At 74.7% G+C, this 55484-nt stretch carries 53 protein-coding genes and 1 riboswitch (1 of these 54 only partly in view); of the genes, 27 read left to right on the plus strand and 26 right to left on the minus strand.

The window, feature by feature from the left end; all coding sequences use genetic code 11:
• Together IE98_RS44570 and IE98_RS44575 are read right to left on the minus strand one after the other, a co-directional pair.
• Positions 1 to 521 carry the beginning of an alpha/beta hydrolase gene (locus tag IE98_RS44570; RefSeq protein WP_052390502.1) on the minus strand. It extends 1036 nt beyond the left edge of the window, so the window shows 521 of its 1557 coding nt (coding positions 1-521); the start codon lies at positions 519 to 521; the stop codon falls past the left edge of the window.
• Between the two features lies 1 nt (position 522).
• Positions 523 to 792: a hypothetical protein gene (locus IE98_RS44575; protein WP_052390503.1), complete on the minus strand. Its 270-nt coding sequence runs from the start codon at positions 790 to 792 to the stop codon at positions 523 to 525.
• A 179-nt stretch (positions 793 to 971) separates the two neighbouring features.
• Here IE98_RS44575 and IE98_RS0114200 point away from each other — a divergent pair, with 179 nt between their 5' ends.
• Complete coding sequence (locus tag IE98_RS0114200) at positions 972 to 2051, plus strand: hypothetical protein (RefSeq protein ID WP_159400911.1); 1080 nt, start codon at positions 972 to 974, stop codon at positions 2049 to 2051.
• 105 nt (positions 2052 to 2156) lie between these two features.
• Here IE98_RS0114200 and IE98_RS0114205 read toward each other — a convergent pair whose 3' ends face one another.
• On the minus strand, positions 2157 to 2732 hold the full coding sequence (locus tag IE98_RS0114205; RefSeq protein ID WP_030268801.1) for a TerD family protein: 576 nt from the start codon (positions 2730 to 2732) through the stop codon (positions 2157 to 2159).
• Positions 2733 to 2870: 138 nt separating this feature from the next.
• A complete protein-coding gene (locus IE98_RS0114210) occupies positions 2871 to 3359 on the minus strand; it encodes a hypothetical protein (protein ID WP_030268803.1) in 489 nt (162 codons plus the stop codon).
• Between the two features lie 277 nt (positions 3360 to 3636).
• On the opposite strand from IE98_RS0114210, the gene arfB reads away from it, so the two are divergent.
• Positions 3637 to 4071 carry an alternative ribosome rescue aminoacyl-tRNA hydrolase ArfB gene (arfB, locus tag IE98_RS0114215; RefSeq protein WP_030268805.1) on the plus strand — a complete coding sequence of 145 codons (435 nt, stop codon included), beginning with the start codon at positions 3637 to 3639 and terminating at the stop codon, positions 4069 to 4071.
• 40 nt (positions 4072 to 4111) lie between these two features.
• Here arfB and IE98_RS0114220 read toward each other — a convergent pair whose 3' ends face one another.
• Positions 4112 to 4639, minus strand: coding sequence for a flavin reductase family protein (locus IE98_RS0114220; RefSeq protein ID WP_078661025.1), 528 nt, complete (start codon positions 4637 to 4639; stop codon positions 4112 to 4114).
• Positions 4640 to 4919: 280 nt separating this feature from the next.
• Here IE98_RS0114220 and IE98_RS0114225 point away from each other — a divergent pair, with 280 nt between their 5' ends.
• Together IE98_RS0114225 and IE98_RS0114230 are read left to right on the plus strand one after the other, a co-directional pair.
• Positions 4920 to 6713, plus strand: coding sequence for a sensor domain-containing diguanylate cyclase (locus IE98_RS0114225; RefSeq protein WP_030268808.1), 1794 nt, complete (start codon positions 4920 to 4922; stop codon positions 6711 to 6713).
• A 92-nt stretch (positions 6714 to 6805) separates the two neighbouring features.
• The gene (locus IE98_RS0114230) at positions 6806 to 7720 is read left to right on the plus strand and encodes a hypothetical protein (RefSeq protein ID WP_159400912.1); all 915 of its coding nucleotides are present in this window, start codon (positions 6806 to 6808) and stop codon (positions 7718 to 7720) included.
• Here the strand turns inward: IE98_RS0114230 and IE98_RS0114235 are convergent.
• From IE98_RS0114235 to IE98_RS0114250, 4 genes are all read right to left on the minus strand, one after another.
• Entirely contained in the window at positions 7698 to 8561 is an 864-nt protein-coding gene (locus IE98_RS0114235; protein WP_030268812.1) for a class II fructose-bisphosphate aldolase, read from the minus strand. The genes IE98_RS0114230 and IE98_RS0114235 overlap by 23 nt on opposite strands.
• A gap of 65 nt (positions 8562 to 8626) precedes the next feature.
• Positions 8627 to 9802, minus strand: a complete 1176-nt coding sequence (gene nagA / locus IE98_RS0114240; RefSeq protein ID WP_030268814.1) for an N-acetylglucosamine-6-phosphate deacetylase — start codon at positions 9800 to 9802, stop codon at positions 8627 to 8629.
• Positions 9799 to 10731: an ROK family protein gene (locus tag IE98_RS0114245; RefSeq protein WP_030268816.1), complete on the minus strand. Its 933-nt coding sequence runs from the start codon at positions 10729 to 10731 to the stop codon at positions 9799 to 9801. Before IE98_RS0114245 ends, nagA begins: the two co-directional genes overlap by 4 nt.
• A 132-nt stretch (positions 10732 to 10863) precedes the next feature.
• The gene (locus IE98_RS0114250; RefSeq protein WP_030268818.1) at positions 10864 to 11796 is read right to left on the minus strand and encodes an SIS domain-containing protein; all 933 of its coding nucleotides are present in this window, start codon (positions 11794 to 11796) and stop codon (positions 10864 to 10866) included.
• Between the two features lie 233 nt (positions 11797 to 12029).
• On the opposite strand from IE98_RS0114250, the gene IE98_RS0114255 reads away from it, so the two are divergent.
• Positions 12030 to 12824, plus strand: a complete 795-nt coding sequence (locus IE98_RS0114255; protein ID WP_030268819.1) for a DeoR/GlpR family DNA-binding transcription regulator — start codon at positions 12030 to 12032, stop codon at positions 12822 to 12824.
• Between the two features lie 154 nt (positions 12825 to 12978).
• Positions 12979 to 14271, plus strand: coding sequence for an extracellular solute-binding protein (locus IE98_RS0114260; protein WP_234443537.1), 1293 nt, complete (start codon positions 12979 to 12981; stop codon positions 14269 to 14271).
• A gap of 31 nt (positions 14272 to 14302) precedes the next feature.
• On the opposite strand, the gene IE98_RS0114265 is transcribed toward IE98_RS0114260, so the two are convergent.
• On the minus strand, positions 14303 to 14644 hold the full coding sequence (locus IE98_RS0114265) for a cupin domain-containing protein (protein ID WP_030268823.1): 342 nt from the start codon (positions 14642 to 14644) through the stop codon (positions 14303 to 14305).
• A gap of 93 nt (positions 14645 to 14737) precedes the next feature.
• Between IE98_RS0114265 and IE98_RS0114270 the strand changes: the two genes are divergently transcribed.
• Together IE98_RS0114270 and otsB are read left to right on the plus strand one after the other, a co-directional pair.
• On the plus strand, positions 14738 to 14965 hold the full coding sequence (locus IE98_RS0114270) for a DUF3263 domain-containing protein (protein WP_030268825.1): 228 nt from the start codon (positions 14738 to 14740) through the stop codon (positions 14963 to 14965).
• 37 nt (positions 14966 to 15002) lie between these two features.
• Positions 15003 to 15854 (plus strand): trehalose-phosphatase, encoded by an 852-nt coding sequence (gene otsB, locus IE98_RS0114275; protein ID WP_030268827.1) that lies wholly within the window; start codon positions 15003 to 15005, stop codon positions 15852 to 15854.
• Between the two features lie 18 nt (positions 15855 to 15872).
• Here the strand turns inward: otsB and IE98_RS0114280 are convergent, their stop codons facing one another.
• Positions 15873 to 17342 carry an alpha,alpha-trehalose-phosphate synthase (UDP-forming) gene (locus IE98_RS0114280; protein ID WP_030268829.1) on the minus strand — a complete coding sequence of 490 codons (1470 nt, stop codon included), beginning with the start codon at positions 17340 to 17342 and terminating at the stop codon, positions 15873 to 15875.
• 60 nt (positions 17343 to 17402) lie between these two features.
• Complete coding sequence (locus IE98_RS0114285; protein WP_043174146.1) at positions 17403 to 18407, minus strand: glucosyl-3-phosphoglycerate synthase; 1005 nt, start codon at positions 18405 to 18407, stop codon at positions 17403 to 17405.
• Positions 18408 to 18544: 137 nt separating this feature from the next.
• Positions 18545 to 18678, plus strand: a riboswitch (SAM riboswitch).
• 17 nt (positions 18679 to 18695) lie between these two features.
• Here IE98_RS0114285 and thrC point away from each other — a divergent pair.
• From thrC to IE98_RS0114320, 7 genes are all read left to right on the plus strand, one after another.
• Complete coding sequence (thrC, locus tag IE98_RS0114290) at positions 18696 to 19973, plus strand: threonine synthase (protein ID WP_030268832.1); 1278 nt, start codon at positions 18696 to 18698, stop codon at positions 19971 to 19973.
• 32 nt (positions 19974 to 20005) lie between these two features.
• Complete coding sequence (locus IE98_RS0114295) at positions 20006 to 20284, plus strand: MoaD/ThiS family protein (RefSeq protein WP_030268835.1); 279 nt, start codon at positions 20006 to 20008, stop codon at positions 20282 to 20284.
• A 620-nt stretch (positions 20285 to 20904) separates the two neighbouring features.
• Positions 20905 to 21111 carry a cold-shock protein gene (locus IE98_RS0114300; RefSeq protein ID WP_030235075.1) on the plus strand — a complete coding sequence of 69 codons (207 nt, stop codon included), beginning with the start codon at positions 20905 to 20907 and terminating at the stop codon, positions 21109 to 21111.
• 321 nt (positions 21112 to 21432) lie between these two features.
• A complete protein-coding gene (gene groL, locus IE98_RS0114305) occupies positions 21433 to 23055 on the plus strand; it encodes a chaperonin GroEL (protein WP_030268836.1) in 1623 nt (540 codons plus the stop codon).
• Between the two features lie 189 nt (positions 23056 to 23244).
• Entirely contained in the window at positions 23245 to 23826 is a 582-nt protein-coding gene (locus IE98_RS0114310) for a Uma2 family endonuclease (protein ID WP_420706184.1), read from the plus strand.
• A 19-nt stretch (positions 23827 to 23845) separates the two neighbouring features.
• Positions 23846 to 24202: a hypothetical protein gene (locus tag IE98_RS0114315; RefSeq protein WP_030268839.1), complete on the plus strand. Its 357-nt coding sequence runs from the start codon at positions 23846 to 23848 to the stop codon at positions 24200 to 24202.
• Positions 24199 to 24468, plus strand: a complete 270-nt coding sequence (locus IE98_RS0114320; RefSeq protein ID WP_030268841.1) for a DUF4031 domain-containing protein — start codon at positions 24199 to 24201, stop codon at positions 24466 to 24468. The genes IE98_RS0114315 and IE98_RS0114320 overlap by 4 nt, the downstream gene beginning before the upstream one ends.
• On the opposite strand, the gene IE98_RS0114325 is transcribed toward IE98_RS0114320, so the two are convergent.
• On the minus strand, positions 24449 to 25078 hold the full coding sequence (locus IE98_RS0114325) for a hypothetical protein (protein ID WP_030268843.1): 630 nt from the start codon (positions 25076 to 25078) through the stop codon (positions 24449 to 24451). The genes IE98_RS0114320 and IE98_RS0114325 overlap by 20 nt on opposite strands.
• Positions 25079 to 25169: 91 nt before the next feature.
• Here IE98_RS0114325 and IE98_RS0114330 point away from each other — a divergent pair, with 91 nt between their 5' ends.
• The 3 genes from IE98_RS0114330 to IE98_RS0114340 are packed head-to-tail and all read left to right on the plus strand — an operon-like array spanning position 25170 to position 27190.
• Positions 25170 to 25514 carry a PadR family transcriptional regulator gene (locus IE98_RS0114330; RefSeq protein ID WP_420706185.1) on the plus strand — a complete coding sequence of 115 codons (345 nt, stop codon included), beginning with the start codon at positions 25170 to 25172 and terminating at the stop codon, positions 25512 to 25514.
• Positions 25511 to 26449: a hypothetical protein gene (locus tag IE98_RS0114335; RefSeq protein WP_030268847.1), complete on the plus strand. Its 939-nt coding sequence runs from the start codon at positions 25511 to 25513 to the stop codon at positions 26447 to 26449. The genes IE98_RS0114330 and IE98_RS0114335 overlap by 4 nt, the downstream gene beginning before the upstream one ends.
• A gap of 54 nt (positions 26450 to 26503) precedes the next feature.
• Positions 26504 to 27190 carry a copper homeostasis protein CutC gene (locus tag IE98_RS0114340; RefSeq protein WP_030268848.1) on the plus strand — a complete coding sequence of 229 codons (687 nt, stop codon included), beginning with the start codon at positions 26504 to 26506 and terminating at the stop codon, positions 27188 to 27190.
• An 81-nt stretch (positions 27191 to 27271) separates the two neighbouring features.
• Here the strand turns inward: IE98_RS0114340 and IE98_RS0114345 are convergent, their stop codons facing one another.
• Positions 27272 to 29338, minus strand: coding sequence for a HelD family protein (locus IE98_RS0114345; protein WP_030268850.1), 2067 nt, complete (start codon positions 29336 to 29338; stop codon positions 27272 to 27274).
• Between the two features lie 341 nt (positions 29339 to 29679).
• On the opposite strand from IE98_RS0114345, the gene IE98_RS49060 reads away from it, so the two are divergent.
• Positions 29680 to 29847: a hypothetical protein gene (locus IE98_RS49060; protein WP_159400913.1), complete on the plus strand. Its 168-nt coding sequence runs from the start codon at positions 29680 to 29682 to the stop codon at positions 29845 to 29847.
• 70 nt (positions 29848 to 29917) lie between these two features.
• Here IE98_RS49060 and IE98_RS0114355 read toward each other — a convergent pair whose 3' ends face one another.
• Complete coding sequence (locus IE98_RS0114355; RefSeq protein WP_030268852.1) at positions 29918 to 31552, minus strand: DNA repair helicase XPB; 1635 nt, start codon at positions 31550 to 31552, stop codon at positions 29918 to 29920.
• Positions 31553 to 31649: 97 nt separating this feature from the next.
• Between IE98_RS0114355 and IE98_RS0114360 the strand changes: the two genes are divergently transcribed.
• Positions 31650 to 31922, plus strand: coding sequence for a hypothetical protein (locus IE98_RS0114360; protein WP_030268854.1), 273 nt, complete (start codon positions 31650 to 31652; stop codon positions 31920 to 31922).
• An 18-nt stretch (positions 31923 to 31940) separates the two neighbouring features.
• On the opposite strand, the gene IE98_RS0114365 is transcribed toward IE98_RS0114360, so the two are convergent.
• Positions 31941 to 34475 (minus strand): helicase-associated domain-containing protein, encoded by a 2535-nt coding sequence (locus IE98_RS0114365; RefSeq protein WP_030268855.1) that lies wholly within the window; start codon positions 34473 to 34475, stop codon positions 31941 to 31943.
• 189 nt (positions 34476 to 34664) lie between these two features.
• Between IE98_RS0114365 and IE98_RS44580 the strand changes: the two genes are divergently transcribed.
• Positions 34665 to 35534 (plus strand): hypothetical protein, encoded by an 870-nt coding sequence (locus tag IE98_RS44580; RefSeq protein WP_052390507.1) that lies wholly within the window; start codon positions 34665 to 34667, stop codon positions 35532 to 35534.
• A gap of 46 nt (positions 35535 to 35580) precedes the next feature.
• On the opposite strand, the gene IE98_RS0114375 is transcribed toward IE98_RS44580, so the two are convergent.
• Together IE98_RS0114375 and IE98_RS0114380 are read right to left on the minus strand one after the other, a co-directional pair.
• On the minus strand, positions 35581 to 36612 hold the full coding sequence (locus IE98_RS0114375) for an iron-siderophore ABC transporter substrate-binding protein (RefSeq protein ID WP_052390508.1): 1032 nt from the start codon (positions 36610 to 36612) through the stop codon (positions 35581 to 35583).
• 64 nt (positions 36613 to 36676) lie between these two features.
• On the minus strand, positions 36677 to 37810 hold the full coding sequence (locus IE98_RS0114380) for an alpha/beta hydrolase (RefSeq protein WP_030268859.1): 1134 nt from the start codon (positions 37808 to 37810) through the stop codon (positions 36677 to 36679).
• Between the two features lie 157 nt (positions 37811 to 37967).
• Between IE98_RS0114380 and IE98_RS0114385 the strand changes: the two genes are divergently transcribed.
• On the plus strand, positions 37968 to 38198 hold the full coding sequence (locus IE98_RS0114385) for a hypothetical protein (protein WP_030268860.1): 231 nt from the start codon (positions 37968 to 37970) through the stop codon (positions 38196 to 38198).
• 42 nt (positions 38199 to 38240) lie between these two features.
• Here the strand turns inward: IE98_RS0114385 and IE98_RS0114390 are convergent, their stop codons facing one another.
• Entirely contained in the window at positions 38241 to 38846 is a 606-nt protein-coding gene (locus IE98_RS0114390) for an HAD family hydrolase (protein ID WP_030268861.1), read from the minus strand.
• Positions 38847 to 39218: 372 nt separating this feature from the next.
• On the opposite strand from IE98_RS0114390, the gene IE98_RS52250 reads away from it, so the two are divergent.
• Entirely contained in the window at positions 39219 to 39602 is a 384-nt protein-coding gene (locus tag IE98_RS52250) for a cold-shock protein (protein WP_030268863.1), read from the plus strand.
• 30 nt (positions 39603 to 39632) lie between these two features.
• Here IE98_RS52250 and IE98_RS0114400 read toward each other — a convergent pair whose 3' ends face one another.
• From IE98_RS0114400 to IE98_RS0114415, 4 genes are read right to left on the minus strand one after another with little or no spacing between them, the layout of a single operon-like run.
• Positions 39633 to 40475, minus strand: coding sequence for a 1,4-dihydroxy-6-naphthoate synthase (locus tag IE98_RS0114400; protein WP_030268865.1), 843 nt, complete (start codon positions 40473 to 40475; stop codon positions 39633 to 39635).
• A complete protein-coding gene (locus IE98_RS0114405; protein ID WP_030268868.1) occupies positions 40468 to 41166 on the minus strand; it encodes a futalosine hydrolase in 699 nt (232 codons plus the stop codon). Before IE98_RS0114405 ends, IE98_RS0114400 begins: the two co-directional genes overlap by 8 nt.
• Positions 41167 to 41176: 10 nt before the next feature.
• A complete protein-coding gene (locus IE98_RS44585) occupies positions 41177 to 41695 on the minus strand; it encodes a DUF2771 family protein (RefSeq protein ID WP_030268869.1) in 519 nt (172 codons plus the stop codon).
• Between the two features lie 60 nt (positions 41696 to 41755).
• A complete protein-coding gene (locus tag IE98_RS0114415) occupies positions 41756 to 43039 on the minus strand; it encodes an MFS transporter (protein ID WP_234443542.1) in 1284 nt (427 codons plus the stop codon).
• A 509-nt stretch (positions 43040 to 43548) separates the two neighbouring features.
• Between IE98_RS0114415 and IE98_RS0114420 the strand changes: the two genes are divergently transcribed.
• Positions 43549 to 44430 (plus strand): DUF3027 domain-containing protein, encoded by an 882-nt coding sequence (locus IE98_RS0114420; RefSeq protein ID WP_030268873.1) that lies wholly within the window; start codon positions 43549 to 43551, stop codon positions 44428 to 44430.
• A gap of 111 nt (positions 44431 to 44541) precedes the next feature.
• The gene (locus IE98_RS0114425) at positions 44542 to 47832 is read left to right on the plus strand and encodes a sacsin N-terminal ATP-binding-like domain-containing protein (protein ID WP_030268874.1); all 3291 of its coding nucleotides are present in this window, start codon (positions 44542 to 44544) and stop codon (positions 47830 to 47832) included.
• A 42-nt stretch (positions 47833 to 47874) separates the two neighbouring features.
• Here the strand turns inward: IE98_RS0114425 and IE98_RS0114430 are convergent, their stop codons facing one another.
• Complete coding sequence (locus IE98_RS0114430) at positions 47875 to 50304, minus strand: HAD-IC family P-type ATPase (RefSeq protein WP_030268875.1); 2430 nt, start codon at positions 50302 to 50304, stop codon at positions 47875 to 47877.
• A 53-nt stretch (positions 50305 to 50357) separates the two neighbouring features.
• The gene (locus IE98_RS0114435) at positions 50358 to 50660 is read right to left on the minus strand and encodes a DUF2530 domain-containing protein (protein ID WP_030268876.1); all 303 of its coding nucleotides are present in this window, start codon (positions 50658 to 50660) and stop codon (positions 50358 to 50360) included.
• A gap of 262 nt (positions 50661 to 50922) precedes the next feature.
• Here IE98_RS0114435 and IE98_RS0114440 point away from each other — a divergent pair, with 262 nt between their 5' ends.
• Both IE98_RS0114440 and IE98_RS0114445 read left to right on the plus strand, forming a co-directional pair.
• Positions 50923 to 52389 carry an NCS2 family permease gene (locus IE98_RS0114440; protein WP_030268877.1) on the plus strand — a complete coding sequence of 489 codons (1467 nt, stop codon included), beginning with the start codon at positions 50923 to 50925 and terminating at the stop codon, positions 52387 to 52389.
• Between the two features lie 361 nt (positions 52390 to 52750).
• Positions 52751 to 54442: a hydrogenase maturation protein gene (locus IE98_RS0114445; protein WP_043174150.1), complete on the plus strand. Its 1692-nt coding sequence runs from the start codon at positions 52751 to 52753 to the stop codon at positions 54440 to 54442.
• 67 nt (positions 54443 to 54509) lie between these two features.
• On the opposite strand, the gene IE98_RS0114450 is transcribed toward IE98_RS0114445, so the two are convergent.
• Positions 54510 to 55475, minus strand: coding sequence for an MHYT domain-containing protein (locus tag IE98_RS0114450; RefSeq protein ID WP_063748921.1), 966 nt, complete (start codon positions 55473 to 55475; stop codon positions 54510 to 54512).
• Positions 55476 to 55484 lie beyond the last annotated feature (9 nt).

Here is a 55484-nt window from a genome sequence, read left to right on the forward strand (position 1 = left end):
AGGCCCCGCCACCAGGCGGCGACCTGCTCCGGTCCGGCACCGGGCGGCGGTAGCAGCGCCCGCAGCGCGGCGTTCAGCGGCTCCCACGGGTCGGACAGCCGGCCGAGGCCCGCCACCGCCGCCGCCGGGGTCAGCGCCCGGCCGTCCCGGGCCGTCGCGGCCAGCGCCGCCAGCCGCTCGGCGGCCGCGGCATCGGCCCGCTCGGCCAGCGCGACCGCGCCGGCCGGATCGCCGGGCAGCGCGGCCTGCGCCACCGCGAACGCCTCCGCGGCCTGACGCAGCGTCTCCTGGACGAGCGTCAGCTCCACCCAGGCCGCCTGCAGTCGGCCGGTCGCCCGGTCGACCGCGGCACCCGCCAGATCGGCGGCCCGGCCCTGCCAGCCGGAGCCGTGCACCGGGCCCGCGGTCTGCCGGGCCCATGCGTCGTGGTGCCGCTCCAGCGCGGCGGCCAGGGCGCCGTACGCCGCTGCGGCGGCGGGGAGTTCGCCCGGGCGGGCGGCGGCCAGGGCGGCGGTGTCCATCTCAGCCCGCCGGGGTCAGGCTGCGACGGACGGACTCCTCGGCGGCCGTGTAGCCGTCGGCCGTCCGCACCAGGTCGGCGCCGATCGTGCCGAGGTCGTCCGCGAGCCGCTCGAACAGCCGGTGCCACGCGTCGGCGCAGTCCCGCAGGGCCGCGGCCGTCCGCCAGCCGGGCAGCGCCGCGGCCGCCGCGTCGGCCGGACCGAGCACGGCACGGGCGTCGGCGCGCAGCCGCTCGGCGGTCTGCCGGGCGGCGTGCCCGGCCTCGGTCAACTCGCCTGGATGCACACGGAAACCGGGGGACACGGGCGCCTCGCTCAACGGTCGGAATGACGCCCGTCATGGTAACGGCCCGTGACCATCCTGAAGCGCCGAGTATTTCCGACGGGCTGTCAAGAGCCGAATGAGTGGCGAGGCTGACAGCGCCCCGATTCGCACGCTAGTTTCTTGGCATGTCTCGTGGACGCCACCGTCATTCCTCCGTCCTCGGCCGCTACGCGCCACCCGTCGCCGTCGGTGTGCTCGTGCTCGCCGCCGTGGCCGCACTGGTGGCCACTCCGGATCCGGTGGTGGCGCGTTCGGTCGGTGTCGCCGCCGTCGTCGCGGCCGTCGGGCTGGGCCTCCTGCTGCGCCAGCGCGACCGTGCGGCCCGGGCCGCCCTGCAGCTCGCCGCGACCAGGCGGCTGCGGCTGGAGGAGCGCTTCGAGGAGCAGCTCGCCGAGGCCGAGTACGCGGCCGAGGTCGCCGAGGAGCGGGCCACCCGCTTCGGCCGGCGGCTGACCGCCGAGAAGTCCCGGCTCGCCAAGGCCGAGACCGAGATCGCCCGGCTGCTGCGCGAGCGCGCCGTGGCCGTCGCCGAGCAGGCCATGCGCGAGGCCGAGGCGGCCAAGCGCGCCCAGGAGGCCGCCCGCCCCAAGCACCCCGCCAGCCCGGCCGCCTACGTGCGGGCCGCCGCCGCGCTGCGCCACCTGGAGCGCGTCGGCAACGAGGCGGAGGCCCGCCGCCGCGAGGGCGAGGCCCGGGCCCAGCTGGAGCTCCGGCCGCGGATGCCGGAGCCGGTGCCCGTCGCCCGCCCGCTGCCGGTGCAGCAGCCCGCCCCGGCGGCCGTCCCGGCGGTCCCCGAGCCGGCCGTCGACCGGCCGCTCACCGCACCGCCCGCCCTGCGCCCCCGCACCGGCACCGTCGTTCCCGCCGCCCGCGTCCGGGCGGCCGGGCGGGGCGCCGGATTCAGCTTCTTCGGCCGGCCGGCCACCGCCGCCGCGCTGCGGGCCGCCGCCCCGGCGCCGGCCGTCGGCGACCTGGCCGACCTCGCCGACGTGGTCGGCGAGGAGGCGCTCGCCGAGAGCGTCCGCTACGCGGCGCCCGCCGAGCAGGCCCTGCCGGTCCTGCCGGCCCTCTCGGCCGAGCCGGCACCGGCGCAGCCCGCCCCGGAGGCGGGTGCCGAGCACGGCCGCCCCGAGGTGGTCGACCTGACGCCGCACGAGGACACCGAGATGCTGCAGCTCCCCGAGCTGCGCGCGGGTCGCTCCTGACGGCCCCGGACGCAGGAACGGGCGATGCCCGGGAATCCACTGGATTCCCGGGCATCGCCCGTTCGTGGCGCGCCGGAGATTGACGGACCGGCGGTTGCCGGGACGTCAGACGTTGACGCCGAAGTCCTGCGCGATGCCGACCAGGCCCGAGGCGTAGCCCTGGCCGATGGCGCGGAACTTCCACTCGGCGCCGTTGCGGTAGAGCTCGCCGAAGATCATGGCGGTCTCGGTGGCGGCGTCCTCGGACAGGTCGTAGCGGGCGATCTCGGCGCCGCCGGCCTGGTTGAGGACCCGGATGTAGGCGTTGCGGACCTGGCCGAAGCTCTGGCCGCGGCTGACCGCGTCGTAGATCGAGACCGGGAAGGTGATCCGGGTGACGTCGGCCGGCAGGGCGGCCAGGTTGACGTTGATCTGCTCGTCGTCGCCGGCGCCCTCGCCCGTCCGGTTGTCACCGGTGTGGACGACCGTGTTGTCCGGGGTGGCGGTGTTGTTGAAGAAGACGAAGTGACGGTCGGAGTACACCTTGCCGTCGTTGTTCAGCACGATCGCGCTGGCGTCGAGGTCGAACTCCGCACCGGTGGTGGTGCGGACGTCCCAACCGAGGCCGACGGTGATGGCGGCCAGGCCGGGGGCCTCCTTGGTCAGCGAGACGTTGCCACCCTTGGAGAGGCTCACGGGCATGGTGTGTGTGTCCCTTCGGTCGCTTTTGTTCGGAAGAACGCTGTTCGCGGGGGCCATGGTTCCAGGCCCGGCCGAATTTCTCGTACGAACCGTCGTGCAGCGGCGTGCCGCGGGCGCGCGGGGCCGGCGGGGCGCCGGTCAGATCCGGGGGAAGCGGCCCTGCACGGACCAGATGTTCGGATTGTCGGCCAGGCCCTCGTGCAGGTCCGTCAGATCGGCCAGGACGTCCTGCAGGAAGTCACGGGCCTCGCGGCGGAGCTCCGCGTGCCGGACCACCAGCGGCTCGGCGTCCCGCAGCCAGGTCGCGGTGACCTCCACCCAGCCGAAGCGGCGGGCGAACCGGAGCAGCTCGGTGTTCTGGGTGAAGTCGAGGTCGGCGGTCTGCACGACCGCCGCGCGGCTGCCCTGCGGGTCCTGGTCCAGCTGCTCGGTGACGTCGCACAGCGCCCAGGCGAAGTCCAGCACCGGCACCCAGCCCCACCGGGTCTCCACGGCCTCGCCGTCCGCCTCCAGGTAGACGTCGCCGCAGAACAGGTCGTACCGCAGGCTCCGCACGGGGGCCTGCCGGTAGTCGGTCTGCGGCGGGTCGGGGAAGCGGTTGGACAGGGAGTACCCGAGCTCGATCACCGCCTCATTCTCGCAGGAGCGGGGCGCACCCCGGAGGGCGGTGACCTCGGGGGCCGACGCCGGGGCGTGGGGACCGCGCAGTCCGGGGGTGGCTGTACGGCCTGGTCGGGCCGGGCCCCGGTACGTCCCGTGAACCGCATCCGCAGTGCGCAGTTCCCCGTGCCCCCGGCGTGCGGCCCCCGGCGGTGCTGCCTCCAGGGGTGCTGTTCTCGGCGGGTCCGGCCCTGTGTGCGGTTAACCGCGTGACCCCGGGCCGGTGGGGCGGGATGATGGACGCATGTCCGAGCCCATCCGCGTACGGGGGTCGGTGGTCGTCCCCGACGCCGAGCTCGTCTGGCGCTTCTCGCGTTCCTCCGGCCCTGGCGGCCAGCACGTCAACACCTCCGACACCCAGGTCGAGCTGCGCTACGACCTGGCCGCGTCGGCCGCCCTGCCCCCGGTGTGGAAGGAGCGCGCCCTGGAGCGCCTCGCCCACCGCCTGGTGGACGGCCGGGTGCTGGTCGTCCGGGCCTCCGAGCACCGTTCGCAGTGGCGCAACCGGGAGACCGCCGCCGCGCGGCTGGCCGCGCTGCTCGGCGAGGCGACCGCCCCGCCGCCGAAGACACGCCGGGCCACCCGGCCGAGCCGCGGCATGGTCGAGCGCCGGCTGGAGAACAAGCGGCACCGCGCCCAGCTGAAGCAGGGCAGGTCCCGGGTCCGGCCGGCGGACTGACGGTCCGTCGCGCCGCGGGCCGCGGTGCGGCGGGTGGGGTTCAGGCGAGCCGGCGGTAGTCGCCGCGGAAGTACAGCAGCGGCTTGGCACCGGGCTGCTGCACCCGGGCCTCCAGCACCCGGCCGATGACCAGGACGTGGTCGCCCGCGGTCACCCGCTGCTCGGTGCGGCACTCGACGGTCGCCAGGGCGCCCTCGATCAGCAGGGCGCCACTGTGCTCCCCGCGGCGGTGCGGGGTGTCGGCGAAGAGCAGCCGGTCGCTGAGCCGGCCCTTCATGGCGAACCGGGAGGCGGCGGTGCGCTGCTCCTCGGCGAGCAGGGAGACTGCCCAGGTCTCGGCGCGGGTGAGCACGTCGTCCATCCTGGAGTCCTCGCGGACCGAGACCAGCACCAGCGGCGGCTCCAGCGACACCGACAGGAACGAGGTCGCCGTCATACCCGCGTCCTCGCCGTCCTCGGGGTCGTTGGCGGTCACCAGGGCGACGCCCGCGGCGAGCTGCGAGAGGGCGGACCGGAACTCGTCGGGGCCGGCCGTACGGATGGGCGAGGGTTGCGAGGAGGTGTGCACGTACCGCACGGTAGTCCGCGCCTGCGCGGAGCGGAATCGGGCCCTGGTCGTAGGACCGAGGGCCGGTGCGGGCCGCCCCGGTGCGGTCCGTTGTCACGTTTCGTGGTGGTTCGGGGAGGCCCGGAGCCGCCGGGGCACGGGCAAGTAGTGTGATTTGAGTCACAAGTGACGGCCTATTGCTGACCGAGCGTGCCTATCGCTGTGCTCGCTGTGATTCAGTTCTTCTGGCAATCGGACGATAACCACCACCGCCAATCCGAAGCAGCCGGGGAGCCCCCGCATGGAAGCCGAGTCGGAGCCCTACGTCCGCCTCGCGACCCTCCGCACCTTGCACCGGGTCGTGGCGGACCTCAACGCTGCCCGCAGCCTGGCCGGCACCCTGCAGGCCGTGGTGGAGGGCGCCGTGCACGGGCTCGGGTTCGACGCGGCCGCGGTGAGCCTCGTCCGGCCCGACGGCGACCTGGTGGTGGCGGCGGTCTGGGAGGCCGAGGAGAGCGGGGTGGGCGGCCCGGCGGTGCTGCTCGGCCAGGTCGGCTCCCGGGAGTCCTGGGACCGCATGCTCAGCGTCAGCGACCACTGGGGCACGCTGCGCTTCCTGCCGTACGACCGGGGCTGGGCCATCGGCACCGACGTGCCGACCTGGACGGGCGACGGCGCCCTGCCGATCTACGCCAACGACTGGCACCCCCGCGACTTCCTGTTCGCGCCGATGTACAGCGCCGGCGGCGACCTGCTCGGGGTGCTCTCGGTCGACCGGCCGCGCAGCGGCAAGCGGCCCGGCGCCTGGACCCGCGAGGCCCTGGAGATGTTCTCCCTGCAGGCCTCCATCGCGATCGGCAACGCCCGGCTGCGCGCCGAGATGCAGCGGGCGCTCGCCCGCCTGGAGAAGGAGCAGCAGGCGCTGCGGGCCAGCGAGGAGAGCTTCCGCCAGGCCTTCGAGTACGCGCCCAGCGGGATGGCCATCACCGAACTGCACGGCGCCGCCCGCGGCCAGCTCACCCGGGTCAACGACGCGCTGTGCCGGCTGCTCGGCCGGCCCCGGGCGACGCTGCGCCGGCAGAGCTTCGCCGACCTCGTCCACCCGGAGGACCTCGCCCTGCTGCAGCGCACCAGCGCCGAGGGCGGCCGGGCCGAGCTCCGGCTCTCCCGCCGGGACGGCGGCTACCAGTGGGTCTGCCTGCGCAATTCGGTGGTGGCGGACGCCGGCGAGGGCCCGAGCTTCCTGCTCACCCACGTCGAGGACATCGAGGACCGCAAGCGCCACGAGCTGCAGCTGGCGCACCGGGCCAGCCACGACGCGCTGACCGGCCTGCCGAACGGCGCCGAGCTGCGCACCCGCCTCGGCCGCCGGCTGTGCAGCCTGCCGCCCTCCGCGGCCGCCGAGCACGGCCCGGCCTTCGCCCACCCGGAGTTCTCCTACAGCGCGCACACCGCCTTCGACGGCCCGGGCGGGCCGACCGCGCTGGCGCACGGCTACGGCTCCGACCCGGCCTTCGACCGGGACCTGGAGGCCTTCGCCGCGGGCGAGGTGCTGAGCCGCTTCGACCACGACCCGGCCCACGTGCACACCGTGGTGCCCACCGAACAGCCGGACGGCCCGGAGCCCTGGAGCGGGGGGCACGGGGCGCACCGCGCGCCGGGCGCACCGGACAAGGGCCTGGCGGTGCTCTTCTGCGACCTGGACGGCTTCAAGTCGGTCAACGACCGGTTCGGCCACAACGCGGGCGACGCGGTGCTGATCGAGGTGGCCCGCCGGCTGCAGCAGGCCGTCCGCGAGGGGGACACCGTCGCCCGGCTCGGCGGCGACGAGTTCGTGGTGCTCGCCGACGGCATCGGCCGCGAGGAGGCCAAGGACCTCGCCGGCCGGCTGCGGAACGCCATCGTCCCGCCGATGCGGATCGACAACCGGGCGATGCGGGTCGGAGTCAGCCTCGGCATCGGCTGGGCCGGCTGCGGCATGTCGATCGAAGAGGTGCTGCACGCCGCCGACGAGCGGATGTACGACGAGAAGCGGGCGCGTGGAGGTTCGGTGAGGGGAGCGCGGGGGGAGCGTTCCCACCGTCGCGCCGGTTAGCCGGTCCGTTGATCGGCTTTCCCCGCGGTCGGCCCCTGCAGGTAGGGTGCCGCTGGTACGAGCGTCCATCATCTGCCCGGGGAGTGAGCACCGTGACCACGGACGGCAGCAACGGCGCGCCCGAGGGCGCGGGCGAAGACGACCCCTTCGCCTACCTCTACCGCCCGGCCGACGGCTCCGCCGCGCCCGCGCAGCCGCGCAGCTCGTACAGCCGCCCGATGGAGGTCGGCCGCGCGCAGTACGGCCAGCAGGCGGCCGCGCGGCCCCAGCAGCCCTACCCGCCGCAGCCCTCCTACGGCCAGGCCTCGCAGACCACGCCGCTGCCGCCGCAGCAGAGCCGGTACGCCGAGCGCTCCCGCCCGCAGCCGGGCGAGGAGCGTCAGGGCTCGGGCCGTGGCAAGGGTGCGGTGGTCGGTGCGGTGGCCGTGATCGCGGCCGTGGCGATCGGGGTGGGCATCGCGCTCTCCACCGGCGACCCCGGCAAGAAGGACAAGGCCGCGCCGAACCCGACGGGGGCCTCCGCGCAGGCCTCGACCGGCGCCCCGGCCTCGCCCAGCGCGTCGGCGAGCCCGACGCCGGACGGCAAGCCGGTCGCCGACGCCTCCAAGCTGCAGGCGCAGAACGCTCCGGCGGCGAGCAGCGTGAAGGGTGCGATCTCCGCCGACGGCAGCTACCTGACGCTGCAGGGCGGGTCGACGGTGACCTGGACGGTGACCGCCCAGCAGGCCGGCCAGGCCAAGTTCTGGCTGCACTTCAACAACACCGGCTCGGACACGCCCGCGCAGGTCACCGTCAACGGCAAGGACCACCCCGGCGGAGTGACCTTCAAGAACTACTCCAAGGGCAATTCGGACGCGAACCGCGCCTGGTACAGCACGAACATATGGCCGCAGCTGGTGGCCGGGACGAACACCCTGACGGTGACCCTCCCGGCCGGCAGCGGCAGCATCCTGCTCGACCAGGTCGCGCTGACCGACATGTCGGTCAGCAACTACCCGAACGGCTGACGACGGCGGCGAGGCGGGCGACGGCGGCGGAGGCCGCCGCGCGCCCGTCCGCGAGGTAGCGGCGCGGGTCGGTGACCCGCCCGTCCGCGGCGAGGTGCTCGCGGACGGCCCGGGTGAAGGCGACGTTGAGCGCCGTCCCGATGTTGATCTTCACCAGGCCGGCGGCGATGCCCGCGGACAGCTCCCCGTCCGGCACCCCGGAGCTGCCGTGCAGCACCAGCGGCACCGGGACGGCCGTGGCCAGGCGGCCGATCAGCGCGTGGTCCAGGGCGGCGGTCCGGGTGGTCATCGCGTGCGAGCTGCCGACCGCGACGGCCAGCGCGTCCACCCCGGTGTCCTCGACGTAGCGGGCGGCCTCCGCCGGGTCCGTCCGGGCGCCCGGCTCGTGCGGGGAGAGCGGCGGCTCGCCCTCCTTGCCGCCGACCCGGCCGAGCTCGGCCTCCAGGTGCAGACCGTGCCGGTGCGCCCAGGAGACGGCCTGCGCGGTCGACTTCACGTTGTCGTCGTGCGGCAGCCGGGAGGCGTCGTACATCGCGGAGGAGAAGCCGGCCGCCGGCGCGGCGTGCAGCAGGTCGAGGTCCTCGACGTGGTCGAGGTGGAGCGAGAGCGGCACCTTCGCGGCGGCGGCGATCTCGGCGCAGGCGCGGGCGAGCGGCAGCACCCGGCCGCCGTGGTGGCGGACGGCGTTCTGACTGATCTGCAGCACCGCGGCGGTGCCGGCCAGTTCGGCGCCGGTGGCGACCGCCTCGGCGTGCTCCAGGGTGATCACGTTGAAGGCGGGCAGACCGCGGCGGTCGGCCGCTGCCCGGGCGAGCAGGTCGGCGGTGGCGGCGATGGGCATGGGTGTCCCCCAGGGGGTGAGTGACGGGACGCAGTGCCGCCACTCACCCCCGGTGGGACGGGGGATCAGACCGAGGAGACGGTCCTGGCGAGGCGGTCCGCGCCGGTGATCCACTCGCCGCGGCGCATCACCGCGACGAGGTCGTACGTGAGGGAGTCGAGGACGACGAGGTCGGCGTACTTGCCCGTCTCCAGCGACCCGACCGAGTCCGACAGGCCGAGCAGCCGGGCCGGAACGGCGGACAGGGACTCGACGGCCTGGTTCAGGCTCAGGCCGTTGACGGTGACGGAGCGCCGGAACGCCACGTCGAGGGTGAGGGTGGAGCCGGCGATGGAGCCGCCCTCGACCAGCCGTGCGACGCCGTTCTCCACCCGGACCTCCAGCGGACCGAGCGGGTAGAGGCCGTCGCCCATGCCGGCCGCACCCATCGCGTCGGTGATCAGCGCGACCCGGCCGGAGCCGGCGGTGCCGTAGGCGAGGTCCAGCACCGAGGGGTGCAGGTGGACGCCGTCGTTGATCAGCTCGACGGTGACCCGCTCGTCCTCCAGCAGGGCGACGATCGGGCCGGGGGCGCGGTGTCCGATGGCGGGCATCGCGTTGAAGAGGTGGGTGGCGACGGTCGCGCCCGCCTCGATGGCCTCCAGGGTCTTCGCGTAGTCGGAGTCGGTGTGGCCGACCGCGGCGATCACGCCGAGGTCCGCCAGCATCCGCACGGAGTCCAGGCCGCCGGGCAGTTCCGGAGCCAGGGTGACCATGCGGGCGGTGCCGCGGGCGGCGTCCACCACCTTGCGGACGACCGCCGGGTCCGGGTCGCGCAGCAGCGCCGGGTCGTGCGCGCCGCAGCGGCCCGGCGAGATGAACGGGCCCTCGAAGTGCACGCCGGCCAGCACACCGTCCTCGACCAGTTCGGAGAGGACGGCCGCCTGCCGGCAGACCTCGTCGATCTCGCCGGTCACGGTGGAGGCGACCGTCGTGGTGGTGCCGTGCGTCCGGTGGGTGTGCGCCGCGACGAGCGCCTGCTCGGCGTCCCCGGCGGCGTACGAGGCGCCGCCGCCGCCGTGCACGTGCAGGTCGACGAAGCCGGGGACGACCGTGAACCCGGTGAGGTCGACGTCGGCGAGGTCCGGCTCGCCGCCGAGGGCCGCGATGCGCGGGCCCTCGACGGTGATCCGGCCGTTCTCGACGACGCCGCCGGGGAGGACGAGTCGGGCGCCGGCCAGGGCAATGCGGTCCGCGGTCACGCGGTCACCTCCGTGGAGAGCAGGTCCCAGGCGAGCAGACCCGCTCCCAGGGAAGCGGCGGTGTCTCTGAGTTCGGCCGGGACGACCACGGGGGGCATCTGGAAGGTCAGCCGCTCGGAGACCGCCGTACGCAGCGGTGTGAAGAGCGTGTCGCCGGCCTCGGCGAGCCCGCCGCCGACGATCACCGTGGACGGGTCGAGCAGGCTCTGCGCCAGCACGATGCCGTCCGCGAGGGCGTCCACGGCCGTCCGCCAGACCTCCGCCGCCCGCGGGTCGCCGGCCTCGACGGCGGCCGCGCAGGCCGCCGCGTCCGCGTCCGGGTCGCCGCAGGCCGCGGCCCAGGCCCGGGAGACCGCCGAGGCCGAGGCCAGGGTCTCCAGGCAGCCGCGGGCGCCGCAGCCGCAGGCCGGCCCGCCGGGGCGGACCACCACGTGGCCGATCTCGCCGCCGTAGCCGTGCGCGCCCGCCTCGATCCGGCCGTCGATGCCGATGGCGCCGGCGATGCCGGTGCCCAGCGCGACGAACAGGAAGCGGCCCACGCCGCGGCCGGCGCCGATCCGCCCCTCGGCCAGCCCGCCGGTGCGGACGTCGTGGCCGAGGGCGACCGGCAGGCCGCCGAGGCGCTCGCCGAGGAGCTTGCGCAGCGGCAGGTCGCGCCAGCCGAGGTTGGCGGAGAAGACCGCGATCCCGTTCTTCTCGTCGATCGTCCCCGGCACCGCGACTCCGGCGGCGACGGGAGCGCTCCCGAGTCGGGTGCGGCCCTCGTCCGCCAGTTCGGCGGCGAAGTCGAGGATGGCGGCGACGACGGCGTCCGTGCCGTGCTCCCGCCCGGTCGGCCTCCGTGCTTCCAACAGCACGGAGCCGTCCTGGGCGAGCAGCGCGGCTTTCATGCCGGTGCCGCCCACATCGAGTGCGATGACGTGCTTCACGGGGGACAGTCTCCCTTGAGCCGGTCCGAGAGGTCTAGTCCAGTTGCGTGATTGGTCTGGTCCATGACGGTGACGTTTGTCGCCATTGCGCCGCAGCTGTGAGGTTTGCTCCTTCCCGGCTCCTCTCCCTTCTCATGCCCCGTCCGGGGCCAGTACCACCGACCGGGTCAGGTTCCTGGGCCGGTCCGGGTCCAGACCGCGGGCCGCGGCGACCGCCAGGGCGAGGCGCTGCGCCCGGACGAGGTCGGCCATCGGGTCGATGCCGTCCGGCCCCGAGCCGGCCACCAGCAGCGCGCCGGTGGCGCCGACCTGGGCGGCCAGGCCCTCCGGCGGCGCACCGAGGACGACCACCGCGCGGCCGGGTGCCGCGATGCTGATCGGCCCGTGCCGGTACTCCATCGCCGGGTAGGCCTCCGTCCAGGAGAGCGAGGCCTCGCGCATCTTGAGCGCTGCCTCCCGGGCCAGGCCGGCCGTCCAGCCGGTGCCGAGGAAGGAGAACTGCTCGCAGTCGACCAGCCCCGGCGGCAGCGCGCCCTCGACCGCGGCGCGGGCGTCCTCGGCCGCGCGGGCCACCGTGCGGACCCCGGCGGGCAGCGCGCCCTCGGTCTCCAGGTGGGCCCGGAGCAGCGCCAGGGCGGTGGTCGCGAACCGGGTCTGCACCACGGAGCGCTCGTCCGCGAAGCCGAGGTCGACGACCGACCCGGCGAGCGCGGTGACGGGCTGCGAGGTGTCCGCGGTGAGCGCGGTGGTCGGTGCCTTCGCCTGCCGGAGCAGGTCCAGCACCTCGGTGGTGGTGCCGGAGCGGGTGATCGCCAGCACCCGGTCGTAGCCGCGGCCGTGCGGGAACTCGGAGGCGGCGAAGGCGTCCGTCTCGCCGTGCCTGCCGGTCTCCCGCAGTGCGGCGTAGGCCTGGGCCATGAACCAGGACGTGCCGCAGCCGACCACGGCCACCCGCTCCCCGCGCTGCGGCAGGGCGGCGGACGACTCGGCGGCCAGCGCCGCGGCCGTGCGCCAGTCGGCGGGCTGGGTGGCCAGCTCCTCGGCGGTGAGGGATGGCTGGGGCATGGAGCGGCTCCTCGGGCAGGTGCGCCGGATCGGACAGGAACAGCAGGAACAGCAAGAACTGCGTGAAGATGATTGATTTATAGCCCTTTCGCGCAGCAATGCGCAACGGTGCGCGCCGCGGGGCGTCGGAAACCGGCCGCCGACCGGGCGCGGGGCACCACCGGTGTGCAAAGCTGTGCAGGCTTCGCGCAGGTGCGCGCAGCGGTCGGACGTGGTCGGGAGGGCGGCGCGGGGTGTCCAGGTACGAGCGGTGGAACGCACTGCTGGAGCTGCTGGCCGAACACGGACGGCTGGAGGTCGAGGAGGCCGCCGAGGCCCTGCAGGTCTCCGCCGCGACCATCCGCCGCGACCTCGACCAGCTGGCCCGCCAGCAGATGGTCACCCGCACCCGCGGCGGCGCCGTGGCCCACCACGTCTCCTACGACCTGCCGCTGCGCTACAAGACCGCCCGGCACGCCGACGCCAAGCAGCGGATCGGCGCCGCGGTCGCCGGCCTGGTCGCCCCCGGCGAGGTGGTCGGCCTCAACGGCGGCACCACCACCACCGAGGTCGCCCGGGCGCTCGCCGTCCGGCCCGAGCTCACCGAGTCCCCCGAGGGCGCCGCCGGCCAGGGCCTCACCGTGGTCACCAACGCGCTCAACATCGCCAACGAGCTGACCGTCCGGCCGCAGGTGAAGATCGTGGTCACCGGCGGTGTGGCCCGGCCGCAGTCCTACGAGCTGATCGGCCCGCTGGCCGGCCTGATGCTCGCCGAACTCGCCCTGGACGTCACGGTGCTGGGCGTCGACGCGATCGACGTCGAGCACGGTGCGACCGCCCACCACGAGGGCGAGGCCGGGGTGAACCGGCTGCTCGCCGAGCGCGCCCGCCGGGTCGTCGTCGCCGCGGACTCCTCCAAGCTCGGCCGCCGCGCCTTCGCCCGGATCTGCGGCCTGGACGGGATCGACGTCCTGGTCACCGACTCCGCCGCCGACCAGGAGCTGACGCGGGCCTTCACGGAGGCCGGCGTCCAGGTGGTCACCGTCTGAACGCGCGGTCGGACTGTCCGGATTCGCCCGGTTCCGATTGCAGCCGGTGCAACGACATCTGACACTTCGATAACTACCGCGCGAACAGGTCTGGACCACATGTGGGGGTGCTTGGGAGGGTGGCGCAGCTTCCCCTTCCGAAGGCGGTCCCCGCGTGAACACCCTCACCCGCACGAACCCGCTCCGCGCCTGTCGCGTCCTGGCGCCCGCACTCGTCCTGGTCCTCGCCACCGGGTGCGGCGCCTTCGGCTCCGGCGACGGCGGCGGCGACGTCACGCTCCGCCTGGTCGCCGCCGACTACGGAGACAGCGAGGCCAACAGCTCGTCGCACTTCTGGGGCGACCTGATCGGCCGCTTCGAGGAGGCCAACCCCGGCATCAAGGTCGAACTCGACCTGCAGAGCTGGAACGACATCGACAAGCGGGTCGCGAACCTGCTCGCCTCCGGCCGCACCCCCGACCTCGTGCAGACCGGCGGCTTCGCCGACCAGGTCGCCGCCGACCGGCTCTACCCGGCCACCGAGGTCCTCTCCATCGACACCCAGGCCGGCATGATCGACGCGTTCTCCCGCGCCGGCCAGGTGCTCGGCAGCCAGTACGGCATCCCGTTCGTCGCCTCGACCCGGGTCTTCTTCTACAACAAGGCCGTCTTCGCCAAGGCCGGCATCACCGCCCCGCCCACCACCTGGGACGAGCTCCGCCACGACGCCGAGCTGATCAAGGCCAAGGTGCCCGGCGTCACCCCCTACGCGCTGCCCCTCGGACCCGAGGAGGCCCAGGCCGAATCCATGATCTGGGCCATGGGCGGCGGCGGAGGCCTCGCCGACAACGCCGGCAACTACACCTTCGACTCCCCGCAGAACCGGGCCACCTTCGCCTGGCTGCGCACCAACCTGGTGGACAAGCACCTCACCTACGCGGACCCGTCCACGACCGACCGCAAGACCGCCTTCAACGACTTCGCCGCAGGCAAGGTCGCGATGCTCAACGGCCACCCCGGGCTGGTCGCCAAGGCCACCGCCGCGAAGATCGACTACGGCACGGCGGCCGTCCCGCGCAAGGACGCCACGGTCAAGCCGGCCACCTTCGGCGTCGCCGACTGGATGATGGCCTTCAAGGCCAACGGCCACCGCACCGAGATCAAGAAGTTCCTCGGGTTCCTCTACCGCACCGACAACCAGCTCGCCTTCGACGAGCGGTACAACCTGCTGCCGGTCACCCAGGAGACCCGCACAGAGATGACCGGCAGCGGCCGCCACCGCGACCTCGCCGAGTTCCTCAACGCCCTGCCGACCGCCAACTTCTACCCCTACGGCGACCCGTCCTGGGACAAGGTCAGCGGCCTGGTCAAGCAGCGGATCGGCGCCGCGGTGAAGCGCGACGGCAACGACGCGCTCGCCGCCCTGCAGGCCGCCGCGGCCACCGAGGCGGGCCGCACCCGGCACTGAGCGCGGACCGCGGCCCCGGCCCGGAGCCGGCTCAGGGCAGGGTGATCGCGTACGCCTTGCGGAGCGTCTCGTGCACCGTCCAGGTGGTGCGGTCGCCCGCGCGCAGGACGGCCGCGTCGCCGGGGCCCACCTCCAGGACGGGGCCGCCCTCGACCTCGATGGTGGCCCGGCCGCTCACCACCACGAACAGCTCGTCCGCCTCGGTGTCGGTCACGGTGCCCGGGGTGATCTGCCACAGGCCGCGCAGCTGCCGGCCGTCCGGCGAGGACCACAGCACCCTCCCGGTCACCTCCGGCGTGCCGGCGACGATCTGGTCGGGGTCGAGCGGCTCGGGTTCGAGCTCGGCGTCGGGAACGTGCAGTGCGAAGGTCATGGACCGACGCTAGCCGGGCCCGACCCCGGGCCGGGCGGGCAGAGTGTGTCGCACCGGGCGGGCAGAATGACACCTCGTAAGAGGAGGTGGACGATGGCCGCCCTGACCGAGCGGGACCGCGCGGTGCTCGCCCTGGAGGCCCGGCCCTGGCGCACGGCCGGCGCCAAGGAACGGGCGATCCGCGCCGAGCTCGACATCTCCGCGACCCGGTACTACCAGCTGCTCAACGCCCTGCTGGACAACCCCGAGGCACTGGCCGCCGACCCGGTGCTGGTCAACCGGCTGCGCCGGATCCGGGAACGGCGGCGCGCCGAACGCTGACGGTGTCCGGCGCCCGGACCTGGGTAGCGTCCCCGACATGGGCATTCCTGAGCACTTCACTCCGAGCACCGCCGCCGGGCGGGACGGCCTCGCGGCGCTGCTGGCCGCACCCGGCGAGGCCGTGGTGGCCCTCGACTTCGACGGCACCCTGGCACCGATCGTCGCCGACCCGACCGCGGCCCGCGCCCACCCCCGGGCCGCCGCCGTGCTCTCCGCACTGGCACCCCGGGTCGGCGCCGTCGCCGTGGTCACCGGCCGGCCCGCCGCCGACGCGGTCGCCCACGGCGGCTTCGAGGGCGTCGCCGGGCTGGAACACCTCACCGTCCTCGGGCAGTACGGCGCCGAGCGCTGGGACGCGCACACCGGACGGCTCACCGCCCCCGAACCCCCGGCCGGCGTCGCCGCAGCCCGCGCCGCCCTGCCCGCCCTGCTGGCCCGCGAGGGCGCCCCCGAGGGCACCTGGACGGAGGACAAGGGCCGCGCGCTCGCCGTGCACACCCGCCGCACCGCCGAGCCGCAGCCCGCGATGGACCGGCTGCGGGCCCCGCTGGCGGCGTTCGCGGCCGAGCACGGGCTGGTCGTCGAGCCCGGCCGCTTCGTCCTGGAGCTGCGCCCGCCCGGCGTCGACAAGGGCGGCGCCCTGGAGGCCTTCCTCGCCGAGCGCTCCGCCCGCACGGTGCTCTACGCCGGCGACGACCTCGGCGACCTCGCCGCCTACGCCGCCGTCGAGAAGCGCCGCGGCGAGGGCCTGCCCGGCCTGCTGGTGTGCAGCGGGCCGACCACCGGCGAGGTGCCGGTGCGCGAGCTGGCCGACCGGGCCGACCTGGTCGTCCCGGGCCCGGCCGGCCTGGTGGACCTGCTCGCGGCCCTCGCCACGGAACTGGGCTGAACCCCTGAGGGGCGCCCCTCAGCCGAGGGCGTCGAGCTGGTCGAGGAACCACTGCTGCGGGGGCAGCGCGGTGGCCGCGGCGGCGAGCCGCTTGGTGCGGTCGGTGCGCTCCTCCGCGGGCATGGTCAGCCCCCGGTGGAGCGCCTCCGCGGTGGCGATCACGTCGTACGGGTTGACGGTGATCGAGTCCTCGGCGAGCTCGGCGAAGGCACCGGCCTCCCGGGAGAGCACCAGGGCGCAGCCCGCGTCGGAGACCACCGGGACCTCCTTGGCGACCAGGTTCATGCCGTCCCGGATCGGGTTGACCAGCGCCACGTCGGCCAGCCGGTAGGCCGCCAGCGACCGCGGGAAGTCGTCGTTGACGTGCAGGATCAGCGGCTGCCAGTCGGGCGTCGCGAACTCGTCGTTGATCTCGCGCGCGATCCGCTGCACCGCCGCGGTGTACTCGCGGTACTCGGGCAGGTCGTGCCGGGACGGGTAGGCGAAGGCGATGTGCACGACCCGGTCCTGCCACTCGGGCCGGCTGCGCAGCAGGTGCCGGAAGGCGAGCAGGCCGCGCACGATGTTCTTGCTGAGCTCGGTGCGGTCGACCCGGACGACCGTCTTCCGGTCGCCCACCGCCTCCCGCAGGGCGGCCAGCCGGGCGTCCACGTCCGGCCGGTGCGCGCGCTCGCGCAGGAAGTCGGCGTCGGCGCCGAGCCCGTGCACGCCCAGCTGCGTGGTGCGCCCGGCGTGGGTGACGGTGCGGGCCGCGCGGTCCACCTCGGCGCCGAGCACGGCCTCGCAGCAGTCGGCGAAGGCGAGCGCCCAGCGCTCGGTGAGGAAGCCGGCCCGGTCGGCGCCCAGGATGCCGGAGAGCACCTCGGCGGCGACGTCGTCGGGCAGCAGCCGGTAGTACTCGGGCGGGGCCCACGGGGTGTGCGAGAAGTGCCCGATCCGCAGGTCCGGGCGGAGCGCGCGGAGCATCGCCGGGGCGAGCGACAGGTGGTAGTCCTGCACCAGCACGGCGGCGCCCGGCGCGGCCTCGGCGGCCAGGGCCTCGGCGAAGGCGGTGTTGTACGCGGTGTAGGACTCCCACTCGCGCCGGAACCGGTCGTCGAAGACCGGGGAGACCGGGGTGTCGTACAGCAGGTGGTGGACGAACCACAGGGTGGAGTTGGCGATGCCGTTGTAGGCGCGGGCGAAGGTGCCGGGCTCGATGTCCAGCATCCGGACGGCCTGTCCGCCGACGTCGTGGCCGGCCAGGTCGAGCCGGCCGTCCGGAGCCTGCCGCGCGGCCTGCCGGTCGGCGTCGCCGAGCGCGGCGCAGACCCAGACCGCCGAGGGGTCGTCGATCGCGGAGAGCCCGGACACCAGGCCGCCGCCGCCTCTCTTCAGGGTGAGCGCGCCGTCGTCCCCGCTGCTGAAGGACACCGGGCCGCGGTTCGAGGCCACCAGGACGGGGGCGGCGCCGGACTGCTGCGTACGTTCGAACGCGAGATCGGCCATATCCCCTAGCTTGCCGCGGGACCGGTCCGGCAAACCATTCGGCGGCCCCGCGGGCCCCGCTCAGCGCCCGGCGTACTCCGGCACCGTGCGCATCGGCGGTCGCTCCAGGGCGGTCACCTCGTGGGTGTGCGCGGTGAAGCCCCGGGTGCCCGGGTCGCGGCTGAACTGGGTGAGCAGCGGGTGCACCAGGTCCTCGCCGGCCTTCAGCCGGTGGGTGCGGTCCAGCCGCTCCAGCGCCGTCCGGTAGATCGTGGCGGCCATCCGCCCGAGGGCCTGCCCGTCCTGGTGGCGGTGGTGCCGGACTCCGACGTCGACCTGGGCCAGCGCGTCCAGCCCGACCTCCTCCAGGGCGTCCACCAGCAGACCGAGCTCCACCCCGTAGCCGGTCGGGAAGGGCAGCCGCTCCAGCAGCGTGCGGCGGGCCGCGTACTCGCCGCCGAGCGGCTGGACGAAGCCGGACAGCTGCGGCCAGTGCAGGTTGATCAGCGGCCGGGCGACGAGTTCGGTGACCCGCCCGCCGCCGGCCGGCACCACCGCGCCCTCGGTCTCCAGCGGCCGGTCGTACATCGCCTTGACCAGCTGGAGCGCGGGGTCGGAGAGCAGCGGTCCGACGATCCCGGTGACGAAGGCCGGGTCGAACTCGCGCAGGTCGGCGTCGACGAAGCAGACGATCGCCCCGGAGGTCGCCAGCAGCGACCGCCAGAGCACCTCGCCCTTGCCGGGGGCGGCCGGCAGCCGGGGCAGGATGTCGTCCCGGTGGACCACCCGGGCGCCCGCCGACCGGGCGGTCTCGGCCGTCCGGTCGACCGAGCCGGAGTCCACCACCACCAGCTCGTCCACCAGCGGATGACGCTCCATCAACTCGCTGCGGAGGGTGGCGACGATGTCCCCGACGGTGGGTTCCTCGTCGAGGGCGGGCAGCACCACGCTGACCGTTCCGGCGCTCCCCGCCGCCCGTTTGGCGGCGAGCAGCCGCTCCACCGGGTAGTCGGCCGCCGCCCAGGAGCGGCGACGCAGCCAGGACGCGACCTCGGGGAGGACGTCGGGACGGGGCTGCTCGGTCACGGTCTCGCTCCTCGTAACTTCCATCTCGCGGATCGGACGCCGCCTTTCGGCGCCCGGGCCTTCGGATACAGTCTTCGTACTGCGGTCGAGCCTTGGCACGCCGGGGTCGCCGCAGCGAACAACACACAACTTCACAGAGCTCATCCAGAGGGACTGAGGGAACGGCCCGTCGACGTCCCGGCAACCTTCTCGCAGCGGTGGTCGCAGGCCCCCCGCGAGACAGGTGCCAATTCCGGCCTGTGGCGCAACCGCGCCGCGGGGAAGATGAGGAGAGAGGCCTCCGCCAGCATGGCTACCGCTACCCCTGCACCCGCTGCCACCGTCGACCTCGGTCCGGCCGCAGCCCTTTCCTGTCGCGAGTGCGGCACCCGCTTCCCGCTCGGCCCGAGCTTCGCGTGCCTGGAGTGCTTCGGCCCGCTGGAGATCGCATACGACTACAGCGGCTACGACGCGGACGAGCTCCGCAAGCGCATCGAGGCCGGCCCGGCCAGCATCTGGCGCTACGCCCCGCTGCTGCCGGTGCCCGCCGACGTGGCCGGCAAGCCCAACCTCAACCCGGGCTGGACCCCGCTGGTCAAGGCCGACAACCTGGGCCGCGAGCTCGGCTTCACCGCCCAGCTGCACGTCAAGGACGACTCGGGCAACCCGACGCACTCCTTCAAGGACCGCGTGGTGGCCTGTGCGATCGAGGCCGCCCGCGCCTTCGACTTCACCACGCTCTCCTGCTCCTCCACCGGCAACCTGGCCGGCGCGGTCGGCGCGGCCGCCGCCCGGGCCGGATTCAAGTCCTGCGTGTTCATCCCGCACGACCTGGAGCAGGGCAAGATCGTCATGGCCGGTGTGTACGGCGGAGCCCTGGTCGGCATCGACGGCAACTACGACGACGTGAACCGCTTCTGCTCCGAGCTGATCGGCGACCCGGCCGGCGAGGGCTGGGGCTTCGTCAACGTCAACCTCCGCCCGTACTACGGCGAGGGCTCCAAGACGCTGGCCTACGAGATCTGCGAGCAGCTCGGCTGGCGGCTGCCGGAGCAGATCGTGATCCCGATCGCCTCCGGCTCCCAGCTCACCAAGATCGACAAGGGGCTGCAGGAGCTGATCAAGCTGGGCCTGGTCGAGGACCGCCCGTACAAGGTCTTCGGCGCCCAGGCCGAGGGCTGCTCCCCGGTCTCGGCCGCCTTCAAGGCCGGCCACGACGTGATCCGCCCGGTCAAGCCGAAGACGATCGCCAAGTCGCTGGCGATCGGCAACCCGGCCGACGGCCCGTACGTGCTCGACATCGCCCGCCGCACCGGCGGCGCGGTCGAGGACGTCACCGACGCCGAGGTGGTGGCCGCCATCAAGCTGCTGGCGCGCACCGAGGGCATCTTCGCGGAGACCGCGGGCGGCGTGACCGTCGGCGTCCTCAAGAAGCTCGTCGAGACCGGGCAGCTGGACCCGTCGAAGGAGACGGTCGCCATCAACACCGGCGACGGCCTGAAGACCCTCGACGCGGTCGCCGACGCCGGACTGACCGCCACCATCCGCCCGACGCTGGAGTCCTTCCGCGCCGCCGGCCTCGTCTGAGCAGCCCACCCCTTCCGCCAAGGAGCAACCCCATGAGCGCCACCGTCCGCATCCCGACCATCCTGCGCCCCTACACCGGCGGTGCGGCCGAGGTCACCGCCGAGGGCGACACCCTGGCCGCCGTCGTCGCGGACCTGGAGCAGAACCACGCCGGCATCTCCGCGCGCATCCTGGACGACGCCGGCAAGCTCCGCCGGTTCGTGAACGTCTACGTGAACGACGACGACGTGCGCTTCGCCGAGGGCCTGGAGACGGCGATCAAGGACGGCGCCACGGTGTCGATCATCCCGGCGGTGGCCGGCGGCTGCTGAGGCCGACCCAGTGCCCGCGGAGAGCCGCCGTCGGGACCGGAACGCGATTTTCCGGTCCCGGCGGCGGCTCTCGCCGTGCCGGGTGCAATTCGACCGCCTGACGGGGAGTAGAGTTCGGTCCGGTGGCAGTACTCCCCTCCGCGCCGCCCGCCCTGATCAGCGCTAATACCCGGAATTACCCGCCCCGGCCGGACCGGTCGGATCGTGTGCGCAGGGCCCGGGCGCCGGTCGCGGCCAGGTCCGCCCGCTGAGACGGGCGTTGGACGGCTCGCGGGCGAACCTGTCAGGCAAGTGTCAGAATTCATACGGCAATATGTCGTTTTCTGCCCGTTATGTCCGGCATGAAATGCCGAGATCCTCCGCTTTCATCCCGTCATATCCCTTGTCGAGGCCGCCGATTTCCCCGAAGTTGGGCCTGTTGCACAGGGCTCCTGTCCGGATACATTCAGCCGCGGTCGACGCATTCACCCGTCCGCCGGGCCCGTTGGAGGGCCCCGGACGGTGGTCTGCGGCGTGCACGGCCGCGCCCAGGGGGGGTTCCCTCGGGCCGGCCCACCGGACCTGGGTCCGCAAAGACTGCGGACCCGTGAATGGCCAGCACAGCACAAGGGGAGTTCGGAATGGCTCAGGGCACCGTCAAGTGGTTCAACGCGGAGAAGGGCTACGGCTTCATCGCGGTCGACGGTGGTGCGGACGTGTTCGTCCACTACAGCGCGATCCAGATGGACGGCTACCGCACCCTCGAAGAGGGCCAGCGGGTCGAGTTCGAGATCTCCCAGGGGCAGAAGGGGCCGCAGGCGGACATGGTTCGTGCCGCCGCGGGCTGACCTTCGAAACCTGCGGAGCCCTCGGCTCGTCCCGAGCTGGTCGGCGATTTCCTTCGCGACAGGCCCGTACGACACGTCGTACGGGCCTGTGTCGTGTCCGGAAGTCGTCGGACCGTACCGACGGGACACGGCGAACGGGCTTGCACTCGCCACCGGCGAGTGCTAATCATTGGCGTTAGCACTCACAGCATGAGAGTGACAAGCGGACCGGGTCGGTGAGGCCCCGGCGAGCGGTAGGGGAAAGGACCCCCGCTCACAGGGCCGTCCGTCGCGGGCACCTCTGGTCCGAGCAGTCGACCGTGTCCCGGAGGACCACTTCAGATGGCCAAGATCATCGCTTTTGATGAGGAAGCTCGCCGCGGCCTTGAGCGCGGCATGAACCAGCTTGCCGACGCCGTCAAGGTCACGCTCGGCCCCAAGGGCCGCAACGTCGTCCTTGAGAAGAAGTGGGGCGCCCCCACGATCACCAACGACGGTGTCTCCATCGCCAAGGAGATCGAGCTCGAGGACCCGTACGAGAAGATCGGCGCGGAGCTCGTCAAGGAGGTCGCCAAGAAGACCGACGACGTCGCGGGTGACGGCACCACCACCGCCACCGTGCTCGCCCAGGCGCTCGTCCGCGAGGGTCTGCGCAACGTCGCCGCCGGCGCCAACCCGATGGCCCTGAAGCGCGGCATCGAGAAGGCCGTCACGGCCGTCTCCGACCAGCTGCTCGCCCAGGCCAAGGACGTGGAGACCAAGGAGCAGATCGCCTCCACCGCCTCCATCTCGGCCGCCGACACCCAGATCGGCGAGCTCATCGCCGAGGCGATGGACAAGGTCGGCAAGGAAGGCGTCATCACCGTCGAGGAGAGCAACACCTTCGGCCTGGAGCTCGAGCTCACCGAGGGCATGCGCTTCGACAAGGGCTACATCTCCGCGTACTTCGCCACCGACCTGGAGCGCATGGAGACCAGCTTCGAGGACCCGTACATCCTCATCGCCAACTCCAAGATCTCCTCGGTCAAGGACCTCCTCCCGCTGCTGGAGAAGGTCATGCAGAGCGGCAAGCCGCTCGTCATCATCGCCGAGGACGTCGAGGGCGAGGCCCTGTCGACCCTGGTCGTGAACAAGATCCGCGGCACCTTCAAGTCCGTCGCCGTCAAGGCCCCGGGCTTCGGCGACCGCCGCAAGGCCATGCTCGGCGACATCGCCATCCTCACCGGCGGCACGGTCATCTCCGAGGAGGTCGGCCTCAAGCTGGAGAACGCGGGCCTCGACCTGCTGGGCACCGCCCGCAAGGTGGTCATCACCAAGGACGAGACCACCATCGTCGACGGTGGCGGCGACAGCGAGCAGGTCGCCGGTCGCGTGAACCAGATCCGCGCCGAGATCGAGAACAGCGACTCGGACTACGACCGCGAGAAGCTCCAGGAGCGCCTCGCCAAGCTGGCCGGCGGCGTGGCCGTCATCAAGGCCGGCGCGGCCACCGAGGTGGAGCTCAAGGAGCGCAAGCACCGCATCGAGGACGCCGTCCGCAACGCGAAGGCCGCCGTCGAGGAGGGCATCGTCGCCGGTGGTGGCGTCGCGCTGCTGCAGGCCGCCGTCGCCTTCGACAAGCTGGAGCTGGAGGGCGACGAGGCCACCGGTGCCAACATCGTCCGCGTGGCGCTCGAGGCCCCGATCAAGCAGATCGCGACCAACGCCGGCCTCGAGGGCGGCGTCGTGGTGGAGAAGGTGCGCAACCTCCCCGCCGGCCACGGCCTGAACGCCGCCAGCAACGAGTACGTCGACCTCATCGCCGCGGGCATCATCGACCCGGCCAAGGTCACCCGCTCCGCGCTGCAGAACGCCGCCTCCATCGCGGCGCTCTTCCTCACCACCGAGGCCGTCATCGCCGACAAGCCGGAGAAGGCCTCCGCGGCCGCCGGCGGCGGCATGCCGGGCGGTGACATGGACTTCTGATCCTCCCGAGGATCGGCAGGCCCGGAACGCTCCGCGAGGGCGGTCTCCCCACACGGGGAGACCGCCCTCGCGGCATTCCCCCCGCCATTCATCCCTTCGTGGGACGCTGGGCCCATGACCGGATGGGGCACCTCGGACGATCCGTACAGTGACGACCACGGGCGTCGAACGGGAGACAGGAGGTCGGCGGTGACTGCGATGTCGGTCGAGCCGGGGCGTCAGTGGGACTACCTGCTGAACACCTGGTTGGAGCTGGACGTCCCCGAGGGCTGGCGCGCGGAGATCGACGAGGGGGAGATCCGCTTGGTGCCGCCGCCCAACGTGGGCCACAACGTGATTGCCGGAAGGGTGCACCGGGCGCTGCTCGCGTGCCTGCCGCCGGAGGTCGGGGTCTACCAGACCCTGGGGACGGAGATCGTTCCGCTGGAGAAGCTGTACGTGCCCGACCTGGTGGTGGTCGATGATGCGCGCCTGGTGGCGCAGGAGGCGTCGATCGACGCGGCCGGCCTGCTGATGGCGGTGGAGATCACCTCGAAGCGCACCGCCCGGCTCGACCGCACGAAGAAGCTCTGGGCGTACGGCCACGCCCCCGTCCCGCTCTTCCTGCTGGTCGACCGGTTCGACGAGGAGGGGCCCACGGTCACCCTGTTCTCCGAGCCGGACCAGGGGCGGTACCAGCGGGGTGTCCGCACGCCGTTCGGGCAGCCCGTCGAGCTGCCCGAGCCGTTCGCGATCGAGCTGAGCACCGAAGGGTTCCCGGCAGGCAAGTGACCTGCGGGAGAATGGGCGGATGGCCAGTCCTGAGATCGAAGCCGCCCTGCACGGCGCCCGTGCGCTGATCCTCGCCGACCTGACCGCCCGGGACGTGGCGGACGCGGCGGTGGTGTCCCTGGTCGAAGACGCGGTCACGCACCGCCGGTGGTGGCTGGAGCAGTGGCCGGACGGCACGGAGTTCGTCCTCGGGCTGGTCGCCCAGGACGTCCAGGACGCCCTGCTGGAGGCCTACGGGCGCTGGCCGCTGTGCGCGGACTGCGCCGCCGAGGACGACCCGCACGCGCTGAGTGTGGAGCCGGAGCTCGGCCCCGACCCGCACTGGGTCTGCGGCAAGCGCGGCGCGGTGGTGGCCCCGGTCGGGGAGCTGTCGTGATCCTGGTGGACCCCCCGACCTGGCCCGGCCACGGCAGGTACTGGTCGCACCTGGTCAGCGACGTCAGCCTCGACGAACTGCACGACTTCGCCGCGCGCCTCGGCGTGCCCGCGCGCGGCTTCGAGCGCGACCACTACGACATCCCGGCCGACTGGTACGAGCGGGCCGTCGCCCTCGGCGCCGAGCCGGTCGGCAGCAAGGAGCTGGTCGCCCGGCTCACCGCCGCCGGCCTGCGCCGCCGCAAGGTCAGCTCTCCAGGCTCCTGAGCTCCGCCGCGAGGTTGGCCCGGGCGGCGGTGTCGAACCGGGCCAGCGCCTCCGGCGTGCGGTAGAGCGCGGGCAGCTCCAGCAGCTGCCGCAGGATCGCCGCCCGCCCGGCCCGGAAGGCCTCCTCGGGGACGAAGGCGTACTCCTCGCGCACCGCCGCCGTGTAGGCCGCGTACCGCTCCGGGCCGGAGCCGAGGACCGCGAGGTCGGCGTCGCAGAGCACCTCGCCGTTCCGGTCGCCCGGCTCGCATCCGTGACCCGCCGTCAGCCGCACCAGCCGGGCCGTCTCGGCGACCAGTTCCTCGGCCAGCCCGGCCTCGCGCAGTGCCCGGACGGCCAGTTGGGCGCTGCGCTCCTCGTTCTCCGAGCGGTCCGGGCGGTAGACCGCGTCGTGGAACCAGGCGGCCAGCCGCACCGCGTCGGCGTCCTGCGCCCGCTCGGCCAGCGCGTCCACGTGGCCGAGGACGGCGGCCAGGTGCTCCACCGTGTGGTACCTGCGCTGCGGCTCGGACCAGCGGGCCAGCAGGTCCCGCCCGTACGGCTCCGGGTCCACCGCCGCCCCGCAGCGGCGCAGCAGTTCGTTCCAACGGTCGAGCAGCGCATCGGTCATGACACCCATTCTGCTCCGGACCGGATTCGACGGTTCGCCGGACACCATATGTCGATGACCGGTATATGTAGTTGACATGACGGAACGAAGCATGCAGGAGCCCACGCTGCTCCTGCTCACCGCGCTGGCGGACGCGCCCCGGCACGGCTACGCCCTGATCCAGGAGATCGACGCCATTTCCGGCGGCCGGGTCCGGATGTGCACCGGCACCCTCTACGGCGCCCTCGACCGGCTGCTGCAGCAAGGGCTGATCGAGGTCGACCGCGAGGAGGTGGTCGACGGCCGGGCCCGCCGCAGCTACGCGCTCACCGGCGCCGGCCGGCAGGTGCTGGCCACCGAGGCCGCACGGCTGCGCGCCGTGGCGGCCGAGGCGGAGCGCCGGATGGCCGCCGCCGCTCCGAAGCCGAACCCGAGGGTCAGGGGGGCCTTCGCATGACGACACGTCCGTTCACCGCCGCGATGCGGCTGTATCCCGCCGCCTACCGCACCGAGCGCGGCCCCGAACTCGCCGCCGTCTACGCGGACACCACGGCCGGCGCCGGACGCCTCGCCGCCGCCCGCGAACTGGCCGGCATCGCCGGGTACGGACTGCGGCTGCGGACCGGGCTCACCTCGGCCGCCCCCGGCGGGCGTTTACTGGCCACCGCCGCGCCGCTGGTCCTCGCGGCGGGGATCGGGACGGCCGTGCCCGACTTCCTGATGCTGGTGCTGGAGAACAGGTGGGGGGCGCCCGTGCCCGGCGACGACAGGTGGCTCTTCCTGCTCGTCGCCGTCGGCCAACTCGCGGCCGCCGCCGCGGGCCTCGCCGGCCGGTGGGCCGCCGCCCGGCTCCTGGCGCTGCCGGTGCTCCTCGGCGTCGCCGGGCTGGCGTACCTGCGGATCGGTCACGTGATGAGCCCGACCTACCCCCGGTTCGACGCCGCCTCGGTCGTGTGGCTGGGGGCGACCCTGCTGCCGCCGCTGATCTGGTCCACCCTGGTGCTGGCCGCGCCGCCCGACCTGCTGCCCCGGCCGTCCGTCCGCCGCACGCTCGGTGCGGCGGCTCTCGCCGCCGCCTCGCTGGAGCTGTACTCCGAGTTCAGCCCGCTCCTGCACGGCGGTTCGGAGGCGTTCCTGCTGCCGCCGCTGTTCTCCGCGGCGCTCATCGCGCTCGGGCTGGCGACCGCCTCCCGCGGCCGCGTCCTGCCGGTCGCCGTCGTCCTGGCGCTGGTGCCCGCGATGGCCGGCGGGACCCTCGGGCGGCTGTACGTGGTGTTCGGCAATCTGCGCTCGTCGGAGCTGGTGCTCGCCGCTGCCGCGGGCCTAGCCGCGTCCGTCGCCCTGCTGGTCCGCCGCGACCGTTCCGCGGAGCTGCCGCCGGCCGTCGGCTGAGCGAACGGGGGAGGGGGCTCGCCCGGCGGGCCCACCATGTGGCAGGGTACGCATATGTCTAGACCAATTGTCGAAGTCATCGCGCTGACCGCCCAGGACGCCCGGGCCGCCGAGTCCGGCGGCGCAGACCGGCTCGAGCTGGTCACCGACATGGCCGCGGACGGGCTCACGCCGTCGGTGGCCGACTTCGCCGGGATCCGGGCGGCGGTCTCCCTGCCGCTGCGCGTGATGCTGCGCATCCGCGACGGCTTCACCCCCGGTGACCTGGACGACCTGCTCGCCCGGACGTCCGCGCTGCGCGCCGAGGGGGCCGAGGAGTTCGTCTTCGGCTTCCTCGACGCGCGGGGCGAGATCGACCTGGCCGCCACCGCGGCCGTCGCCGAGGCCGTGGCCGGCTGCCCGTGGACCTTCCACCGCGCACTCGACCACAGCGCCGACCGGGCCGGCGTCCGCGCCGCGGTCTCCGCACTGCCGGGCCTGGACACCTTCCTCACCTCGGGCGCCCCGGCCGGTGTCGACGCCGGCCAGGGCGTCCTGGAGGGCGAGCTCGCCAAGGACGGCGAGCCCGGCTACACCCAGCGGATCCTGGTCGGCGGCGGCCTGCGGGCCGACCACGTGCCCGGGCTCAAGGCCGCCGGCTTCGACGCCTTCCACATCGGCGGGGCTGCCCGGGTGGACGGCTGGACGACCCCGGTCGACCCGGCCAAGGTGGCCGCCTGGCGCGCCCTCGCCGACGCCTGACGCCTGACGCCTGACGCCAGACGACAGGCGCCAGGCGCCTGATGCCGGACACCCGGCACCGGGCGTCCGGCGCCCGCGCGGTCAGCCCAGCCGGTCCGGCAGCGGCGCCGAGTGCAGCACCTGCAGCCCGGAGACCGCCCGGGTGAGTGCCACGTACAGCCGGCGCAGCCCCGTCCGCTCGTCGGGCTCGCCCGCCACCACCTCGGCGGGCTCGTCGAGCACCACGTAGTCGTACTCCAGACCCTTGGCCAGCGAGGCCGGCACCAGGGTCAGCCGGGCCTCCGCGGTCGTCTCCACACCCGGCTCGACGAACGGCAGGCCGGCCTCGGCCAGTGCCTCGGCGAACAGCGGGATCCGGGCGTCCGCGGCGATCAGACCGGTCGAGCCCTCGTGGCCGAGCGCGGCCCGGCAGGCCGCCACCACCTCCGCCACCTGGTCACCGGTCACCCGGCGGACCGTCAGCGACCCGGGCGCCTCGCGGACCGAGGTCGCCGGCGCCAGCCCCGGCGCGATCGCGGGCAGCAGCCGCGAGGCGTACGCGATGACCTCCTCCGGCACCCGGAAGCCCTGGGTGAGCTCCTCGACGTGCGCGTCCGACTTGCCGAGGTGGCGCAGCGCCTCCGGCCAGTCGGCGGTCGCCCACGGGGTGGTGCCCTGGGCGAGGTCGCCGAGGACGGTCGCCGAACCGGTCGAGCAGCGCCGGCCCACCGCGCGGTACTGCATCGGCGAGAGGTCCTGCGCCTCGTCGAGCACCACGTGGCCGAGCGAGGGGGTGCGCTGCACCAGGTCGGTCGCCTCGTCCACGAGCACCGCGTCGGCCGCCGACCAGCGGGTGGTCTTCGGCGAACGGGCGGGCTTCTCCCAGAGGATCGTCCGCTGCTCCTCCTCGGTGAGCAGGCCGTCCGCGCAGCGGGCGAGGAAGCCGGCGTCCGAGAGCAGCCGGTGCACCAGCTTCAGCGGGTCGGCCGGCGGCCAGCAGGCCTTCACCACGGCCTTGACCGCGGTGTTGCGGGCCACCGCGTCCTGCACCCGGTCGTCCGGCGCCTCCCCGGACTGCTCCATCTTCACCAGGACGGCGTGCGCGATCCGCTGCGGCAGCGCCTCGGCGGCGGCGCCGTAGCGGATCTCCCGACCCTGCAGCTCCTCGATGATCCCGGTGAGTTCGTACGCCGGCACGCGCCAGCGCCGGGCGCCGCGGACGACCACGCACGGCTCGGTCGGCAGGGTGATGCCCGAGCGGACCGCCCGCCTCAGCACCTCCGCCATCCGCGCGTCGCCCTTCACCAGGGCCGCCCCCGCGGAGTCCTCGCCGCGCACCTCCACGTGCCCGACCAGCTGCTGCACGGTCGCCTGGGCGACGTCCAGCTCGCCGAGCGCGGGCAGCACCTGCTCGATGTACTGCAGGAAGGAACTGTTCGGGCCGATCACCAGGGTGCCGGTACGCGCGAGGCGCTCCCGGTGCGCGTACAGCAGGTAGGCGACGCGGTGCAGGCCGACGGCGGTCTTCCCGGTGCCCGGGGCGCCCTGCACGCAGACCGTGCCCGACACGTCGGCGCGGACGATCTCGTCCTGCTCCGGCTGGATGGTGGCGACGATGTCGCGCATCGGGCCGACGCGCGGCTTCTCGATCTCCGCCGCGAGCAGGGCCGAGCGGGTCTCGTCCTCGGCCGGGTCGGTCAGGTGCTCGTCCTCGTACGCCGTCAGTTCGCCCGCCGTGTAGCCGAACCGGCGGCGCCGCTCGACGTCCATCGGGTCCTTGCGGCTGGCCCGGTAGAACGGCTGCGAGACCGGCGCCCGCCAGTCGATCACCATCGGGTCGCCGTCGGCGTCGTGCACGTGCCGGCGCCCGATGTAGAACCGCTCGCCGGTGCCGCCCTCCGCGAGCTCCTCGCTGATCGCGTGCAGGTAGTCCAGGCGGCCGAAGAACAGCGGGGTGTGCGCGAGGTCGGCCAGTGCGGCGATCCGTTGCTGGATCTGGTTGTGCAGGACGGCGGCCGACACCCAGGTGCCGGTCACGTCGCGGAGGTCCAGCGACTCGACGTCCTCGCGCATCGCACGCAGGGCGGCGCGCGAGGAGGCGAGGTGGTCGCGCTCGCGCTGCAGCGGATCGGTGCCGGCGGCAGCGGCGTCGGTGGTGGGGGAGTGCACGGCGAACCTTCCCGGCTGCCCCGCCCGCGCACGCAGGCGCGGGGGCAGCGGACTCGTGGTGGTAGCTCACGGCAGAAGGGCACCGGCCGGTTGCCGACCGGCCGGACCTCCCCCGGCTGCCGCACGACGGGGCACCACGGTTCGGGAGGGGCAGACCGGCGATCATAGACCGCTCCCGGCGGCCGCACCAATCATTTCGCACACTTCCGGCCCGGTGCCGGTCTCAGGGTCGCCACCGCCGATCCTCGGGGTCGCCCTACACCTGGAGGACGACGTCCGGGACCCGCGGAGACGGACTTCGGACCGATGCGCCCGAATGGCCGAAAACCTACGGTGGAAGCATGAGGAACAGAACACAGCCCACAGCCGACCGCCGCTCCGCCGACCGCCCCGACCAGGACGACCACCGCCACCGCGGCCCGGTGGCGAAGGCCGTCCGCAACGTCGGCATCATGCTCGACACCGCCGCCCGGGTGGTCTTCCTCGGCCGCGACGGCGTCTCCTACTGACCCCGGGCCCGACCCCGGACCGTACCCGGAAACCGGCCCGGAGCCCGGCCGCAGGCCGAGCCGCCGCGCCTCAGATGTCGTCCGCGTCGACGATCCGGTACGCGTAGCCCTGCTCGGCCAGGAAGCGCTGCCGGTGCGCCGCGAAGTCCTGGTCCACGGTGTCCCGGGCGACGACCGAGTAGAAGTGCGCCATGTGCCCGTCCGCCTTGGGCCGCAGCACCCGGCCGAGCCGCTGCGCCTCCTCCTGGCGGGAGCCGAACGTCCCCGACACCTGGATGGCCACGGTGGCCTCCGGCAGGTCGATCGAGAAGTTCGCCACCTTGGAGACCACCAGCACGGAGATCTCCTTGTTCCGGAACGCGTCGAACAGCTTCTCGCGCTGCGCGTTGGTCGTCTCGCCCTTGATCACCGGGGCGTCGAGCGCCTCGCCCAGCTCGTCCAGCTGGTCGATGTACTGCCCGATGATCAGCGTCTGGTCCTTCTCGTGCTTGCGGACCAGCGACTCCACCACCCGCCGCTTGGTCGCCGTGGTGGAGCAGAACCGGTACCGCTCCTCCGGCTCGGCCGTCGCGTACGCGAGCCGCTCCGAGTCGGAGAGCGTCACCCGCACCTCGACGCAGTCCGCGGGTGCGATGTAGCCCTGCGCCTCGATCTCCTTCCACGGCGCGTCGAAGCGCTTGGGACCGATCAGCGAGAAGACGTCGCCCTCCCGGCCGTCCTCGCGGACCAGCGTCGCCGTCAGCCCCAGCCGGCGGCGGGCCTGCAGGTCGGCGGTGAACTTGAAGACCGGGGCCGGCAGCAGGTGCACCTCGTCGTACACCACCAGGCCCCAGTTGCGGGCGTCGAACAGCTCCAGGTGCGGGTAGACGCCCTTCCGCCGGGTGGTCATCACCTGGTACGTGGCGATGGTGACCGGCCGGATCTCCTTGCGGGTGCCGCTGTACTCGCCGATCTCGTCCTCGGTGAGCGAGGTGCGCTTCACCAGCTCGTGCTTCCACTGCCGGGCCGAGACGGTGTTGGTGACCAGGATCAGCGTGGTCGACTTGGCCTCCGCCATCGCCGCCGCGCCGACCAGCGTCTTGCCCGCGCCGCACGGCAGCACCACCACGCCGCTGCCGCCGTGCCAGAAGCCCTCGACCGCCTGCTTCTGGTACGGGCGCAGCTGCCAGCCGTCCTCCTCCAGCTCGATCGGGTGGGCCTCGCCGTCGACGTACCCGGCGTGGTCCTCGGCGGGCCAGCCGAGCTTCAGCAGCACCTGCTTGATCTGGCCGCGCTCCGAGGGGTGCACGACCACGGTGTCCGGGTCGAGCCGGGCGCCGACCAGCGGCGCGATCTTCTTGGAGCGGAGCACCTCCTCCAGCACCGGCCGGTCGGTGGTGGAGAGGACGAGGCCGTGCACCGGGTGCTTCTGCAGCTGCAGCCGCCCGTAGCGGGCCATGGTGTCGGCGATGTCCACCAGCAGGGCGTGCGGCACCGGGTAGCGGGAGTGGCTGACCAGCGCGTCCACCACCTGCTCGGCGTCGTGGCCGGCGGCCCGGGCGTTCCACAGGCCGAGCGGGGTCACCCGGTAGGTGTGCACGTGCTCCGGGGCGCGCTCCAGCTCGGCGAACGGGGCGATCACGCGCCGGCAGTCGGCCGCCCTCGGGTGGTCGATCTCCAGCAGAAGCGTCTTGTCGCTCTGGACGATGAGCGGTCCGTCGTTCACGCGGGCAACCCTCCGTGTGTCGTGTCGCAGACTTTCCAGTGTCCCGCACCCGGGCGGTGCCGGGTGACCGGGCGGCCGCGGTCTCGTTGGTCAGGGCATGAACAAGCCGAACCGCCTCCTCGCCGGTCTCGCCCTCTCCGGCGCGGCCTTCGCCACCGTCCTCGGCGCGAGCCCCGCCCAGGCCGCCGAGCCCGGCCTCGACCAGGTCGCCGACATGGGCCAGCCCGGCGGCCTGCTGGGCGCCACCGCCTTCACCGCGACCGGTCTGCTGACCGGGGTGCAGCCCAAGATCCCCGACCCGCAGTCCTTCGTGGAGCAGGCCAAGCAGCAGAAGGCCGAGCAGGACGCCAAGGCCGCCCAGGGCCACTGACCCGGCGCCCCGCCGCGCTCAGGCCGGCTCGTCGACCTCCGCCACCCCGGTGATCCGGTGCAGGGCGAAGGTCCGGACCTCGTCCGCGTGGTGGTCGTACGCGGTGACGAAGCCGCCCTCCACCTTCACCGGGTCGACCACCCGCTGCGAGGCGATGCCCTCGGCGTTGATGTAGCCGATCCACATCCGCTCGCCGAGCAGCACCGCGGTCTGCAGCGCGGCCAGTGTGTCGGCGGCCGCGCTGCGCGGCAGCTGCCGCAGGTCGGTGCGGGCCGGGCCGGACTGCGGCAGGTGCGCGGCCGGCCCGGCCACCGTCTCCCGGCGGACGGCGGTGGCCGCCCGGTCGCCGGCCCTGATCGCCTTCACCGCCGCACCGAGCAGCGCGCCGTCCGGCCGCGGCGGCCCGTCCGGCACCGGGACGGGTGCACTGCGCGGCGGGGTGCGCCGGCTGTCCGGACGGGTGATCAGCACATCGCCCTCGGCGGACTCCGCGGCCGGCGCGTAGCCCATCGCCCGCAGCACCGCGAGCAGCGTGTCCGGCGGAGCCTGCGCGGCCACCACCGTCGGCGCCAGCAGCCGCAGCCGCAGCTCCGCGGCGCGGCGGTCCGCCAGCACCTCGTTCAGCAACTGCGGGTCGTCGCAGCGCAGGTACGAGGAGGCGGCCCCGACCCGCAGCACGCCGTGCCGCCGCGCCACGTCGTCGATCAGGTAGGCGAGCGGCTGCGGCACCGGCGTCCGCGAGTGCTGCGCGAGGAAGGCGTGCAGGTCGGACGCCGTCCGGCCGGCGTCCAGCGCCCGCCGCACGGACTCCGGGGTGAAGCGGTACACCGTCGCCCCGCCCTTGGACTCGATGTCCGCGCAGAGCGCCAGCGCCTGCGAGAGCGGGGTGAGCAGCGGCCCGGGCGCGATCGCCGTGAGGTCGGGCTGCAGGATGACGTGGTCCAGCGGCTGCGGCAGCAGCGGGTCCAGCACCGCCGACGGGTCGCCGTCCGCCAGCAGGGCCCGGGCCGCCCCGCAGAGCGCGCCCCTGCCGGTGACGCCGAGCAGCTCGGCCTCCTGCAGCGTCCAGTCGGTGAGGTGCTCGCGCAGGTCGCGGCCGTCCGGCCCGGTGGCGCCGCCGCGCAGCGGACGCTGCCAGCGCAGGGCCGGCAGCAGCCGGTCGGCCCCGGCCGCACCGCCGGGCGCCAGCTCCGCGAGCAGCTCCAGCACCGCCCGGCGGACGGACGGTGCCAGGGTGCGGTCGAGCTCCGGGCCGAGCGCCGCCCGCGGCCTGCCCTTGGCGTCCGGGCTGCCGGTCAGCCCGGCCACCCGGGTCGCGGCCAGCCAGCCCCGGGCCAGCACCTCCCACCGTTCGGCGACCGAGTCCTGCAGCCAGCCGTCGTACGCGGGGGTGGGCGCCCAGTGCTCGTCCGCCTCGGCGTCGGGGGCGAGCAGACCGGCACCGTAGGCGAGTTCCAGCCAGAAAGCGGCGACCGGCTCCGAACAGTCCAGCGCGAGCGCGGCCCGCTTGAGGTCGCGGACGCCGAGCCCGCCGGCCCGCAGGGTGGGCGGCGGCTGCAGCCCCCAGCCCTCCAGCAGCTCCTCGACGGTACGCACCGCGGTGTACGCCTGGCCGGCCGCCGTGGCGTCCGCGGTGGCCGGGTCCCGTTCGGCGGCGGCCTCCACGACCGGCCGCCGAGGCTCCACCGCCCGGTGGCTGCGCCCGCCGCGCAGGTGCAGGGCGAGCTCCCGGGGCAGCACCACCGAACCGGGGCCGGACGGCAGCAGCAGGCCGCGGGCGAGCAGCCACTCCAGCGGGGTGTGCGCCTGCTCGGCGGTGACCGGGCGGGCCGCGTCCGGCAGGGTGCCGGTCGGCGGGCCCCAGACCAGCCGCTCCAGCAGCGCGAGCGCGGGCGGCGGCGCCTGCTCCAGCAGCGCCGCGCAGCGCTTGCGGTCGGTGAACAGCCCGGCCAGGGCGGCCACCGCGGTCACCGGGTCGGGGGTGGCCGGCAGTCCGGCCCCGGCCAGCAGTTCCTGCAGCCGGGCCGGCGACATCCCGGTGGTCGCCTCCGCCACCGTCGGTCCGAGCCCCGTCCGACCCGGGTTGGCCGCGCTCGGCGCCAGCGCCTCCCGGACGGCCAGCACCAGCCGCAGCGCCGAGTCCGGCCCCCACAGCAGTGCGCGGCCGCGGAGCGTCTCCAGCGCCCCCGGCAGTGCCGCGGTGACCGCGGCCCGGTCCACCGGCTCGGCACCCGCGTGCGGCTTCACCCGCGCCGGGCCGGCCAGCAGATTGCGGACGACGGTGTCGCCGCTGCCGTCCGGCGCGGCGGCGAGCGCCTCGGCGACCTGCAGGGTGAAACGGTCGAGGCGTTCCAGCGCGCGCAGCGCCGACGCCCGGCTGGAGAGCCGCGCGGCGAGCTGGGTCAGGTCTCCGGGCACCGGGTTCAGCAGGTCGGGCCGTGCGCGCAGCAGCCCGGTGAGAGCCTCGTCGCTGCGGGCGCGGAGCTCCTCGGCGAGCGTGCGGGGTGCGGCGGCTGCCCGGGCGCGGGACGGTCCGCTCTGCTGGGTGGTCATCCGACCCAGACTAGTCCGCCTGCCTCGCCCGGGCCCAGTGCCGGACGCCGCCCCGTCCGGCGCGGGCGAGGGCCGGGAGGCCGGAGGCGGCCGCCCCGCGCCCGGCAACGGCGGCGCCTCTCGCCCGCGCGGCCCGCCAGTCGGTACCGTCAGCGGTGGGTGGGCCGGTGAGCGAGCGGGGTGCGGGCGATGGCGGACGTCGGGGCGGACGGCGGGGCGGGCGGAGCGGCGGACGGCGCCGGACGGGGCGGCCGCGGAGCCGGCGGCGAGTGGTGGCGGTCCGAACAGCCCTGGCGGGCGATCGGCGCTCCGCGGCTCGCCGCCGCCGCTGCGCCGGCCGACGAGCAGAGCGTGTACGCGCCCGACGGGGCGCCCGCGGCCGAGCCGCCGCGCGCCGCACCGGGCGGCCCGGCACCGGGCGGCCCGGCGCCCGCGGAGGGCCTGCTCACGGGCGGTCCCGGTGCCGGCCTCAACCTGCCCGGCTGGGAAGTGGTGGAGTACCCCGACGGCGTCGACCTGCTCGGCCGGCCGGCCGCCGACCTCCCCGCCCCGCGGGCCGAGGCCACCGCGGCCGCCCCGGCACCGGAGGCACCCGCCGAGCCGGCCCCGGTCGGGCTGCGGAAGGGACGCGGCCGCAAGGCCCCCGGCAGCGCCGGGCCGGCGGCCGACCCCGCCCCGAAGACCGCGGCGTCCGGGCTGTTCGCCGGCCGCCGGCCCTCCCCGCTGCTGCTGTTCGCCGCGGCAGCCCTGCTGGCCGGCGCGGTCACCGGCCAGCTGCTGGCGATGCTGCTCGGCTGGGGCGCCGCCTACCTCTCCCGGCAGTTCTCCGACCTCGCCCGCAAGGTCGTGGTGCTCGGCATCCCACTGGCCACCATGTTCGGCTCCGCGGTCTGGTACTGGGGCCGGACCAAGGGCCGCTGGGGGCAGCCGCTCGCCGAGGGCGCGGCGATGAACCACGCGGTCTGGACGGCCGCACCCGACGTGCTCCGGGCCGCCGCCGTGATCACCGCCCTCGCGCTCCTGGCGGTGACGCTGCGCCGCCGCAAGACGGCCGACTGAGCGGCCGACTGAGCGTCCGGCGCCGGGCGGCCGGGCACCGGCGGGCTCAGCCGCCGAGGAAGCGCTGCAGCTCGCCGAGCACCAGGTTGGCGCCGGTGTAGCCGACGCCCTGGAACCACAGCCCGTCCTCCACCGGGAAGGTCCGGTGCGCCCGGACGGCGCCCAGCGCGAGCCAGGCCGGGCTGCGCAGCACCGCCGTCGTCCCGGCCCGGTCCGGGTCCCCGTAGGTGGCGTAGAAGAGGAAGTCGGCGTCGGCGCGGGCGAGCTGGTCGAGCGGCAGGTCGATCTCGTCCTGGTCGGTGTTCTGCACGTCCGGCCGGCCGAGGGCGACGTCCGCGAGGACGCTGCCCAGCCAGCTCTGCCGTCCGTAGGTGCGGATGCCGGGCGGCGGACCCTCGACGAACCGCAGCACGCTGATCCGCCGGCCCCCCGAGCCGGCGTCCCGGATCGCCCGGGTGGCGCGCTCGGCGTGCCGGCGGTACTCGGCGGTGACGGCGGCGGCCTGCTCCTGCCGGCCCAGGGTCTGCGCGTGCAGCTGGAAGTTGTCCTTCCAGGGCGGGGCCGGGGTCCGGCTGAAGACGGTCGGGGCGATCCGCTGCAGCTCGGCCAGGTGCGCGCCGTCCCGGGACGCGCTGCCGAGGACGACCTGCGGCTCCACCGCACTGATCCGCGCGGGGTCGGGGCTGCCGGTGTCGCCGACGTAGGCGATCTCCGCCAGGCGGGAGGCCGGCCAGTAGTCGGGCAGGCCCGCATCGAGGGCGGAGCGGGTGGCGCCGACCGGGGTGATGCCCAGGGTCATCGCCGAGTCCAGCTCGGGGGTTCCGAGCACCACCACGCGGACCGGCCCGCCGGGCACGGTGACCGGCCCGGTCGCGGTGGTCACCGTGGTGCTGGGGGTGGGCCGCGGGCTGGGGCTGCCGCCCGCCGAGCCCTCGGCCTCGGCGGGCGCGGGGGCCACCCCGCGGACGGTGGGCCCGGTGCATCCGGCCAGCACGGCGCCGGCACTCGCGGCGAGCGCGGTCAGGACGGCCCGGCGGGTCGGCCGGTGGGGCATCGGGACCTCCCGGAGATCGGGCATCTGCGTCCGATTATGAACGAAATGCCCGATCCTCCTGAGGATCCGTCACCAGTTGCGGCCGGGATCAGCGCGGGTCGGTGAGGTGTTCGCCCAGCCAGCCCAGCGAGGCCGGGAGCATCCGCGACCAGGTGTTGAAGTTGTGGCCGCCGGTGTCCAGCGTGATCGAGGAGACCTTCGTCTGCCCGCCCTTGGCGGCCGCCACGAACTTCTCGGTCTCGCCGTAGTAGTCGCCGTCGCCCTCACGGCTGCCGCCGACGAGCAGCGAGACCGCCGGACGCGGCCGGTGGGTGAGCCGCCAGGTCAGGTCGGCGTCCTGGCGGCGGCCGGCGTCACCGCCGAAGAGGTCTCCGGTCGTGGCGTCCTCGGCGGCCTTGTAGTACCCGGAGAGCGAGACCGCGGCGGAGAACACGTCCGGGCTGCGCAGCGCCAGCTTGAGCGCGCAGTAGCCGCCGGTGGAGTTGCCGATCACTCCCCAGCTGCCGGGGCCCTCGGTCACCCGGTACGCGGCCCGGATCGCGGCCGGCACGTCGGTGGTGAAGTAGGTGGCCGCCTTCGGGCCGCCCGGCACGTCCTCGCACTCGGTGTCCCGCGGCATCGCCGGCGAGGGCCGCATCAGCACGAGCACCGTCGGCTTCGTCTTGCCGTCGCGGATCAGCTGCAGCTCGGTGGCGGGGTAGTTCAGCTTGGTGATCAGGTTCTTGGCGTCGCCGGGGAAGCCGGTGATGGCGATCGCGGCGGGGAAGCGCTTGTCCTTGTACTCCGGCTGGAAGTACTGCGGCGGCAGGTACACGTAGCCGTCGGTGGCCAGCCCGGTGGTCGCGCCGGGGATGCGGATCCGCTCCAGCTTGCCGACCTGGGCCGCGTCCCGCCCGACGGTGTTGGTGCCGCGGACGTTCTCCGCGGACAGCCGCTGCACCCCGTGCGCCCGCCCGTCCAGCCGGTTCTGGATGGTCACCGGGCCGCTGTCGCCGGTGCCCAGCAGGTCGTCCCAGCTGCTGTAGAACGCGAAGTAGTTGTTGGCCAGCAGGCCGATCGTGCACATCACCGCGAGCTGCGTGCCGACGATGGTGCCGAGCCGCGCCAGGACGGCCGTCCAGCTCCGCCGGGCCAGCTTGGGCCAGAGCCAGACCGTCCCCCCGATCGCCGCCACCGCCACCAGGGCGGACAGTGCCAGCACTTTGTGGCTGGTGAGTCCCATTCTCTGCTCCCCCGTACGCCCCGATTCCGGTCTCAGTGTCAAGGATCGCTGGGAGATTCCTGGGAGGACTCGGCGCGCAGGCTGAATCGTCCCCCGCCGAACGGCGGGGGGCGGATTGCTGGGAGACTGATGGGGTCCGTGCTGTGAGGAGCCCGCTGTGAGCAAGCAGACCGCCGACCGTGGTGATGCCCTGGTCCGCGCCGGGGCGATCGTGTTCGCCGTCGGTGCGCTCGCGACCCTGGTCACCTTCGTCCCGCTGTTCTTCGACCTGACCAGGTTGCCCAGCGCGGCCTACTGGATCTGCATGCTGATGCCGCTCGGCTTCCTGCTGTCGCTGGCCGGTCTGCTCACCAGCGCGCGCGCCGAGCGCCGCCGCGCCCGGGGCTGAGCCGCAGGACCGCGCCCTCCGGGGGCGGTGCCCCCGGAGACGTCACTCCAGCGCGTCCGCCAGCCAGGCCGGGAAGGCCGTGAGGTCGTCCAGGACGGCGTCCGCGCCGGCCGCCCGGAGCTCCTCGGCGGTGTAGGGCCCGGTGGCCACCGCGACCGCGACGGCGCCCGCCGCCCGGGCGCCGACGATGTCGCCGAGGTGGTCGCCCACGTAGATGCCGGCGCCGTGCTCGCGCAGCGCGTCGCCCTTGGTCTCCGCCCACAGGTCGCCGACCAGGACGTCCGCCTCCAGGCCGGAGTGCTCCAGGTGCAGCCGCGCGTTCGGCTCGTACTTGCCGGTGATCACCGCGACCCGGCCGCCGCGGGCCCGGACGGCGGCGACCGACTCCCGGGCGCCGGGCAGTACCAGGGTCGCGGCCAGCGCGTGCTCCCGGTACATCGTGCGGTAGCGGTCGGCGATCTCGTCCAGCCGCTCGGCCGGGAACCAGTTGGCGAGCTCGTGCAGCAGCGGCGGACCGAGCCGGCCGACCGCCAGCTCGCTGTCGATCCAGGTGCCGGTCTCGGCGGCGAGGGCGTCGTAGGTGGCCTTGATCCCGGGCCTGGTGTCCAGCAGCGTCATGTCGAGGTCGAAGCCGACGGTGAGAGCCATGACCGCCAGCCTAGGGCGTGCCGTCCGCCCTCCGGCCGCCGCGCGGACCGCCCGCCACGTGCTCTCCGTCACTGCCCGCAGTTCCCCGGGGACTCAAAGTTTCGACCGCGGGCCCGGCCGGGTATGCAGCCCTCGCACGGGGTGGCCGATCACCCCGCTTCGTCCCTGGGGGTGTCCGACCGTGGATCGCGCCGTGCCGCGTCCCTGCCGGGTCGGCCCCCCGTCGGGACGCGCCGCTCGGGAGTGAGCGGCTGAGGGATCATTAATCCGCTGTGCGTCGCCGGCCGCCCGCGTAGGGTGGTCGGTTCGCGTCCACCCGACGGGGTCCGGCCACCGCCGCCCCGCCCACACCCACGACGAGGACAGTTCGAGATGCCCACCGGCCAGGTCAAGTGGTTCAACGAGACGAAGGGATTCGGCTTCCTGTCGCGCGACGACGGGGGCGACGTCTTCGTCCACACCAAGGCGCTGCCCGCCGGGGTCACCACGCTGAGGCCGGGCCAGCGCGTCGAGTTCGGGATCGTCGCGGGCCACCGCGGCGACCAGGCGATGGGTGTCACGCTGCTCGACGCCCTGCCGTCGGTCGCCGCCGCCCAGCGCCGCAGCCCCGACGACATGGCACCGATCGTGCAGGACCTGATCACCACGCTGGACGCCGTCCTGCCGGGCCTGCAGCGCGGCCGTTACCCCGCCAAGCCGGCCGGCCAGCAGCTCGCCGTGCTGCTGCGGGCGGTCGCGGACCAGTTCGACGTCTGACCGGACCGGCGCCCGCGGGGCGTCGGGACCTCAGAAGCGCAGCGCACCCGGGTCGACCGGGGGCACCAGCCCCTCGGCCGCGGCCCGGGTGAGCAGCGTCTCGACCGCCGCGTACCCCTCCGCGCCGAGGTCCTCGGTGAACGCGTTGACGTACAGCCCGATGTGCTGGTCGGCCACCGCCGGGTCCATCTCCTGCGCGTGCTCCAGCACGTACGCCCGGGAGGCCTCCGGGGCGTCCCAGGCGGCCCGCACCGAGGCGCGCAGGGTGTCGGCCAGCTCCTCCAGCCGGCCGGCACCGAGCGAGCGACGGGCGACGATCGCGCCGAGCGGGATCGGCAGCCCGGTCTCCCGCTCCCAGGCCTCGCCCATGTCGGCCAGGTTGTGCAGCCCGTACCGGCCGTACGTGAAGCGGGCCTCGTGGATCACCAGGCCGGCGTCCACCCGGCCGTCCCGCACCGCGGGCATGATCTCGTGGAACGGCATCACGACGATCTTCCCGAAGCCGCCGGGGACGGCCTTCGCCGCCCAGAGCCGGAACAGCAGGTAGGCCGTCGAGCGCTCGCTCGGCACCGCCACCGTGCCGCCCGTCAGGTCGGCGTCCGGCTCCCGGGTCAGCACCAGCGGGCCGCAGCCGCGGCCCAGTGCCCCGCCGCAGGGCAGCAGCGCGTACTCCTCCAGCACCCAGGGCAGCTGCCCGTAGCTGATCTTCAGCAGGTCGAGCTCGCCGCGCTCGGCGATGCCGTTGGTGAGGTCGATGTCGGCGAACAGCACCTCGGGCGCGTCGGCGCCGGGCACCAGGCCGTGCGCCCAGGCGTGGAAGACGAAGGTGTCGTTGGGGCACGGCGAGTACGCGACCTTCAGCGGCTCAGCCATCAGCGGCCTCCTGGAGCAGTTCGGAGTACGGCAGCGCCGCGAAGGCCCGCTCCAGGGCCCCGAGCGCCTCGCCGATCCGCCAGGCAGCGCGGTCCCGCGGGCCGACGGGGTTGGACACCGTCCTGATCTCCAGGACGGGCAGGCCGAACCGGGCGGCGGCCTCGGCCACGCCGAAGCCCTCCATCGCCTCCGCGGCCGCACCCGGATGACGGGCCGCCAGCGCGGCGGCCCGCTCGGCGCTCCCGGTCACCGTGGAGACGGTCAGCACCGGGCCCACGACGGCGTCCAGGGCCTGCGAGGCCAGCGCGACCGCCCCCGGCGAGGGGCGGTGCCGCACACTGCCGAAACCCAGCTCGGTGACGTCCCGGAAGCCTTCCGGGGTCTCCGCGCCGAGATCGGCCGCCACCGTCTCGGAGGCGACCACCGTCGCCCCGACCGGCGCGTGCGGGGCGAAGCCGCCCGCGATGCCGGCCGACACCGCCAGCCGGAACCGCCCGGAGGCCAGGGCCGCCGCCGTCGTCGCGGCCGCCGCGGCCGGGCCGACCCCGCCCGCCAGCACCCGGACGGGCACGCCCGCCCCGCCGGCGCGGTCGATCCCGCGCCGCACCGCATCGGCCTCCGCCTGGACGGCGACGACGACGAGCAGCCCGGCCGGGGGGCCGGACTGCTCGTCGTCGTACCTGGGGCTCATCGCCGGAGGGTCAGTCCTGGGTCTTCATGTCGAAGTACCAGATGCCCAGGATCTCCTGGGTCTTCTGGTCGGCCTCGACGACCGTCACGGTCGTGGTGCCCGAGGAGTTCAGCACCTGCGAGGCCGCCACCGAGCCGGACCAGGTGGTGCCGCGGGTGTCCTGCGCGAGCGGGGTCTGGCCCTGCGCACCGCCGTCGGTGAAGGCGAACCAGCCGCGGTCCGCGACGGACGGCGGCACGCCCACGCCGACCCGGTCGCTCGCCTGCACGTCGGTCGACGGCAGCTTGTCGGCCTCGCGGGCCTTCTTCGCGTCCACCTGGCACTTGGCGAGGACGTCCTGCGGCAGCGCCTTGCCGTCGTTGTAGCAGAACGGCGCCGAGGTGATCGACGTACGGCCGACCGTCAGGGTCACGACGTGCGAGTCGGGCTTGCCCTGGCTGTTGGCGTACGCGATGGAACCGCCGACCGTGCCGGCGCCGATCACGACCACGGCGCCGATGGCGGCGATTGCACGGGTGCTGAGGCTCATGGGCAAGAGGCTACCGGGCTTTCGCGATCACGCGACGCGGGGGTGGCCGAGTCGCCGCGGCTATGCCACCCGTGGCCGAGCGGCCGTCCCGCGCAGCCCCACCTTGAACAGCGAGCGCAGCGTCCACAGCAGCATCACCGTCATCACCGCCGCCGCCAGCGCCAGGCCCAGCGTGGCGTTCAGCGGCAGCGAGATGCCGACCACGCCGCCCGCGACCCAGCACAGCTGAAGGACCGTCTCCGACCGCGCGAAGGCGGACGTCCGCACCGCCTCCGGCACGTCCCGCTGGATCACCGCGTCCAGCGCCAGCTTGCCCAGCGAGGCCGCCATGCCCGAGGCCGCCGCCACCACCGCGATCGTCAGCAGGCTGTACCAGATCGCCGCCGCAGCCGAGGCCACTGCTGCCAGCAGCAGCATGGCAGCCACCGTCGCCTCCGAGCCGCGGGTCTTCAGCCAGGAGCCGAACACCGAACCCAGCGCGTTCCCCACCCCCGCCGCCGCGGCCACGATGCCCAGCGCCGCCGTCTCCGGCACGCCGCTCACCGGCTCCTTGCGGACCAGGAACGCCAGGAACATCACCAGGAAGCCGACCAGCCAGCGCAGTGAGGACACCGCCCGCAGCGCGAGGATCACCGACGGGCCGACCGTCCGCAGGATCGCCTTCGACGACCGGGCGCCGTGCCCCTCGGCGTGCATCACCGCACGCTGCTCGCCCTTGGCCGAGTCCACCTTGTGCGGCAGGTGAAACGCCATCAGCGTGCCGATCACGAAGACCAGGAACGCGCCGCGCAGCGGCCACCCCGGACCGGCGAGGTGCAGCAGCCCGCCCACCCCGGCCGCGACCATCGTCGCCAGCAGGCCGGCCAGCGTCACCCGCGAGTTCGCCTTCACCAGCGACAACTGCGGCGGCAGCAGCCGCGGCACCACCACGCTGCGCACCACCCCGTACGACTTGGAGGCCACCAGCACGCCCAGCGCTTCGGGATAGAGCGCGATCCCCCCTCCGGCGATCGAACCGGCCATCGTCCAGGCCAGGATCGCCCGCGCCAGCATCGACATCGCCATCGCCGAACGGCGGCCGTGCGGCAGCTTGTCCAGCAGCGGGCCGATCACCGGGGCCAGCAGCGCGAACGGTGCCATGGTGATCAGCAGGTAGAGCGCCACCCGGCCGCGGGCCTCGCCGGTCGGCACCGAGAAGAAGATGGTGGAGGCCAGCGCGATGGTGATGAGCATGTCGCCGAAGGAGTTCAGCGCGTGCAGCTCGATCAGCTTCGCCAGCCCCGACTCGCCCGCCCCCTCCGCCGACGTGGCCCGGCGGATCCGCCGGCCGGTGCCGTGCACCATCCGGCCGGTCCGCACGCCCGCCGCGGAAGCACCCCTGACCAGCGCGTTCTTCGGCCTGCCGGCCTTCGGCGGGAGCGGCCCGCCGTCCGCCCCGGCGTCGGCGGCCGGATCGGGCGGCGGCACAGCCCTCACCTCCGAGGGACCCTCCGGCTGCGGAGCGTCCACGCCGTGTTGCGAGGGGGTCTCGTCCGCCACATACGCCATCCTGCCCGAGAATCAGCCGCGGTACGACTGTGACCCGGTGCGGGTTCCTCGGAGCGCCGCGCGCCGCCCCGGACTGTGCCCGGACGCCGACCGACGGGTAGCCTGCACTACGCGCGCACGGGGTGGGACGGACCGGGCGGGGCGGCGCGGCCGGTGCCGGGGACGGACCTGGGTCGCGCAGAATAAAAGGAGTGCCCCTCGTACAGCTTCGGCGGGCGGGGCACCGCCCCCGGACGGCCACTGCCGTGCGCGGGACCGCCGCCGGACAACAGGACTGGGAGAGAATCGACGCCGTGAGCGCTGCGATGCGAAGCCGTACCCCCGACCGGCTCTGTGCCGAGGCCGTCGAACTCGCCCGCCAGGCCGCCGTCGAGATGGTCGGACCCGAGACCGTCGGCGCCCACCTCGGCGTCCGCGCCGAGGCCGACCGCGTGGTCACCCACACCTTCGAGTGCCTCGACGCCGCCTACCGCGGCTGGCACTGGGCGGTCACCGTGGCCCGCGCCCCGCGCGCCAAGAACGTCACCCTCGACGAGGCCGTGCTGCTGCCGGGTGACGACGCCGTGCTGGCCCCGCAGTGGGTGCCGTGGAGCGAGCGGCTGCGGCCCGGCGACATGGGCCCGGGCGACCTGCTGCCCACCGGCGCCGACGACCTCCGGCTGGAGCCCGGCTGGAGCGGCGAGGACGAGCCCGCCCCCAACTCCGCGATGAGCGAGGCCGCGGACGAGGACGTCGTCCTCACCGACCCGCACGTCCAGCCCGCCCCGGCCCGCGCCCGGATCGGCGCCGTCGCCGAGGAGCTCGGGCTCGCCCGACCCCGGGTGCTCTCCCGGCTCGGCCTGCACCTCGCCGCGGAGCGCTGGGACTCGGCCTTCGGCCCGCAGACGCCGATGGCGCAGGCCGCCCCGGCCAACTGCGACACCTGCGGCTTCCTGATCCCGATCGGCGGCTCGCTCGGGCAGGCGTTCGGCGTCTGCGGCAACGAGTTCGGCCCCGCGGACGGCCAGGTGGTGGCCCTCGGCTACGGCTGCGGCGGCCACTCCGAGGCCGCGGTGCTGCCCGCCCCGCCCACCCCCTCCGAGCTGATCCTCGACGAGACCGTCGTCGAGCCGCTCGCCCTCCACCCCGACCGCACCGGCGGCTCCGTCGAGCCCGACGCCCCCACCGAGGAGCTCGGTCACTCCTGACGGAGCGGGCGCCCGCCCCGCGTACGCCGTCCCCTGCGGTCGGAACTGTCCGTCCGGCAGGGGAGAATGCGGACGTACGCAGGGTGCGGACGGCGGAAGGCGGCAGGGCCAGTGGAGCCTCGGATCATCGGCGGTACGGACGGGCAGGCGGCGGACGTCTTCGACACGGCGGGCCTGCGCCACCGTGTCCTGGACGCGTGGACGGCCGCGCCCGCACGGTTCCGGGAGGACGCCAACGCCGAGGAGGAGCTCGCCCTCGGCGGCTACCGCGACCGCCTGATCGTCGAGCTCGCCCAGAACGCCGCCGACGCGGCCGCCCGCAACGGCACCGCCCCGGGCCGGCTGCGGCTGATCCTCCGGGACGGCGTGCTGGCCGCCGCCAACACCGGCGCCCCGCTGGACCCCACCGCGGTGGAGTCGCTCTCCACCCTCCGCGCCTCGGCCAAGCGCCCCGAGGACGTCCCGACCGTCGGCCGCTTCGGCGTCGGCTTCTCGGCCGTGCTCGCGGTCACCGACGAGCCCGCGGTGCTCTCCGCCCACGGGTCCGTCCGCTGGTCGCTCTCCGAGGCCTCCGCGCTGGTCGGCGCCCGCCCGCAGCTCGCCGAGGAACTGCGCCGCCGCGAGGGCCACGTGCCGCTGCTGCGCCTGCCGTTCCCGGCCGAGGGGTCGGCCCCGGACGGCTACCACACCGTGGTGATGCTGCCGCTGCGGGACGCCGCCGCCGAGGACCTGACCCGCCGCCTGCTCGCCGAGATCGACGACGCGCTGCTGCTGACCCTGCCCGGCCTCGCCGAGATCGTGGTGGAGACGCCGGAGGGCGTCCGCACGCTGACCCGGTCCGCGGACGCCCCGCGCCCGGACGGCATCACCACCGTCACCATCACCGACGGCGACCGGGCCACCGTCTGGCAGACGGTCGGCGCCGAGGGCACCGTCGCCGCCGCGCTGCTGGCCGACCGGACGACCGAGGAGCGCGCCCGGCCCTACTGGTCGGTGGTCTGGGCCGTGCCGGTCTCCGACACCGGCGTGCCGCAGCCGCTGCGGACCACCGCGGTGGTGCACGCGCCGACACCCAGCGACGAGCCGCTCGGCGTGCCCGCGCTGCTGATCGCCGGCTACCCGCTGGACTCCACCCGGCGCCACGTCGCCCCGGGCCCGCTGACCGACTTCCTCACCGAGCGGGCCGCGGACGCCTACGCCGAGCTGCTGAAGGCCCGCGGGGCCGACCTCGGCTCGCTCTCCCTGGTGCCCGGCCCGCTCGGCCACGGCGCCCTGGACAACGCCCTGCGCGCCGCGATCCTTCACCGGCTGCCCGGCACGCCCTTCCTGCCGCACCCGGGCCCGGTCGAGGAGGGCACCCCGGCGCTGCGGCCGCGCGACGCCACGCTGCTGGAGGGCGCCGACGGCTCGGTGGTCTCCGCGCTGGCGCCGATCTTCCCCGGCCTGCTGCCGGCCGGGCTGGAGCGCCGCCCCGAGCTGCGGGCGCTGGACGTCCGCCGGGTGCCGCTGGCCGAGGTGGTCGACCAGCTCGGCGGCCTGGAGCGGGAGCCCGCCTGGTGGCGCAACCTGTACGCGGCGCTGGCCGGCGCCGACCCGGAGGCCCTGGGCGCGCTGCCCGTGCCGCTGGCGGACGGCCGGACGGTGACCGGCCCGCGCCGGGTGCTGCTGCCCTCCGACCCGGCGGACTGGGCGGGCTACGAGGGGTACCCGGACTCGCTGGCGGAGGCGCTCGGCCTGCTCGACCTGCGGCTCGCCCACCCGGAGGCCGCCCACCCGCTGCTGGCCAAGCTCGGCGCGGCGACGGCGACCCCGGCCGGGGTGCTCGACACCCCGGAGGTGCGGGCCGCGGTCGCCCGCTCGCTGGAGGTCGGCGAGGACGACTTCGACGCCGCGGTCGACCTCGCGGACGCGGTGCTCGCCCTGGTCAAGGCGGCCGAGGCCACCCCCGGCGACCACCCCTGGCTGGCCCGCCTGGCCCTGCCGGACGACGAGGGCGAGCTGACCCGCGCCGGCGAGCTGATCATCCCGGACTCGCCGCTCGCCGACTTGGCCCGCGAGGGCGACGCCGCGTACGTCGACGAGGACCTGCTGGAGCGCTGGGGGCCGGAGGTGCTGGCCGCGGCCGGCGCGCTGGCCGGCTTCGTGCTCGTCCGCGCCGAGGACGTCGTGCTCGACCCGGACGACCTGGAGCGGCTCGACCCGACCGTCCCGGCCGACCGGGCCGCGGGCGGAGCCCCCACCGGCCTGGTCGACGAGGCCCCGGACGGCCTCGCCGAGTGGTGCGAGGACGCCCTGGAGGCCCTGCACGCCGACGACAGCGGGGAGATCGGCGTGCCGCCGGTCGCCGCCGAGCTGCTCGCCGTCCGCGACCTCGACCTGGTCGACGACGGCGCCTGGCCGCGGGCGCTGAAGGTGCTGGCCCGCCCGCCGTACCGGGACGCCGTGGTGAACCCGGTGCGCACCCTGCTGCCGGACGGCCGCTACGTCGACCTGCCGCCGTACACGGCCTGGTGGCTGCGCGACCACCCGGTGCTGGACGGCCGGGAGCCGGCCGGCCTGCGCGCCGCCGGCGCCGACCCGCTGCTGCGCGGCCTGTACGACGAGGCCCGCACCGACCTGGACGAGCAGTTCCTGCACGCCCTCGGGGTGCGCACCACGCTGGCCGCACTGCTCGCCGAGCCGCACGGCCCGGACGAGCTGCTGGACCGCCTGGTGGACGACGCCTCCGAGGTGACCCACCGGCAGCTGCACGGCATCCACACCCAGCTGGCCGCACTGCCGGCCGAGCGGGTCGAGCCGCTGGACGTCGTCCGCGCGCTGGCCCCGCTGGACCCGGAGACCGGCCGCCGTCCCGACACCACGGTGATCGTGGACGCCGCGCGGGCGGTCGTCGCCGACGCCCCGGACCTGGTCGAGCTGCTGCACGACCACCCGGTGCTGCCGGTCGCCCCCGAGCTGGCCGCGGCGCTCGCCGAGCGGCTGCACGTGTCGCTGGCCAGCGAGGTGGCGGGCGGCCGGGTGCTCTCCGACGGCGTCCTGCACCGGGTGCCGGCCGTGGTCCGCGAGCTGCTGCCGGGCTGCCCGGCCGCCTACGAGGAGCACGAGGAGCTGCTGGTCGTCGGCCCGGACGGCGAGGAGGCGCACGTCGACTGGCGCTGGGACGCGGCCGCCGGCACGCCGGAGGTGCCGTACGCACCGGAGGACGCCGAGGCGGGCGACGAGGACGACGAGTTCGAGGTGCCGCCGGTGCAGGGCCTGCTGCACGCGGCCACCCCGGAGGGGCTGGCGGCCGGACTCGCCTGGTCGGTCGGCCAGTGGCACCGCCGGTTCGAGGTCCTCGCCGCGCTGGCCGAGCCGGAGCGCGCGTACGAGCTGCTGAACGCCCGCGACTACGAGTCCTGACCCCCCGCCGGGGCCCGCACCCGCGGGTCCCGGCCCCGGGTTTCAGTCCGTGTCGTCCTCGGCGGGTTCGGAGCGGAGCACGATCACCCGCCAGCTGACCTCCAGCAGCACGCCCGCGACGCCGGCGACCAGCACTCCGATCCAGGGGTCGCGGACGCCGGCCAGTTCGAGCTCGAAGAAGTCGGAGAGCCAGGGCACCATCAGCACCAGGGCGAACGCCCCGCCCATCGCCGCGATCAGCAGGATCCGCCACCAGGAGTACGGCCGGGCCACGATCGCCAGCACCCACATCGCCACCAGGAAGAGCGTCAGCGTCGCCACGCTGGTGTCCGCCTTCAGGTCGGTGCTGTCGTTGGCCCGGGCCAGCATGTACGAGGTGAAGGTGGCGGCGCCGGCGATCACCCCGCCCGGGACGGCGAACCGCAGCACCCGCCGGACGAAGCCCGTCCGGGCCCGCTCGTTGTTGGGCGCGAGCGCGAGGAAGAAGGCCGGCACGCCGATGGTGAGGGTGGAGAGCACGGTGGAGTGCCGGGGCAGGAACGGGTACGGCACGTGGGTGAAGACGACCAGCAGGGCGAGCAGCACCGAGTAGACCGTCTTCACCAGGAAGAGGTTGGCGACCCGCTCGATGTTGCCGATCACCCGGCGGCCCTCGGCGACCACCGAGGGCAGCGTGGCGAAGGAGTCGTCGAGCAGCACGATCTGGGCGACCGCGCGGGTGGCGTCGCTGCCGGTGCCCATGGCGACGCCGATGTCGGCGTCCTTGAGCGCCAGTACGTCGTTGACGCCGTCGCCGGTCATCGCCACGGTGTGCCCGCGCGACTGCAGGGCGCCGACCAGGTCGCGCTTCTGCTGCGGGCTGACCCGTCCGAAGACGGACGCCAGGTCGGCCGCGTCGGCGAAGGAGGCAGGATCGTCGTGGGGCAGGGTGCGGGCGTCCACCGGCTGGTCCGCGCCGGGCAGCCCGAGGTGGCCGGCGACGGCGCCGACCGCCACCGCGGCGTCGCCGGAGATCACCTTGGCCCGGACGCGCTGCCGCTCGAAGTAGCGCAGGGTGTCGGCGGCGTCCGGGCGCAGCCGCTGCTGGAGCACCACCAGGGCGAGCGGCTCCAGCCCGGCGGCCGGGTCGGGGTCGTCGAGCGGGACGGGTGAGCGGCCGAGCAGCAGCACCCGCAGCCCGCGGGCGCCGAGCCCGTCGGCGTCGGCCAGCGCCGGGTGCCCGGCCGGCAGCAGGACGTCGGGGGCGCCGAGCAGCCAGCTGCCCTCGCCGCCCTGCGGTTCGGCGAGCCGGGCGGCGCTCCACTTGCGGGCGGACGAGAACGGCACCGAGTCGACCACCCGCCAGCGGCCGTCCGGCGGCGGGCCGTAGGCCTCGACGACGGCCCGCATGGAGGCGTTGGGGCGGGCGTCCGCGGAGCCGAGCGCACCGAGCGCCTCCCGGAGGGTCTCCGGCCCGCCGTGCCGGGCCCGGCCGTCGGCGAGCGGCCGCAGCTCCAGCAGGTCCATGCCGCCCTCGGTGAGGGTGCCGGTCTTGTCCAGGCAGACGGTGTCGACCCGGGCGAGCCCCTCGATGGCGGGCAGCTCCTGCACCAGGCACTGGCGGCGGCCGAGGCGGATCACGCCGATCGCGAAGGCGACCGAGGTCAGCAGCACCAGGCCCTCGGGCACCATCGGCACGATGCCGGCGACCATCCGGCGGACGGCCTCCTGCCAGTCGTTGCGCTCCACCGCGAGCTGGCTGACGATCAGGCCGAGCGCGGTCGGCACCAGCAGCCAGGTGATGAACTTGAGGATCTGGTCGATGCCGCTGCGCAGCTCGGAACGGACCAGGGTGAACTTGGCGGCCTCCTCGGAGAGCCGGGCGGCGTAGGCCTCCCGGCCGACCTCGGTGGCGGTGAACGCGCCCGCGCCGGCGACGACGAAGCTGCCGGACATGACGTGGTCGCCGGGGCGCTTCAGGACGGAGTCGGGCTCGCCGGTGAGCAGCGACTCGTCGATCTCCAGCCCGTCCGCCTCGGTGACGGTGCCGTCGACGACGACCTTGTCGCCGATGCCGAGCAGCACGGTGTCGTCGAGCACGACCGCGGAGGTGCTCACGGCGACGGCGGTGCCGTCCCGGCGGACCTGCGGCCTGGCCTCGCCGATCAGCGCGAGGCTGTCGAGGGTGCGCTTGGCCCGCAGTTCCTGGACGATCCCGATCGCGGTGTTGGCCACGATGACCAGGCCGAACAGGCCGTCCTGGAGGGGGCCGACCACCAGGATGATCGCGAACATCACGCCGATGATGGCGTTGAAGCGGGTGAAGACGTTGGCCCGGACGATCTCGCGGACGGAGCGGCTGGAGCGCACCGGGACGTCGTTGACCTGGCCGCGGGCGATCCGATCGGCGACCTCGGCGGCCGTCAGTCCGCCCCGACGCCCGGGCGGTCCCGGGTGTCCTGCCTCGGCCGTGCCCTCCGCGGGATGCGTCATGGGACCGACTCTAGGTGGGGCCCCGGGCCGGTGCCGCTCCGCCGAGGGGGCGGTCAGTCCAGACGAGTGGCGGGCCCGCCGGGGGTGTCGGCGCCCGTCCCGGCCCCGGCTTCGGCGGCCCGGGCGCGGCGGATGGCGTCCCGGCGGGCGCGGCAGTACCAGAGGCCGATCAGCCCGAGCAGGCCGCCCGAGAGGCAGATCCACGGCCAGGTGCCGTGGCCGTGCTGCTCCAGGGTGCCCTTGAAGGGCAGCAGGACGAGGAAGGCGACGAACCACAGCGCCGTGCCGCCGCCGACGATGGCGACGTCGTTGGCCTCCAGCGGCGGGGGCGAGGGGCGCAGCGCGGTCTTGGGCATGGCCCCTAGGGTACGGGGGCGAGGGGTCGCCGGTGCAGGGGCGCCGGGCGTCCGGCGACCGATTCTGCGGGCGGATGGCCGTAAGGGCCTTCTTCTACGCGCGAAGATGGCGTGCGAACGAGCGAAAACTCATACTTGGGCTTCCGGTTGCTGCTACGCGCGTCATTCCGCCCGCGGGCAGACCGCCGCTGGACCTGGTCAGTGCCGACCCGGGCCCGCCGTCACCACCCCCGTCCGTGCCCCCACCCGACGAGGACCCCGCATGTCTCCGCAGGCCCAGTCGACGTCCGCGCTCGACGCACCCTCCGCGCCCCCCGCCGCACCGCAGCCCCCCACCGGTGCCCTCGACCGCTTCTTCCGGATCACCGAGCGCGGCTCCACGCTGCCCCGGGAGATCCGCGGCGGCGTCGCCACCTTCTTCACCATGGCCTACATCCTGGTGCTGAACCCGATCATCCTGGCCAACGCCACGGACATGACCGGCGCGCACCTCGGCAGCGGGCAGCTGGTCACCGCCACCGCGCTCACCGCCGGCCTGACCACCCTGCTGATGGGCGTCATCGGCAACGTGCCGATCGCGCTCGCGGCCGGCCTCGGCGTCAACAGCATCGTCGCCCTCCAGCTGGCCCCGCGGATGACCTGGGCCGAGGCGATGGGCATGGTCGTGCTGGCCGGCTTCGCGATCCTGCTGCTGGTCGCCACCGGCCTGCGCGAGCGCGTGATGAACGCCGTGCCGCTCGGCCTGCGCAAGGCCATCGCGATCGGCATCGGCCTGTTCATCGCCCTGATCGGCCTGGTCGACGCGGGCTTCGTCACCCGCATCCCGGACGCCGCGCACACCACCGTGCCGCTGCAGCTCGGCGGCAGCGGCCACCTGCTCGGCTGGCCGGTGCTGGTCTTCGTGCTCGGCCTGCTGCTCACCCTGGTGCTGCTGGTCCGCAAGGTGCCCGGCGCGATCCTGATCGGCATCGTCGCCGCCACCGTCGTCGCCCTGGTGATCGAGCAGGTCGTCGGCCTCGGGCAGGGCTGGGGCCTGACCGTCCCGACCTGGCCGGGCAGCCCGGTGGCCGCCCCCGACTTCGGCCTGATCGGCGAGGTCGACCTGGTCGGCGGCTTCCACCACGCCGGCGCGCTCACCGGTGTGCTGTTCGTCTTCACCGTGCTGATGTCCTGCTTCTTCGACGCGATGGGCACCATCCTCGGCGTCGCCGACGAGGCGCACCTGCTCGACGAGAAGGGCGACCTGCCGGGCATCAACAAGATCCTGCTGGTGGACGGCATCGCCACCGCGGCCGGCGGCGCCACCTCCTGCTCCGCCAACACCTGCTACGTCGAGTCCACCGCGGGCGTCGGCGAGGGCGCCCGGACGGGCTTCGCCTCGGTCGTCACCGGCGTGCTGTTCCTGCTCGCGCTGTTCCTGACCCCCGTGGCCACCATGGTCCCGGCGCAGGCCGCCACCCCGGCGCTGGTCGCGGTCGGCTTCCTGATCCTGGCCAACTCGATCAAGGAGATCGACTGGGCCGACCACACGATCGCGATCCCGGCCTTCCTGACCATCGTCCTGATGCCGTTCACCTACTCGATCACCAACGGCCTCGGCATGGGCTTCATCACCTTCTGCGTGCTGCGCCTGGCGGCCGGCCGCGGCCGCGAGGTGCCCGCGGCGATGTACGCGGTGTCCGCGGTCTTCGCCTTCTACTACCTGATGCCGGCGCTCGGCCTGCTCTGACCGCCGCCGCCGTACGGGCCCTCCCTCCGACTCCGGAGGGAGGGCCCGCGGCGTTCCCGGGCGGGGGAGCGGACCGGCGCGCGGAGGGGGCGTACGGGTGGCGATCCGGCGCCGATTCGACGGAGGGGTCGGCCGTTCCGGGCAGGTGTTGTGCAGGGGCCGCCCACCCGTCCCGATCTGGTGACTTGCGTGTGCATGACCATGTTTGGATGGCCCGACCCCGACCGGCGGCGGCCCGTCCGGCCCACCCCGGGGCCCGGATCCGGTGACGCCGGCAGCGCTTCCGGGTAGGCATCTGCGGCATCCGGAGCCGCCCGGTCGGGACACCCCCACCACCGTGACATGTCGTCGGAGGGCCACCTTGCGCATCCTGCTGGTCGCCAGCGCGTTCAACAGCCTCACCCAGCGTGTCCACACCGAGCTGCGCGACCGCGGCCACACCGTGGCCGTCGAACTCGCCCTCGGTGACGGGCCCGTCCGCGCCGCCGTCGGCCGGTTCGAGCCCGACCTCGTCCTCGCGCCCATGCTCACCCGGGCCGTTCCGGAGGACGTCTGGCGCCGCCTCCCTGTCCTGATCGTCCACCCCGGCCCCAAGGGCGACCGCGGGCCGTCCTCCCTCGACTGGGCCATCCACGAGGGCGCCGAGGAGTGGGGCGTGACCGTCCTGCAGGCCGTCGCCGAGATGGACGCCGGGCCGATCTGGGCGTCCGTCCCCTTCACCCTTCCGGCCTGCGGCAAGAGCGAGGCGTACCGCACCGAGGTGGCGGACGCGGCCGTGGAGGCCGTGCTGCTCGCCGTCGAGCGCTACGGGAGCGGCTGGTTCGAACCCGAGCCGCTCGACTACGCCCGCTGGGACGTCCGCGGGACGCCGCGGCCGTACCACGCCCAGGAGTACCGGCGGATCGACTGGGCCGCCGACGACACCGCCACCGTGCTGCGCAAGCTGCGCTCCGGCGACTCCCAGCCCGGCGTGCTCGACGAGCTGTACGGCCGCGAGCACTTCCTGCACGGCGGGTACCCGGAGGACCTGCTGCGCGGCGCCCCCGGCGCCGTCCTCGCCACCCGCGAGGGCGCGATCTGCCGGGCCACCGCCGACGGCGCCGTCTGGATCCCGCAGCTGCGCCCGCGCCGCACCCCCGGCGGCCCGGCCACCTTCAAGCTGCCCGCCGCACAGGTGCTCGACGGCCTCCTCGACGGGGTGCCCGAGGCACCCGTCACCCCCTACGACGCCGCCCGCCGCCGCACCTGGTCCGAGCTGCGCTACCGCGAGGAGGCCGGGGTCGGGTACCTGGAGTTCGCCTTCCCCGGCGGGGCGATGAGCACCGGGCAGTGCCGCCGGCTGCTCGCCGCCTACCGGGAGGCCTGTGCCCGGCCCACCTCGGTGCTGGTGCTCGGCCCGGCCCGGGACTTCTACTCCAACGGCATCCACCTCAACACCATCGAGGCCGCCGCCGACCCCGCCGAGGAGTCCTGGCGGAACATCAACGCCATGGACGACCTGGTCGAGGCGATCCTCACCACCACCGACAAGCTCACCGTCTCGGCCCTGGCCGGCAACGCGGCGGCCGGCGGCCTGATGCTCGCCGTCGCCGCGGACGAGGTCTGGTGCCGCGCCTCCGCCGTGCTCAACCCGCACTACCGGCTGATGGGCCTGTACGGCTCCGAGTACTGGACGTACACGCTGCCCCGCCGGGTCGGCGAGGAGGCGGCCCGCCGGCTCACCACCGCCGCGCTGCCGGTCGGTACCCCGGAGGCCGAGGCGCTCGGACTGGTCGACCGGGTGCGCCGCGGCAGCGCCGCCGAGTTCCGCCGCTGGGTCGAGCGGGAGGCCGCCGCGCTCGCCGGCTCGCCCGAGCTGGGCGCCCGGCTGTTGGACAAGAAGCGCCGACGGGCGGCCGACGAGGCCGCCAGGCCGCTCTCCGCGTACCGCGCCGAGGAGCTCGCCCGGATGCGGCGCAACTTCACCGCCCCCGACGAGCCGTACCACCGGCTGCGCCGCGACTTCGTGCACAAGGTCTGCCCGACCGCGACCCCGGAGCACCTGCGCGGCTGACCCGGCGACGGCCGGGGGCCGGCCCGCCTCCGTGGCGGACCGGCCCCCGGCCGTTCGTGCTGCGCCCTCAGTACTGCGGATGCCCGTCGGCCTGCGGACCCGACCAGGCGGGCACCACCCGGCCGCTCACCGGCGCGGACGGCGCCGGGCGGGCCCGGCGGCCGCCCCGGGCACTCTGCCCGGCGCCCGGGGCGAACAGGTCCGGCCCGGTGTCACCGCCCTGCAGCGGCCACTGCGGCCAGTCGTCCGGGGCGCGCCGCGCGGCGGCGGGACGGGGCGGCAGCGGTGCGGCCGGCCCGGTCACCACCGGGCGGTGCTTGCTCGGCGCCACCGCGAAGGCCAGCGCGCTGATGAAGACGTACGTGCCGAAGCCGACCGCGAGCGGGAAGACGAACTGCAGCGCGACCGGGCCGGGCGGGGCGTGCCCGGTGTCCGAGAGCCGGACGGAGACCGCCAGCATGCCGGTGTAGTGCATGGCGCACACGGCCACGCCCATCACCGGGGAGGCGGCCAGCACCGCCCCGGTGCCCCGGATGTTGAGCGCCGCCCAGAGCGCCGCCGTGGCGGCGAGGACGGCGATGCCGATCGAGGCGCCGACCAGCACGGGGTCGTAGGTGATCCGGCCGGGCAGCCGCATCGCGGCCATGCCCAGATAGTGCATGGCGGCCACGCCGAGCCCGGTGGCGACGCCGCCGACCAGCAGGGCGCTGCGGCGGTGGGTGCTCTGGCCCACCGTGAAGATGCCGATGCCGACGAAGCCGATGGCGACCAGCAGGCTGACCAGGGTCAGCGGGACGTTGTAGTGGATCTCGGCACCGCTGACGGCGAAGCCGAGCATGGCGACGAAGTGCATGCTCCAGATGCCGCCGCCGAGGGAGATCGTGCCGAGCAGCAGCCAGTTGCGCCGCGAGCGCCCTTCGGTGACGAGGGCCCAGCGGGTGCTGCGCAGCGCCACCAGGGCGCCGAGACATGCGACGAGGTACGAGAACGCCGGTGTCACCCAGCCGTAGACAGCGTGGTGGATGTGACCCAAGAGGACTCC

Source organism: Streptomyces sp. NRRL B-24484 (genome assembly GCF_000717715.1).
Classification (GTDB): Bacteria; Actinomycetota; Actinomycetes; order Streptomycetales; family Streptomycetaceae; genus Kitasatospora.

Excerpts from the sequence above, each read along its gene's own strand:
- IE98_RS0114200 (WP_159400911.1), top strand. The coding sequence starts at position 972 with ATGTCTCGTGGACGCCACCGTCATTCCTCCGTCCTCGGCCGCTACGCG.
- IE98_RS0114205 (WP_030268801.1), bottom strand. The coding sequence starts at position 2,732 with ATGCCCGTGAGCCTCTCCAAGGGTGGCAACGTCTCGCTGACCAAGGAG.
- arfB (WP_030268805.1), top strand. The coding sequence starts at position 3,637 with ATGTCCGAGCCCATCCGCGTACGGGGGTCGGTGGTCGTCCCCGACGCC.
- IE98_RS0114225 (WP_030268808.1), top strand. The coding sequence starts at position 4,920 with ATGGAAGCCGAGTCGGAGCCCTACGTCCGCCTCGCGACCCTCCGCACC.
- IE98_RS0114235 (WP_030268812.1), bottom strand. The coding sequence starts at position 8,561 with ATGCCCATCGCCGCCACCGCCGACCTGCTCGCCCGGGCAGCGGCCGAC.
- IE98_RS0114250 (WP_030268818.1), bottom strand. The coding sequence starts at position 11,796 with ATGCCCCAGCCATCCCTCACCGCCGAGGAGCTGGCCACCCAGCCCGCC.
- IE98_RS0114265 (WP_030268823.1), bottom strand. The coding sequence starts at position 14,644 with ATGACCTTCGCACTGCACGTTCCCGACGCCGAGCTCGAACCCGAGCCG.
- IE98_RS0114270 (WP_030268825.1), top strand. The coding sequence starts at position 14,738 with ATGGCCGCCCTGACCGAGCGGGACCGCGCGGTGCTCGCCCTGGAGGCC.
- otsB (WP_030268827.1), top strand. The coding sequence starts at position 15,003 with ATGGGCATTCCTGAGCACTTCACTCCGAGCACCGCCGCCGGGCGGGAC.
- IE98_RS0114280 (WP_030268829.1), bottom strand. The coding sequence starts at position 17,342 with ATGGCCGATCTCGCGTTCGAACGTACGCAGCAGTCCGGCGCCGCCCCC.
- thrC (WP_030268832.1), top strand. The coding sequence starts at position 18,696 with ATGGCTACCGCTACCCCTGCACCCGCTGCCACCGTCGACCTCGGTCCG.
- IE98_RS0114295 (WP_030268835.1), top strand. The coding sequence starts at position 20,006 with ATGAGCGCCACCGTCCGCATCCCGACCATCCTGCGCCCCTACACCGGC.
- IE98_RS0114300 (WP_030235075.1), top strand. The coding sequence starts at position 20,905 with ATGGCTCAGGGCACCGTCAAGTGGTTCAACGCGGAGAAGGGCTACGGC.
- groL (WP_030268836.1), top strand. The coding sequence starts at position 21,433 with ATGGCCAAGATCATCGCTTTTGATGAGGAAGCTCGCCGCGGCCTTGAG.
- IE98_RS0114315 (WP_030268839.1), top strand. The coding sequence starts at position 23,846 with ATGGCCAGTCCTGAGATCGAAGCCGCCCTGCACGGCGCCCGTGCGCTG.
- IE98_RS0114325 (WP_030268843.1), bottom strand. The coding sequence starts at position 25,078 with ATGACCGATGCGCTGCTCGACCGTTGGAACGAACTGCTGCGCCGCTGC.
- IE98_RS0114330 (WP_420706185.1), top strand. The coding sequence starts at position 25,170 with ATGCAGGAGCCCACGCTGCTCCTGCTCACCGCGCTGGCGGACGCGCCC.
- IE98_RS0114335 (WP_030268847.1), top strand. The coding sequence starts at position 25,511 with ATGACGACACGTCCGTTCACCGCCGCGATGCGGCTGTATCCCGCCGCC.
- IE98_RS0114340 (WP_030268848.1), top strand. The coding sequence starts at position 26,504 with ATGTCTAGACCAATTGTCGAAGTCATCGCGCTGACCGCCCAGGACGCC.
- IE98_RS49060 (WP_159400913.1), top strand. The coding sequence starts at position 29,680 with ATGAGGAACAGAACACAGCCCACAGCCGACCGCCGCTCCGCCGACCGC.
- IE98_RS0114360 (WP_030268854.1), top strand. The coding sequence starts at position 31,650 with ATGAACAAGCCGAACCGCCTCCTCGCCGGTCTCGCCCTCTCCGGCGCG.
- IE98_RS0114365 (WP_030268855.1), bottom strand. The coding sequence starts at position 34,475 with ATGACCACCCAGCAGAGCGGACCGTCCCGCGCCCGGGCAGCCGCCGCA.
- IE98_RS44580 (WP_052390507.1), top strand. The coding sequence starts at position 34,665 with ATGGCGGACGTCGGGGCGGACGGCGGGGCGGGCGGAGCGGCGGACGGC.
- IE98_RS0114375 (WP_052390508.1), bottom strand. The coding sequence starts at position 36,612 with ATGCCCGATCTCCGGGAGGTCCCGATGCCCCACCGGCCGACCCGCCGG.
- IE98_RS0114380 (WP_030268859.1), bottom strand. The coding sequence starts at position 37,810 with ATGGGACTCACCAGCCACAAAGTGCTGGCACTGTCCGCCCTGGTGGCG.
- IE98_RS0114390 (WP_030268861.1), bottom strand. The coding sequence starts at position 38,846 with ATGGCTCTCACCGTCGGCTTCGACCTCGACATGACGCTGCTGGACACC.
- IE98_RS52250 (WP_030268863.1), top strand. The coding sequence starts at position 39,219 with ATGCCCACCGGCCAGGTCAAGTGGTTCAACGAGACGAAGGGATTCGGC.
- IE98_RS0114400 (WP_030268865.1), bottom strand. The coding sequence starts at position 40,475 with ATGGCTGAGCCGCTGAAGGTCGCGTACTCGCCGTGCCCCAACGACACC.
- IE98_RS0114405 (WP_030268868.1), bottom strand. The coding sequence starts at position 41,166 with ATGAGCCCCAGGTACGACGACGAGCAGTCCGGCCCCCCGGCCGGGCTG.
- IE98_RS44585 (WP_030268869.1), bottom strand. The coding sequence starts at position 41,695 with ATGAGCCTCAGCACCCGTGCAATCGCCGCCATCGGCGCCGTGGTCGTG.
- IE98_RS0114415 (WP_234443542.1), bottom strand. The coding sequence starts at position 43,039 with ATGGTGCACGGCACCGGCCGGCGGATCCGCCGGGCCACGTCGGCGGAG.
- IE98_RS0114420 (WP_030268873.1), top strand. The coding sequence starts at position 43,549 with ATGCGAAGCCGTACCCCCGACCGGCTCTGTGCCGAGGCCGTCGAACTC.
- IE98_RS0114430 (WP_030268875.1), bottom strand. The coding sequence starts at position 50,304 with ATGACGCATCCCGCGGAGGGCACGGCCGAGGCAGGACACCCGGGACCG.
- IE98_RS0114435 (WP_030268876.1), bottom strand. The coding sequence starts at position 50,660 with ATGCCCAAGACCGCGCTGCGCCCCTCGCCCCCGCCGCTGGAGGCCAAC.
- IE98_RS0114440 (WP_030268877.1), top strand. The coding sequence starts at position 50,923 with ATGTCTCCGCAGGCCCAGTCGACGTCCGCGCTCGACGCACCCTCCGCG.